The organism is Streptomyces sp. MS191, from assembly GCF_008042125.1.
Lineage (GTDB): Bacteria > Actinomycetota > Actinomycetes > Streptomycetales > Streptomycetaceae > Streptomyces.
Genome location: NZ_RDBI01000066.1, coordinates 177,894 through 228,102, shown reverse-complemented (window position 1 = coordinate 228,102; position 50,209 = coordinate 177,894). Strand labels below are relative to the sequence as shown.

Annotated in this window: 47 protein-coding genes, 1 pseudogene and 1 riboswitch; of the genes and pseudogenes, 20 read left to right on the top strand and 28 right to left on the bottom strand. The window is 73.6% G+C overall.

Features of this window, described 5'->3' with window-relative positions:
- Nucleotides 1-44: 44 nt before the first annotated feature.
- The 5 genes from EAO71_RS29605 (at nt 45) to EAO71_RS29585 (ending at nt 5,013) form a co-directional block, all read left to right on the top strand.
- Entirely contained in the window at nt 45-1,289 is a 1,245-nt protein-coding gene (locus EAO71_RS29605) for a cytochrome P450 family protein (RefSeq protein WP_147980868.1), read from the top strand.
- A 198-nt stretch (nt 1,290-1,487) separates the two neighbouring features.
- A complete protein-coding gene (locus EAO71_RS29600; protein ID WP_261992407.1) occupies nt 1,488-2,657 on the top strand; it encodes a PP2C family protein-serine/threonine phosphatase in 1,170 nt (389 codons plus the stop codon).
- A gap of 120 nt (nt 2,658-2,777) precedes the next feature.
- Nucleotides 2,778-3,275, top strand: coding sequence for a SigE family RNA polymerase sigma factor (locus tag EAO71_RS29595; protein WP_147980867.1), 498 nt, complete (start codon nt 2,778-2,780; stop codon nt 3,273-3,275).
- Nucleotides 3,268-3,678 carry a hypothetical protein gene (locus EAO71_RS29590; RefSeq protein WP_147980866.1) on the top strand — a complete coding sequence of 137 codons (411 nt, stop codon included), beginning with the start codon at nt 3,268-3,270 and terminating at the stop codon, nt 3,676-3,678. Before EAO71_RS29595 ends, EAO71_RS29590 begins: the two co-directional genes overlap by 8 nt.
- An 81-nt stretch (nt 3,679-3,759) precedes the next feature.
- Entirely contained in the window at nt 3,760-5,013 is a 1,254-nt protein-coding gene (locus EAO71_RS29585) for a mannosyltransferase family protein (RefSeq protein WP_147980865.1), read from the top strand.
- Between the two features lie 118 nt (nt 5,014-5,131).
- On the opposite strand, the gene EAO71_RS29580 is transcribed toward EAO71_RS29585, so the two are convergent.
- The 5 genes from EAO71_RS29580 to EAO71_RS29560 are packed head-to-tail and all read right to left on the bottom strand — an operon-like array spanning nt 5,132 to nt 12,110.
- The gene (locus EAO71_RS29580) at nt 5,132-6,094 is read right to left on the bottom strand and encodes an ABC transporter substrate-binding protein (RefSeq protein ID WP_147980864.1); all 963 of its coding nucleotides are present in this window, start codon (nt 6,092-6,094) and stop codon (nt 5,132-5,134) included.
- 1 nt (nt 6,095) lies between these two features.
- Nucleotides 6,096-8,048, bottom strand: a complete 1,953-nt coding sequence (locus EAO71_RS29575) for an ABC transporter permease subunit (protein WP_147980863.1) — start codon at nt 8,046-8,048, stop codon at nt 6,096-6,098.
- Nucleotides 8,045-9,088 (bottom strand): quaternary amine ABC transporter ATP-binding protein, encoded by a 1,044-nt coding sequence (locus EAO71_RS29570; protein WP_147980862.1) that lies wholly within the window; start codon nt 9,086-9,088, stop codon nt 8,045-8,047. Before EAO71_RS29570 ends, EAO71_RS29575 begins: the two co-directional genes overlap by 4 nt.
- Complete coding sequence (locus tag EAO71_RS29565; protein ID WP_147980861.1) at nt 9,088-10,608, bottom strand: GMC family oxidoreductase; 1,521 nt, start codon at nt 10,606-10,608, stop codon at nt 9,088-9,090. The genes EAO71_RS29570 and EAO71_RS29565 overlap by 1 nt, the downstream gene beginning before the upstream one ends.
- Before the next feature lie 17 nt (nt 10,609-10,625).
- Entirely contained in the window at nt 10,626-12,110 is a 1,485-nt protein-coding gene (locus EAO71_RS29560; protein WP_147980860.1) for an aldehyde dehydrogenase family protein, read from the bottom strand.
- A gap of 157 nt (nt 12,111-12,267) precedes the next feature.
- On the opposite strand from EAO71_RS29560, the pseudogene EAO71_RS29555 reads away from it, so the two are divergent.
- Together EAO71_RS29555 and EAO71_RS40330 are read left to right on the top strand one after the other, a co-directional pair.
- A pseudogene (locus EAO71_RS29555) lies at nt 12,268-12,534 on the top strand (MarR family transcriptional regulator); the annotation flags it as partial.
- Between the two features lie 99 nt (nt 12,535-12,633).
- The gene (locus EAO71_RS40330; protein WP_459112787.1) at nt 12,634-13,122 is read left to right on the top strand and encodes a DUF7737 domain-containing protein; all 489 of its coding nucleotides are present in this window, start codon (nt 12,634-12,636) and stop codon (nt 13,120-13,122) included.
- A 22-nt stretch (nt 13,123-13,144) separates the two neighbouring features.
- Here the strand turns inward: EAO71_RS40330 and EAO71_RS29550 are convergent, their stop codons facing one another.
- On the bottom strand, nt 13,145-13,924 hold the full coding sequence (locus tag EAO71_RS29550; RefSeq protein WP_147980859.1) for an alpha/beta fold hydrolase: 780 nt from the start codon (nt 13,922-13,924) through the stop codon (nt 13,145-13,147).
- A 136-nt stretch (nt 13,925-14,060) separates the two neighbouring features.
- On the opposite strand from EAO71_RS29550, the gene EAO71_RS29545 reads away from it, so the two are divergent.
- From EAO71_RS29545 to EAO71_RS29535, 3 genes are read left to right on the top strand one after another with little or no spacing between them, the layout of a single operon-like run.
- Nucleotides 14,061-14,498, top strand: a complete 438-nt coding sequence (locus EAO71_RS29545; RefSeq protein WP_147980858.1) for a hypothetical protein — start codon at nt 14,061-14,063, stop codon at nt 14,496-14,498.
- Between the two features lie 7 nt (nt 14,499-14,505).
- The gene (locus tag EAO71_RS29540) at nt 14,506-14,937 is read left to right on the top strand and encodes a thiol-disulfide oxidoreductase DCC family protein (protein ID WP_147980857.1); all 432 of its coding nucleotides are present in this window, start codon (nt 14,506-14,508) and stop codon (nt 14,935-14,937) included.
- 11 nt (nt 14,938-14,948) lie between these two features.
- A complete protein-coding gene (locus tag EAO71_RS29535) occupies nt 14,949-15,764 on the top strand; it encodes a TetR/AcrR family transcriptional regulator (protein ID WP_147980856.1) in 816 nt (271 codons plus the stop codon).
- 136 nt (nt 15,765-15,900) lie between these two features.
- On the opposite strand, the gene EAO71_RS29530 is transcribed toward EAO71_RS29535, so the two are convergent.
- From EAO71_RS29530 to EAO71_RS29520, 3 genes are all read right to left on the bottom strand, one after another.
- Nucleotides 15,901-17,457 carry an ABC transporter substrate-binding protein gene (locus tag EAO71_RS29530; protein WP_147980855.1) on the bottom strand — a complete coding sequence of 519 codons (1,557 nt, stop codon included), beginning with the start codon at nt 17,455-17,457 and terminating at the stop codon, nt 15,901-15,903.
- A gap of 193 nt (nt 17,458-17,650) precedes the next feature.
- The gene (locus EAO71_RS29525; protein ID WP_147980854.1) at nt 17,651-19,159 is read right to left on the bottom strand and encodes a metallophosphoesterase; all 1,509 of its coding nucleotides are present in this window, start codon (nt 19,157-19,159) and stop codon (nt 17,651-17,653) included.
- A gap of 12 nt (nt 19,160-19,171) precedes the next feature.
- Nucleotides 19,172-19,417, bottom strand: coding sequence for an SCO4848 family membrane protein (locus EAO71_RS29520; RefSeq protein ID WP_147980853.1), 246 nt, complete (start codon nt 19,415-19,417; stop codon nt 19,172-19,174).
- A gap of 109 nt (nt 19,418-19,526) precedes the next feature.
- On the opposite strand from EAO71_RS29520, the gene EAO71_RS29515 reads away from it, so the two are divergent.
- Nucleotides 19,527-20,795 carry a D-alanyl-D-alanine carboxypeptidase family protein gene (locus EAO71_RS29515; RefSeq protein ID WP_410094099.1) on the top strand — a complete coding sequence of 423 codons (1,269 nt, stop codon included), beginning with the start codon at nt 19,527-19,529 and terminating at the stop codon, nt 20,793-20,795.
- Here EAO71_RS29515 and EAO71_RS29510 read toward each other — a convergent pair.
- The 3 genes from EAO71_RS29510 to EAO71_RS29500 form a co-directional block, all read right to left on the bottom strand.
- Entirely contained in the window at nt 20,725-21,627 is a 903-nt protein-coding gene (locus EAO71_RS29510) for a YihY/virulence factor BrkB family protein (protein WP_147980851.1), read from the bottom strand. The two genes, EAO71_RS29515 and EAO71_RS29510, sit on opposite strands and share 71 nt — an antisense overlap.
- A 236-nt stretch (nt 21,628-21,863) precedes the next feature.
- Nucleotides 21,864-22,799 carry a decaprenyl-phosphate phosphoribosyltransferase gene (locus tag EAO71_RS29505; RefSeq protein ID WP_399754667.1) on the bottom strand — a complete coding sequence of 312 codons (936 nt, stop codon included), beginning with the start codon at nt 22,797-22,799 and terminating at the stop codon, nt 21,864-21,866.
- 19 nt (nt 22,800-22,818) lie between these two features.
- Nucleotides 22,819-23,373 (bottom strand): phosphatase PAP2 family protein, encoded by a 555-nt coding sequence (locus EAO71_RS29500; protein WP_147980849.1) that lies wholly within the window; start codon nt 23,371-23,373, stop codon nt 22,819-22,821.
- Nucleotides 23,374-23,532: 159 nt separating this feature from the next.
- On the opposite strand from EAO71_RS29500, the gene EAO71_RS29495 reads away from it, so the two are divergent.
- Together EAO71_RS29495 and EAO71_RS29490 are read left to right on the top strand one after the other, a co-directional pair.
- Nucleotides 23,533-24,957, top strand: coding sequence for an FAD-binding oxidoreductase (locus tag EAO71_RS29495; protein ID WP_147980848.1), 1,425 nt, complete (start codon nt 23,533-23,535; stop codon nt 24,955-24,957).
- Nucleotides 24,958-24,979: 22 nt separating this feature from the next.
- Complete coding sequence (locus tag EAO71_RS29490) at nt 24,980-25,735, top strand: decaprenylphospho-beta-D-erythro-pentofuranosid-2-ulose 2-reductase (RefSeq protein ID WP_147980847.1); 756 nt, start codon at nt 24,980-24,982, stop codon at nt 25,733-25,735.
- A gap of 35 nt (nt 25,736-25,770) precedes the next feature.
- On the opposite strand, the gene EAO71_RS29485 is transcribed toward EAO71_RS29490, so the two are convergent.
- The 3 genes from EAO71_RS29485 to EAO71_RS29475 form a co-directional block, all read right to left on the bottom strand.
- Entirely contained in the window at nt 25,771-26,361 is a 591-nt protein-coding gene (locus EAO71_RS29485) for a 2'-5' RNA ligase family protein (protein ID WP_147980846.1), read from the bottom strand.
- A gap of 116 nt (nt 26,362-26,477) precedes the next feature.
- Nucleotides 26,478-27,491, bottom strand: coding sequence for a tryptophan--tRNA ligase (trpS, locus tag EAO71_RS29480; RefSeq protein ID WP_147980845.1), 1,014 nt, complete (start codon nt 27,489-27,491; stop codon nt 26,478-26,480).
- Nucleotides 27,492-27,720: 229 nt separating this feature from the next.
- Nucleotides 27,721-29,007 (bottom strand): serine hydroxymethyltransferase, encoded by a 1,287-nt coding sequence (locus EAO71_RS29475; RefSeq protein WP_147980844.1) that lies wholly within the window; start codon nt 29,005-29,007, stop codon nt 27,721-27,723.
- 148 nt (nt 29,008-29,155) lie between these two features.
- A riboswitch (ZMP/ZTP riboswitch) is annotated at nt 29,156-29,244 on the bottom strand.
- Nucleotides 29,245-29,355: 111 nt separating this feature from the next.
- Between EAO71_RS29475 and rocD the strand changes: the two genes are divergently transcribed.
- Nucleotides 29,356-30,561, top strand: a complete 1,206-nt coding sequence (gene rocD, locus EAO71_RS29470) for an ornithine--oxo-acid transaminase (protein WP_147980843.1) — start codon at nt 29,356-29,358, stop codon at nt 30,559-30,561.
- 51 nt (nt 30,562-30,612) lie between these two features.
- Here rocD and EAO71_RS29465 read toward each other — a convergent pair whose 3' ends face one another.
- Nucleotides 30,613-31,797 carry a glutathionylspermidine synthase family protein gene (locus EAO71_RS29465; protein ID WP_147980842.1) on the bottom strand — a complete coding sequence of 395 codons (1,185 nt, stop codon included), beginning with the start codon at nt 31,795-31,797 and terminating at the stop codon, nt 30,613-30,615.
- A gap of 7 nt (nt 31,798-31,804) precedes the next feature.
- Nucleotides 31,805-32,092: a hypothetical protein gene (locus EAO71_RS29460; RefSeq protein ID WP_147980841.1), complete on the bottom strand. Its 288-nt coding sequence runs from the start codon at nt 32,090-32,092 to the stop codon at nt 31,805-31,807.
- Nucleotides 32,093-32,271: 179 nt separating this feature from the next.
- On the opposite strand from EAO71_RS29460, the gene EAO71_RS29455 reads away from it, so the two are divergent.
- On the top strand, nt 32,272-33,135 hold the full coding sequence (locus EAO71_RS29455; protein WP_147981323.1) for a DMT family protein: 864 nt from the start codon (nt 32,272-32,274) through the stop codon (nt 33,133-33,135).
- 46 nt (nt 33,136-33,181) lie between these two features.
- Here EAO71_RS29455 and pdxR read toward each other — a convergent pair whose 3' ends face one another.
- Nucleotides 33,182-34,588, bottom strand: a complete 1,407-nt coding sequence (gene pdxR / locus EAO71_RS29450) for a MocR-like pyridoxine biosynthesis transcription factor PdxR (protein ID WP_147980840.1) — start codon at nt 34,586-34,588, stop codon at nt 33,182-33,184.
- Nucleotides 34,589-34,634: 46 nt separating this feature from the next.
- Between pdxR and EAO71_RS29445 the strand changes: the two genes are divergently transcribed.
- Nucleotides 34,635-35,180: a carboxymuconolactone decarboxylase family protein gene (locus EAO71_RS29445; protein ID WP_147980839.1), complete on the top strand. Its 546-nt coding sequence runs from the start codon at nt 34,635-34,637 to the stop codon at nt 35,178-35,180.
- Entirely contained in the window at nt 35,177-35,905 is a 729-nt protein-coding gene (locus EAO71_RS29440) for an isocitrate lyase/PEP mutase family protein (RefSeq protein ID WP_147980838.1), read from the top strand. Before EAO71_RS29445 ends, EAO71_RS29440 begins: the two co-directional genes overlap by 4 nt.
- Before the next feature lie 81 nt (nt 35,906-35,986).
- On the opposite strand, the gene EAO71_RS29435 is transcribed toward EAO71_RS29440, so the two are convergent.
- From EAO71_RS29435 to EAO71_RS29410, 6 genes are all read right to left on the bottom strand, one after another.
- Complete coding sequence (locus tag EAO71_RS29435) at nt 35,987-36,913, bottom strand: serine/arginine repetitive matrix protein 2 (protein WP_147980837.1); 927 nt, start codon at nt 36,911-36,913, stop codon at nt 35,987-35,989.
- Between the two features lies 1 nt (nt 36,914).
- Nucleotides 36,915-37,295 (bottom strand): hypothetical protein, encoded by a 381-nt coding sequence (locus EAO71_RS29430; protein WP_147980836.1) that lies wholly within the window; start codon nt 37,293-37,295, stop codon nt 36,915-36,917.
- Nucleotides 37,288-39,003 (bottom strand): hypothetical protein, encoded by a 1,716-nt coding sequence (locus EAO71_RS29425; protein WP_147980835.1) that lies wholly within the window; start codon nt 39,001-39,003, stop codon nt 37,288-37,290. The genes EAO71_RS29430 and EAO71_RS29425 overlap by 8 nt, the downstream gene beginning before the upstream one ends.
- A gap of 221 nt (nt 39,004-39,224) precedes the next feature.
- Nucleotides 39,225-40,214, bottom strand: a complete 990-nt coding sequence (locus EAO71_RS29420) for a malate dehydrogenase (protein WP_147980834.1) — start codon at nt 40,212-40,214, stop codon at nt 39,225-39,227.
- 407 nt (nt 40,215-40,621) lie between these two features.
- Nucleotides 40,622-41,311 (bottom strand): DUF3017 domain-containing protein, encoded by a 690-nt coding sequence (locus EAO71_RS29415; RefSeq protein WP_147980833.1) that lies wholly within the window; start codon nt 41,309-41,311, stop codon nt 40,622-40,624.
- A 2-nt stretch (nt 41,312-41,313) separates the two neighbouring features.
- Complete coding sequence (locus EAO71_RS29410; RefSeq protein WP_147980832.1) at nt 41,314-42,174, bottom strand: bifunctional methylenetetrahydrofolate dehydrogenase/methenyltetrahydrofolate cyclohydrolase; 861 nt, start codon at nt 42,172-42,174, stop codon at nt 41,314-41,316.
- 246 nt (nt 42,175-42,420) lie between these two features.
- Between EAO71_RS29410 and EAO71_RS29405 the strand changes: the two genes are divergently transcribed.
- Nucleotides 42,421-43,011 carry a DUF4064 domain-containing protein gene (locus tag EAO71_RS29405; protein WP_147980831.1) on the top strand — a complete coding sequence of 197 codons (591 nt, stop codon included), beginning with the start codon at nt 42,421-42,423 and terminating at the stop codon, nt 43,009-43,011.
- A gap of 85 nt (nt 43,012-43,096) precedes the next feature.
- On the opposite strand, the gene EAO71_RS29400 is transcribed toward EAO71_RS29405, so the two are convergent.
- The 3 genes from EAO71_RS29400 to purN all read right to left on the bottom strand — a co-directional run bounded on the left by EAO71_RS29400 (nt 43,097) and on the right by purN (nt 46,908).
- Nucleotides 43,097-44,557, bottom strand: coding sequence for a DUF2079 domain-containing protein (locus tag EAO71_RS29400; RefSeq protein WP_261992406.1), 1,461 nt, complete (start codon nt 44,555-44,557; stop codon nt 43,097-43,099).
- A 177-nt stretch (nt 44,558-44,734) separates the two neighbouring features.
- Nucleotides 44,735-46,297 (bottom strand): bifunctional phosphoribosylaminoimidazolecarboxamide formyltransferase/IMP cyclohydrolase, encoded by a 1,563-nt coding sequence (gene purH, locus EAO71_RS29395; protein WP_147980830.1) that lies wholly within the window; start codon nt 46,295-46,297, stop codon nt 44,735-44,737.
- Nucleotides 46,294-46,908 carry a phosphoribosylglycinamide formyltransferase gene (gene purN / locus EAO71_RS29390; protein ID WP_147980829.1) on the bottom strand — a complete coding sequence of 205 codons (615 nt, stop codon included), beginning with the start codon at nt 46,906-46,908 and terminating at the stop codon, nt 46,294-46,296. Before purN ends, purH begins: the two co-directional genes overlap by 4 nt.
- A gap of 723 nt (nt 46,909-47,631) precedes the next feature.
- Between purN and EAO71_RS39790 the strand changes: the two genes are divergently transcribed.
- Nucleotides 47,632-47,754, top strand: a complete 123-nt coding sequence (locus EAO71_RS39790; RefSeq protein ID WP_315986618.1) for a hypothetical protein — start codon at nt 47,632-47,634, stop codon at nt 47,752-47,754.
- Between the two features lie 14 nt (nt 47,755-47,768).
- Here EAO71_RS39790 and EAO71_RS29380 read toward each other — a convergent pair whose 3' ends face one another.
- Nucleotides 47,769-49,319: a cell division protein PerM gene (locus tag EAO71_RS29380; RefSeq protein WP_261992405.1), complete on the bottom strand. Its 1,551-nt coding sequence runs from the start codon at nt 49,317-49,319 to the stop codon at nt 47,769-47,771.
- 128 nt (nt 49,320-49,447) lie between these two features.
- Here EAO71_RS29380 and EAO71_RS29375 point away from each other — a divergent pair.
- Nucleotides 49,448-50,209: helix-turn-helix domain-containing protein (locus EAO71_RS29375; RefSeq protein ID WP_147981320.1), on the top strand; the 762-nt coding region annotated here is incomplete at its 3' end.

Sequence of the window (50,209 nt, the reverse complement as noted above, 5' to 3'; positions counted from 1 at the left end):
CTCCCCGTGACCTACACCCCGACTCCCGCCCTTGGAGCATCGAGATGAGCTGCCCGTACGACCCGACCGCCGCGTCCGGCACCGACGCACTCACCCTGGACCCGTTCGTCGCGGACCTCGACGGCGAGAGCGCCCGGCTGCGCGCCGCCGGTCCACTGGCCCGCGTCGTCCTGCCCGGCGGGGTGGCCTGCTGGTCGGTCACCCACCACGCCGAGGCGCGGCGGCTGCTGACCGACTCCCGGCTGGTCAAGGACATCGACGTGTGGGGCGCCTGGCAGCGCGGCGAGATACCCCTCGACTGGCCGCTGATCGGTCTCGCCAACCCCGGCAGGTCCATGCTGACCGTCGACGGCGACGAGCACCGGCGGCTGCGGTCGCTGGTCGCGCAGGCGCTGACCGCGCGCCGGGTGGAGCGACTGCGGGCCGGCATCGAGGCGCTGACCGAGGGCATGCTCGACCGGCTGGCGGAGCGTCCGGCGGGTGACGTCGTGGACCTCAAGGCCGAGTTCGCGTACCCGCTGCCGATGAACGTGGTCGGCGAACTGATGGGGGTCGACAGCGCCGACCACCCGCGGATGAAGGCCCTGTTCGACAAGTTCTTCTCGACGCAGACCCCGCCCGAGGAGGTGCCGCAGATGATGGCGGACCTGGGCGCCCTGTTCGCGGGGATCGTCGCGGGCAAGATCGACGCCCCCGGCGACGACCTCACGAGCGCGCTGATCGAGGCGTCCGAGGGCGGGGACCGGCTCACCACGGAGGAGATCACCAACACCCTCCAGCTCATGGTGGCGGCCGGGCACGAGACGACGATCAGCCTGATCGTCAACGCCGTCGTGGCCCTGGAGACGCACCCGGAGCAGCGTGCCCTGGTCCTGAAGGGCGAGGTGCCGTGGGAGAACGTGATCGAGGAGACGCTGCGCTGGTCCACGCCCACCTCGCACGTGCTGTTCCGGTTCGCCACCGAGGACATCGAGGTCGGTGACCGGGTGCTGCCCGAGGGCGAGGCCCTGATCGTGTCGTTCGGCGCGATCGGCCGCGACGAGAACCAGCACGGCCCGACGGCGGGCTCCTTCGACGTCACCCGTACCCCGAACCGCCACATCTCCTTCGGTCACGGCCCGCACGTGTGCCCGGGCGCGGCGCTGTCCCGGCTGGAGGCCTCGGTGGCGCTGCCGGCGCTGTACGCCCGCTTCCCCGAGCTGCGGCTGGCCGTGCCCCGCGAGGAACTGCGGAACAAGCCGGTCGTCACGCAGAACGACCTGTTCGACCTTCCGGTCGTCCTGGCCTGACCCGCCGGGAGACCGTTCGGCGGCAGGACCGTCGGCGCCCCGGACCGGCTCCGGGGCGCGGACGGTGGCGTACGGTACGGCCGGTCCGGGTGCGGCGCCCCCGCGTGGCCGCGGAGGAGTGCGGCCGCGGTCGGGCCCGCGTAGGGTCGGGAAGGCACCCGCAGTGCGCCCGCCCGGCGCCGCCGAGGAGGTGGGTCCGTGGACGATTCCGGCTTCCACGCGCTCCTCGCCGGTCTCCTGGAGGAGTCGCACCACACCGCCCCGGGGGACATCGCCCGACTGCTGCGGGACACGGCGCGGGCCATGGGGCTCGAGGGCGCCGACGTCTACCTGGCGGACGTCCAGCAGACCCATCTCGTGCCCCTCGACGTCCAGGAGCCGCGCCTCGGGGTCGAGGGCACGCTCGCGGGGCGGGCCTACCGGACCGAGACACCCCAGGCGGGTACCGATCCCGCGTGCCTGTGGCTGCCCCTCATCGACGGCGTCGAGCGGATCGGCGTGCTGCGGCTGACCGGTACCGGGACGGAGGTGCCCGACCTCGCGCACGGCCGGACGCTCGCCTCCGTCACCGCGCTGCTGGTCGTCTCCAAGAGCACGTTCAGCGACACCCTCCAGCGCCTCGTGCGCACCCGTCCGATGACCCTCCAGGCCGAGCTCGCGTGGGCCTTCACCCCGCCCCGGACCCTCGGCACCCGGGCCGTCACGTCCAGCGCCGTCATGGAGCCCGCGTACGAGATCGGCGGTGACGCCTTCGACCACGCGCTGGGCGAGCAGCAGTTGCACCTGGCCGTCGTGGACGCCATGGGCCACGACGCCGCCTCGGGGCTGTCCGCGGCACTCGCCCTCGCGGGCTGCCGCTCCACCCGCCGACGGGGCCGCAGGCTCACCGACATCGCCGCCGCGGTCGACAGGACGCTGACCCGCTGGGTCCCCGAGCGGCTCCTGACCGGGGTCTTCGCCGACCTCGACGTCGCCACCGGGCGCCTCTCGTGGGTCAACTGCGGGCATCCGGCACCGCTGCTGATCCGCAACCAGCACATCGTGGCGGGCGCGCTCACCCGCGAGGCCGACCTGCCGCTGGGCTTGGGGCCCCACCCCGCGCAGACCTCACCGGCGCTCCACCACGCTCAGCTCGAACCGGGGGACCAGATCCTCATCTACACGGACGGCGTGACCGAGGCCCGCTCCGAGGAGGGCGAGCTGTTCGGCGAGGAACGCCTGGTCGACACCGTGGTCCGGGCCGCGGCGGCGGGCCGGCCGGCGCCCGAGGCGCTGCGCCGGCTGATCCACACCATCCTCGGCCACCAGAACGGCCATCTCATGGACGACGCCACGATCCTGCTCGCGGAGTGGCACCCCCAGGCGTGACCGTCACACCGGGGCCGGGGGGTGTGACGGGCGTCACGGACTTCCTTCCCCGTCCGTGTCGACCGGACGTCGTGGCAGGGGCGTATGCGGGGTGAAGCAAGAGAGATCCGGGAGTGGCTGTTGACCGTCGAGGAGTTCGAAGAGTTCTACGCCCAGACGGCGGCCCGTCTGACGGGCCAGTTGTACGTGATGCTCGGTGACCTGCACGAGGCCCAGGACGTGGTGCAGGAGGCGTTCGTCAGGGGCTGGGGCCGGCGGCGGCAGCTGGATCGGGACGGGCGGCCGGAGGCGTGGATCAGGACGGTCGCCTGGCGGCTGGCGGTGAGCCGGTGGCGGGTGCGGCGGCGGTCGGCGGAGGCCTGGCGGCGCCGGGACGCTCCGGTGGAGGTCGCCGGGCCGGGCCCCGAGCAGGTGGCGTTGGTCGACGCCCTGCGCGGGCTTCCGGACCGGCAGCGCCGGGCCGTGACGCTGCATTACCTGTGCGACCTGACCGTCGAGCAGATCGCTGCCGAGACCGGCATGTCCGCCAGCACCGTCAAGACCCATCTGGGCCGCGCCCGTACGGCGCTGGCCGATCGTCTGCAGGACCCGCGTATCGAGGAGGCCCCCGGTGCCTGAGCCCCATCACGACCCGTTGCGGCAGCTGTTCCGGCAGGCGGCCGACTCGGGGCAGGCGAGGGCCGCCGCCCCGCCGTTCGGGCACATCGCCGAGCGGGGCCGGCGCGCCCGGCGGCGCCGGCTCGCCGGAGTCGCCGCGGCGGCGTGTCTCGTCCTGGCGGGCGGCGGCGCCGCGACGGCGGCCCTCGTGACGAACCGGCCGGCGCCGGTGGTGCCCGCCACCACCCCGTCGCCCGGTGAGTCGGCGCTGCCCACCGTCGCGCCGTCGGCGACCGCCTCCACGCCGCTGGACACGTCTGACACCGGCAACTCCGCGACGCCCGGCACGACGCCGCCCGGTGGCGGCCCCTCCGCGACGCGGACCCAGCCGCCGTCCGGCGGCTCCGCCACCACCCGGCCCTGACCCCGCTCACCCCGCATGCTCGTCCACCCCGCACGCGGGGCGGTCGAGCATGCCCGCAGACACCCGAGAGAGCCCCTCCCGATGACGCTCCAGCCGCCCGCGGCACGTGAACGCGCGCTCGCCGCCCCACCCCTCCGGCCCACGAGGTCCGCTCCCGCGCCGGCGGAGCGGCCGGCCGGACGTACCGCCGGACACGTCCGGCGCGTCCTCCGGCTCCAGCCCGGCGACGGCGAGGTGCTGGTCCTGTATCTGGCCGTACGGGCCGGCGTCTGGGTGGTCGCGTACTGCACCCGCCGGCTGTTCCCCGCCGATGCCGGGAGCCACGTCCCGGCCGGCCCCCTCGCTCCGTTCGAGCACTGGGACTGGGGCCACTATCTGCACATCGCCCGCGACGGCTACTTCCCCGCCGACCCGGGGCCCGGCGGCGGTGACAACCGCGAGGCGTTCTTCCCCGGGTTTCCGCTGCTGCTGCGGGCGGTGCACGTCGTCGTGGCCGACTGGACCGCGGCCGGACTGCTGATCTCCTTCGTGGCGGGAGGCGTGGCCGTGGTCGCCCTGGCCCGGCTGGCCCGGCCGTCGCTGCCCGACGCCGAGGGCGGGCGGCGGACGGTGCTGTTCCTGCTCGCCTCGCCCTGCGGGGTCTTCCTGGCAGTGGGGTACACCGAGGCGCTGTTCCTCGCGCTGGCGCTGCCCGCGTGGCTGGCCGCGCAGCGTCACCGGTGGGCCGCGGCGGCCGTGCTCACGGCGCTGGCGACGACGGTCCGGGTCAGCGGGCTGTTCCTCGCCGCCGGGATCGCCCTGCACTTCCTGCTCGTGGCGCGGAGCGACCGACGCCATCGGCGCCGCGCGCCGTGGCAGGCGCTGCCGGCCGTGCCCGCGGCGCTGTACACGTGGTACCTGCACGCCGAGACGGGCGACTGGATGGCGTGGAAGCACGCGCAGGAGCGCGGCTGGTACCGCGAGTTCCACTCCCCGTGGTCGGCGTGGTCCCAGACCTGGGAGGGGGCGTTCGGGCAGACGATGACCACGCCCTACGCGTTCATGTTCCAGGCGGAACTGGCCGCGATGCTGGTCGGGCTCGCGCTGCTCGGGCTGCTGGTGCGGCGGCGGCATTGGCCCGAGGCGCTGTACGTCGCCCTCACGCTCTGGGCGCTCGGCACCTCGTACTGGTACACGTCGGTGCCGCGGGCCAGCCTGCTGTGGTGGCCGTTGTGGATCGCGCTGGCCGGATGGGCGCACCGGCGGCCGCGGTTCTCCGCCGTGTACCTGTGCCTGACGGTGCCCCTGTCCGTGGTGTACGCCGTCGCCTTCATGTCGGGACGCTGGGCCGGTTAGGTCCTGTCCGGGCGATCCCCCAAGATCGCCCGGACGGGACCTGGGCCTGCGCGGCGCACGGTCCCGTGCCGGCCGGTGCGGCCGACACGGGACCGTGCGTGTCTTCGCGGTGGCGCGGCTACTTCGGCAGCCATGCCTTCCAGGTCGGCTCGTTGGCGTCGACCCACCTCTTCGCCGCCTCCTGGGGCGAGAGCTTCTCCTCGGCGATCATCAGGGCGACGTCGTTCTGTGCCTCGGTGGTCCAGCGGAAGTTCTTCAGGAACGCGGCCGCCTTCCCGCCGTTCCGCTCGAATCCGCTGTTGAGGAACTTCTGCAGCGGGGTGTGCGGGTAGGCGCACGCCACCTTCTCCGGCTCGGCGTCGCAGCCCTCCTTGTAGGCGGGCAGCTTCACCTCCGTCATCGGCACCTTCTGGAACAGCCACTGGGGCTTGTACCAGTAGGTGAGGAACGGCTTCTTCTCCTTGGCGAACTGCTTGATCTGGGTGATCTGGGCCGCCTCGGAGCCGGAGAAGACGACCTGGTAGTCCAGGTCCAGGTTCTTCACCAGCGCCTTGTCGTTGGTGACGTACGACGGGGAGCCGTCCAGGAGCTGGCCCTTGCCGCCGCTCTCGGGCGTGCGGAGCTGGTCGGCGTACTTGTCGAGGTTCTTCCAGTCCGTGACGTCGGGGTGCGCCTCGGCGAAGTACGTCGGGACGAACCAGCCGATGTGGCCGGTGACTCCGAGGTCGCCGCCGGGGACGATGGTCTTCTTGTCGTCGACGTAGCGCTTCTCCTGGTCCGGGTGGCCCCAGTCCTCCAGGATCGCGTCGACGCGGCCCTGGCTGAGCGCGTCCCAGGCGGGGACCTCGTCGACCTGGACGGTGTCGACCCGGTAGCCCAGTTCGTGTTCGAGCAGGTACTGCGCGACGGCCACGTTGGCCTGCGCGCCGACCCAGGACTGGGTGGAGAGGGTGACGGTCCGCGCGCCCTGCGCGGCGGCGTACGGGGAGGCCTGCTTGGTCATGTCGGCCGCGCCGCAGCCGGTCACGGCGACGGCGAGCAGGCCGAGTCCGGCGGCTCCGGCGATGATCGGAAGTCGCATGTCAGGCCTCCTTCTCGGGGGTGGTCCGGGTCGGCTGGGTCACCCGGTCGAGCATCAGGCCGAGGCAGACGATCGCGGCGCCCGCGACGAGTCCGGTGGCCAGGTCGCCCTGGGCGAGGCCGAACACCACGTCGTAGCCGAGCGCGCCGCCACCGACCAGGCCGCCGATGATGACGACGGCGAGCACCAGGACGACGCCCTGGTTGACGGCGAGCAGCAGGGCCGGACGGGCGAGCGGCAGCTGGACCTGGCGCAGCTGCTGGAATCCGGTCGCGCCCAGGGAGCGGGCGGACTCCAGGGCCACCGGGTCGACGCCGCGCAGTCCCTGGGTGGTGATGCGGACGACGGCGGGCAGCGCGTAGACGACGGCGGCGGCGACCGCCGGGGCCCGGCCGACGCCGAAGAGGGCGACGACGGGGATCAGGTAGACGAACTGCGGCAGGGTCTGGAAGACGTCCAGGACGGGGCGCAGCGCGCGCTCGACGCGGGTGCTGCGGGCGGCGGCGATCGCGACGGCGAAGCCGATCACGAGGGTGACGGCGACGGCGGCGAGCACCTGGGAGAGGGTGTCGAGCGAGGCGTCCCACACACCCAGGACGCCGATGCCGGCCATCGCGAGGACGGCGGTCAGGGCGGTGCGCCAGGTGCCGACCAGCAGGGCGAGCACGCCGACGAGCAGCAGGACCGCCCACCAGGGCAGCGCCTGGAGGCCCGAGCGCAGCGGGTCGAGCACCCACTGGGTGAAGTGGGCCGCCCAGTCGGCGGTGCCGCCGATGACCGGGACGCCCGAGTAGAGGTGGGCGGTCATCCAGTCGACGACCTTGTTGACGGGTTCGGCGATGTCGAGGTGCCAGGTGCCCGGCCAGGCCGCGTGGCCCGCGAGGCGGCCGGCGACGGCAGCCGCGGTCGCCGCGGCCGCGGCGACGGCCCAGCCGCGCAGGCCGCGCAGGGCGGAGGTGCGGGGTGCGGCGCCGATCCGGGCGCCGGCCGCGCCGGCGGTGCGGTCGAGGACGACCGCGAGGAGCACGATCGGGATGCCGGCGGCGAGGGCCGCGCCGACGTCGACCGAGGCGAGGGCCTGGTAGACGCGGTCGCCGAGTCCGCCGGCGCCGATGACCGAGGCGATGACGGCCATCGACAGCGCCATCATGATCGACTGGTTGACGCCGAGGAGGAGTTCCTTGCGGGCGAGCGGGAGGCGGGCGCTGAGCAGCCGCTGCCGGCCGGTCGCGCCGAGCGAGTCCACGGCCTCCAGGACGCCGGGGTCGGCGTCGCGCAGGCCGAGTGCGGTGAGCCGCGCCATCGGCGGGGCGGCGTAGACGACGGTGGCGAGGACGGCCGCGGGGACGCCGATGCCGAAGACGAGGACGACCGGCAGCAGGTAGGCGAAGGCGGGCAGGACCTGCATGGTGTCCAGGACCGGGCGCAGGGCGCGGAAGGTCCGGTCGGAGAGGCCGGCGGCCAGTCCGAGGACGCCGCCGACCAGCACGGACGCGGCGACCGCGACGACCATGAGGGCCAGGGTCTGCATGGTGGGGACCCACATGCCGAGCAGACCGCAGACGGCGAAGGCGCCGGCGGTCGTGAGCGCGAGGCGCGGTCCGGCGACGCGCCAGGCGATCAGACCGCCGGCCGCGGTGACGCCGGCCCAGCCGGCGGCGAGGAGCAGCAGGTAGACGCCGCGGACGGACAGCACGACGCCGTTGCTGACGTGGCCGAGGAAGTACAGGAAGACCGGGTGGTCGTCGCGGTTGTCGATGATCCAGTCGCCGGTCCGGCCGAGCGGGCCGGACAGGTCGACGGTCAGGGAGGCGGGCCAGCTGCCGCCGCCCGCGAGCAGGATGCCCAGCGGGACGAGCACGACGACGGCGAGGGCGAGGGGCAGGTACCTGCGGAGGGCGGCGCGGGAGACCGCGCCGGACTCGCGCAGGGGTGCGCTGACGGCTGCGGTCATGCTGCCGCCTTCCCGGTCGGGACACCGGCGACGACCGACAGCAGTTCCCTGTCGTCGACGATGCCGACGCAACGGCCCTGGTCGAGGACCCGGACCGGGCCGCCGCTGCGGGCGACGGCCTCGATGGCCTCGGAGACGGTCGCGCCGGGGGCGAGGGCGGGGCCGTGGTCGGCCTCGTCGCCGCAGGGCGGTCGCATGGCGGTGCGGACGGTGACGACCTGCTCGCGCGGGACGTCGCGGACGAAGTCGCGGACGTAGTCGTCGGCGGGCGAACCGACGATCTCCTCGGGGGTGCCGAGCTGGACGATGCGGCCGTCGCGCATCAGGGCGATGCGGGAGCCCAGTCGCAGGGCCTCGCTGAGGTCGTGGGTGATGAAGACCATGGTGCGGCCCTCCTCCCGGTGCAGGCGGACGACCTCCTCCTGCATGTCCCGCCGGATCAGCGGGTCGAGCGCGCTGAACGGCTCGTCGAACAGGAGCACTTCGGGGTCGACGACGAGCGCCCGGGCGAGGCCCACGCGCTGCTGCTGGCCGCCGGAGAGCTGGCCGGGCCTGCGGTCCTCGAGTCCGGCGAGGCCGACCTTGTCGACGGCCTCGGCGGCCTTGGCGCGGCGCTCGGCACGGCCCATCCCCTGGATCTCCAGGCCGTAGGCGACGTTGTCGAGCACGGAGCGGTGCGGCAGCAGGCCGAAGTGCTGGAAGACCATCGAGGCGCGGTGGCGGCGCAGTTCGCGCAGCCGGGCCCTGTCCATGGACAGGACGTCCTCGCCCTCCATGGCGACGCTGCCGGAGGTGGGCTCGATGAGCCGGGTCAGGCAGCGCACGAGGGTGGACTTGCCGGAGCCGGACAGGCCCATGACGACGAAGACCTCACCCTGGTGGACGTCGAAGGAGACGTCCCGGACGGCGGCGGTGCAGCCGGTGCGCTCACGGAGTTCGGCGGGCGGCAGTGCGGCCAGTTCGGAGCCGGGGACCCGGTCGGCCTTGGGGCCGAAGACCTTCCAGAGGTTCTGGACGGAGAAGGCGGACGGCGTGTTCATCAGGCATGACCTCCCAGGAGTTCGGCACACTTCTCGCCGACCATGAGGACGCCGATCATCGGGTTCACGGCGGGCATGGTCGGGAAGACGGACGCGTCGGCGATGCGCAGGCCGTCGAGGCCGCGCACCTTGAGGTCCGGGTCGACCACGGCGTGTGCGTCGTCGGCGGCGCCCATCCGGCAGGTGCCGGCGGGGTGGTAGACGGTGTGGGCGACCTGACGGGCGTAGGCGCCGAGTTCCTCGTCGTCGGTGATCTCGGGCCCGGGGCAGACCTCGCGCTTGAGCCAGCCGGCGAGCGGCTCGCGGCGGGCGATCTCGCGGGCGATCTTGATGCCGTCGACGAGGGTGCGGCCGTCGTAGTCGTCCTCGTCCGTGAAGTAGCGGAAGTCCAGGGCGGGCTTGACCTCGGGGTCGGCGCTGGTGAGGTAGAGCCGGCCGCGGCTGCGCGGCTTGGGGATGTTCGGGGTCATCGACACGCCGTGGGCGGGCCGCTCGTAGCCCAGCCGCTCCGGATTGTCGGTGAAGGGGACCTGGTAGAAGTGGAACATCAGGTCCGGGCCGGGGGACGAAGGGTCGCGCCGTACGAAGAGTCCGGCGTCGCTGTCCATCGCGGAGTTCTCCGGGATGGGTCCGTGGGTCTCCCAGACGATGACCGACTCGGGGTGGTCGAGCAGGTTCTCGCCGACGCCCGGCAGGTCGTGCGCGACGGGGATGCCGAGCGCCTCCAGGTCCGCCTTGGGGCCGATGCCGGAGTGGAGGAGCAGCCGCGGGGTGTCGACGGCTCCGGCGCAGACGAGGACCTCGCGGCGTGCCTCGACGAGGAGTTCCGCCCCCTCCTTGGTGCGCACGTGGACGCCGCGGGCCCGGGTGCCGTCGAGTTCCAGGCGGAACGCCCAGGTCTCCAGCATCAGGCGGAGGTTGGGGCGCCGGTCCATGACGGGGTGGAGGTACGCGACCGAGGCGGAGGAGCGCTTGTTGTCCTCGGGGTGGTAGGCGAGGTCGAAGAACCCGACGCCCTCGTGGAAGGGGGCCTTGTTGAACCCCTCGACGCGGGGCACGCCCAGGGCTCCCTGCGCGGCGTCGACGAAGTCGCGGGCGATGGCGTTGCGGTCGTTCTCGTCGACCGGGACGATGTTGTTCAGGAGCCGGTCGAAGTACGGCTCCATGGCCCGCGCGTCCCAGCCGTCCGCGCCCGCCTCGGCCCACTCGTCCCAGTCGGACGGCAGCGGCTTGAAGGATATGAGGGTGTTGTGCGAGGAGCAGCCGCCGAGCACCCGGGCGCGGCTGTGCCGGATGTGCGAGTTGCCCCGGGGCTGTGCGGTGGTGGGGTAGTCGTAGTCGAGGTCTCCGCCGAGCAGGCCCATCCAGCGGCGCAGGGTCAGGACGTCGGGCCGGTCGACGTCGGAGGGGCCGCCCTCGATGACGGCGACGGTGACGTCGGGGTCATCGGTGAGGCGGCGGGCCAGGACGGAACCGGCGGTGCCGCCACCGACGATGACGTAGTCGTACGTGGTGCTCATGGTGTTGTTCTCCCGGCTCAGCCCGCGAACCAGCGCACGGGGCGCGGGGCGAGGTTCTGGTAGACGTGCTTGGTCTCGCGGTACTCGGCGAGCCCGGCGGGGCCGAGTTCGCGGCCGATGCCGCTCTTGCCGAAGCCGCCCCACTCCGCCTGCGGGAGGTAGGGGTGGAAGTCGTTGATCCAGACGGTGCCGTGGCGCAGCCGGCCGGCGACCCGGCGGGCGCGGGCGGCGTCGGCCGACCAGACGCCGCCGGCGAGGCCGTACTCGGTGTCGTTGGCGAGTTCGACGGCCTCGTCCTCGGTGCGGAAGGTCTCGACGGTCAGGACCGGGCCGAAGACCTCCTCGCGGACGACGCGCATGCCGCGGTGGCAGTGGTCGAGGACGGTCGGGCGGTAGAAGTGGCCGGGGCCTTCGGGGCGCCGGCCGCCGGCGCGCAGGACGGCGCCCTCGGCGAGGGCGGAGGCGACGTACTCCTCGGTCCTCGCGAGCTGCCGGGCGGAGACGAGGGGGCCGCACTCGACGCCCGGGTCGGTGCCTCGGCCGAGGCGGATCAGGTCGGCGCGGCGGGCGAGTTCGGCGACGAACCGCTCGCGCAGCGACTCCTCGACGATGAGGCGGGAGCCGGCCGAGCAGACCTGGCCGCTGTGGATGAACGCGGCGTTGAGGGCCTGGTCGACGGCGGTGTCGAAGCCCTCGTCGGTGGTGCAGGCGTCGGCGAAGACCACGTTGGGGTTCTTGCCGCCGAGTTCGAGGGCGACCTTCTTGACGCCGTCGGCGGCGGCGCGCATCACGTTCGTGCCGCTGACCAGTCCGCCGGTGAAGGAGACGAGGTCGACGCCGGGGTGCTCGGCGAGCCGTGCGCCGACGGTGTCCCCCGGGCCGGTGACGAGGTTGGCGACGCCGGACGGCAGGCCCGCCTCCGCGAGCAGGCCGAGCAGCGCGACGGTGGTGAGCGGGGTGAGTTCGCTCGGTTTGACGACGAAGGTGTTGCCCGCGGCCAGGGCCGGGGCGATCTTCCAGCTCGCCTGGAGCAGGGGGTAGTTCCAGGGGGTGATGAGGGCGCACACCCCGACGGGTTCGTGGACGACGACGCTGTGGATGTCGGGCGAACCGGCGTCGACGACCCGGCCGCCGCCCTCGCCGATGACCAGGTCGGCGAAGTAGCGGAAGGCGTCGCTGACGCAGTCGACGTCGACGCGGCCTTCCTCCAGGGTCTTTCCGGCGTCGCGGCTCTCCAGCAGACCGAGGGTCTCCCGGTCGCGCTGGAGCAGGTCGGCGACGCGGCGCAGCAGCGCGGCCCGTTCGGCGACGGGCGTGTGCGGCCAGGCGCCCTGGTCGAATGCCGTCCGTGCGGCGGCGATCGCGGCGTCGGCGTCCTGCGTGCCGCCCTCGGCCACGACCGCGAGGGTGGTGGCGTCGGCCGGGTCGAGGATCTCCCGCGTGGCGCCGGAGGCGGCGGCTCGCCACTCTCCGTCGATGTGGATGGTTCGTTGGTCCGACACGTCGCGTTCTGCCTTCCGTTCCCGTTACGTCCCCCCACCAGTGCGGGTGGGCGACCGGGGGCGCTTGCCCCTGAGGTCGGGATCCATGCGCTCCGGCCCGTCGAACGTGGTGTTCGTCACTCCGGGTAGTCGGGGGCGTGGGCGGTGGAGGGGACGGGACGCGCTCCACAAGCTCGCCGGACGCGGCGGCAGCGCGGCCCCCTCCGAGCTCGCCGAGGACCTCGACCTCGCTCCCGCCTCGGTCACCGGCCGCCTCGACGCGCTGGAGCGGCGCGGCCTGGTGCGCCGTACGCAGTCCACGACCGACCGGCGCCGGGTGGTCGTCGAGCTCACGGAGACCGGCCACCAGACATGGCAGGGGGCGATGGACGTCCTCGGCCACGAGGAGTACCGGCTGCTCGGCGTCCTCGACGAGGGCGCGCGGGGCGACGGCGTCGCCCGGCTGTGCTCCACCGACCAGGTCCGCTTCGAGCGGCGGGCCGCGGCGGGCCGGGGCGCCTGGGAGCGGGCCGCGCTGCCCGACGTGCCCCGGCTCGTGCTGTCGGAGGCGCTGCGGGACGTCGACCTGTTCACCGCGGTGGCGTCCATCGGCGCCGATCCGCAGTGGCGGGACCGCGGCGAGGAGCGGGCGTTCGACGGGTACTGGGAGAGCTGGTCGTTCGGCGAGCTCACGGAGTCGGCACGGATCCGGCGGGAGACCCTGGCGCGGCTGCTGCCCCGTACCCGGATCGCGGACCGGGTGGAGCTGACCGACCGCTTCCTGCGGGTGCGGGGCGAACTGCGGGCGTACCGGATCCATCTCGGCTCGGGCAACGTCCTGATGGAACCGGAGGACGCCTATCTGTGCATCGTGGCCGACCGGGGCGCGACGGGCGGCCCCGACAAGGTCTTCCTGCCGTTCGAGGAGGACGGCGGACTGCTGTCGGTGATCCTGTCGAAGGCGTTCCTGCTCGCCGCGGACACGGGGATCACCGACCGGACGATCACCGACCAGATACGCCGGGGGCTGTGACCCCCCTCCGGCAGATGCACACCTAGGACGGCCGCGTCCCCGCCGGAGCGGCCAGGAACCCGGCGAGCAGCGCGGCCGTCTCCTCCGGGCGCTCCAGGGCGGGGAGATGGCCGGCCCAGTCCAGCTCGACGTGCCGGGCGCGCGGCAGCAGTCCGGCGAGCCGGACGGCGATCCGCCGGAAGTCGGCCACGTCGTGGGCGCCGGAGACGACCAGGCACGGCACGTCGATGCCGGCCAGGGCGGCGGCGTCGGCCTCCGGGCCGTCCGGGAAGTACGCGTCGGGAGCGGCGAGCTGGAGGTCGAAGGCCCGCCGCTGCATCTCCCGCACCCGCTCGCGGGTCTCGGTCCCGGCCTCGGGGCCCAGCCAGGTGTCGACGTTGAGCGCGACGGCTCCGTCGATGTCGCCTTTCTCCAGGAGCGCGTCCTCCCGTCCGCCCCAGGCCCGCAGGTCCTCGCTCGGCTCGTGCCCGGGCATGCCGGCGCACAGGAGCGCGAGCGCGGAGACGCGCCGGGGGTGGCGGGCGGCGAGGTCCAGGGCGACCCGGCCGCCGAAGGACGAGCCGACGAGCGCCGCGCGCTCGATGCCGAGCGCGTCGAGGAGCGCCAGGACGTCCTCGCCGTGGTGGTGCGGGGCGTCGACCGGGGACTCGCCGAACCCGCGGAGATCGCAGCGCACCACCCGGTGGCCGGCTTCCGCCAGATGCGCGAACTGCCCGTCCCACATGCGCCGGTCGCAGACACCGGAGTGGAGCAGGACGACTGCGGAGGGGCCGTCGCCGGCCACGTCGTGAAGGAGCGTCATCCGGACGACTGTAGGCGGCGGGCCCGGCGGCCGCCCACGGTTTTCCGGCCCCCCGAACCCAGGACTTGAACATGTTCAGTCGAAGCCCTACAGTCATGAGTGCCAGCTTTTGAACGTGTTCAAGGGAGGGTGGGGCATGGACCTCACTGTCGTCGCCTACATCGTCTACCTGCTGATCAGCGTGGCCCTGACCGTCTGGGTCGCCCGCACGCTCAGCCGCAACGGAAAGATCTTCCTGGCAGACGTCCTGCACGGGAACGAGAAGCTCGCCGACGCCGTCAACCACCTCCTGGTGGTCGGCTTCTACCTGGTCAACTTCGGCTTCGTGGCCCTCTACCTGAGCCAGGACGACGCCGTCCTCGACGCCCGGGCCCTCTTCGAGGCCCTGTCGGTCAAGCTCGGAGTGGTCCTCCTGGTCCTCGGCGTGATGCACCTCGGCAACGTCTACGTGCTCAACAAGATCCGCCGCCGGGGCGTCATGGAGCGCGAGCAGATCCCGCCGGTGCCGCCGCAGGGCTGGACCGCGCCGGCCAAGGGCCCCTGGGCCCCGCCCGCACCGGGCGCCGGGGCGTGAGCCGGCCGTGACGACGCCAGCCGTACGGCCGACCACCCCCGTACACCGCCTCACGGTGCTGTACGACGCCCAGTGCTCGCTCTGCGTCCACCTGCGGCACTGGCTGATGCGCCAGCGGCAGCTCGTCCCGCTCGACCTGGTGCCGGCCTCCTCCCAGGAGGCCCGGCGCCGCTTCCCGGACCTCGACCACGCCTCCACCCTGCGGGAGATCACCGTGATCGGGGACCGGGGACAGGTCTACCGCGGCGCCTCCGCCTGGATCGTCTGCCTCTGGGCCCTGGCCGAGCACCGGCCCCGCGCCCACTGGCTGGCCACCCCGGCCGGGCAGCCCTTCGCCCGCGCCACCGTCCTCGCCGCCGCCCGCTGGCGCGAGGCGGTCAAGGCCTACGGACCGGCCTGTGAGGACGGACGGTGCGAGGCACCGGGCACACCCGGCTAGGCTCGGGCACTGTGAAGGACGTGAAGGAAGAGCAGCCCGCCGAGCCCGCCGCGACCGGCCCGGCCAAGGCCCCGGCCAAGCAGCCCAAGAGCGAGCAGACCCGCACCCTCATCCTCGAGACCGCCCTCCGGCTCTTCAAGGACCGCGGTTACGACAAGACGACGATGCGGGCGATCGCCCAGGAGGCCGGGGTCTCGGTCGGGAACGCGTACTACTACTTCTCGTCCAAGGAACACCTCGTCCAGGGCTTCTACGACCGGATCGCCGAGGAGCACCAGGCGGCCGTCGAGGGGATCCTGGACAGCGACGAGAAGGACCTCACGGCCCGCATCCGCGGGGTCCTCCTCGGCTGGCTCGACATCGCCGAGCCGTACCACGAGTTCGCGGCCCAGTTCTTCAAGAACGCCGCCGACCCGGACAGCCCGCTCAGCCCCTTCTCGCCCGAGTCCGAGGGTCCGCGCGAGGCCGCCATCGAGGTCCACCGCCGCGTGATCTCCGGCGCCTCGGTGAAGATCGACCCCGAACTCGCGGAGCCGCTGCCGCAGTTGCTCTGGCTCCAGCAGATGGGCCTGGTGCTGTTCTGGGTGTACGACCGCTCCGAGGGCTGCGCCAACAGCCGGCGGCTGGTGGACCGGCTGGCCCCGGTCACCGCGCGGGCGATCCAGCTCTCCCGCTTCCGGCTGCTGCGCCCGCTGGTGCGGGAGACCCACGACCTGCTCGCCGACTTCATGCCGACGGCGGCGGGTATGGCGGCCTCGGGCATGCCCAAGCCCACGTCGGAGAAGGCGCCCAGGGCCTCGAAGAAGACGCGGCAGCCGGAGGAGTAGCCCGCGGGGCGCCCCCGGCGGGTATCGGGGCGGACGCCCCGGGGAACGACGAGGGGCCCGGTCCGTGCGGTGCACGGGCCGGGCCCCTCGGGGCGTCCGGAGCGCCTCCGGCACGGTGGCCGGGAGGGCGAGCGGATCAGATCCAGCCGAGCTCCCACAGGCGCCAGATGCCGGTGCCGTCGGTGAGGTACTGCGAACCGGCCACGTCGTCCGTCGCCAGCACGTAGTCCTTCTTCTGCCACAGCGGCACCAGCGGGACGTCCGTGGCGACCTCCGACTGGATGGCCTCGAAGTCACTGGCGGCGGCGGCGCGGTCGCTGTACTGCTGCGTGGCGGAGATCAGCGAGTCGATCTTCCGGCTCGCGAACCCGTTGTGCATGGCGTTGTCCGTGCCGACGAGCGGAGCGGTGAAGCTGTCGGAGTCGGGGAAGTCGGGGAGCCAGCCGACCGGGTACGCGTCGTAGTCGCCCTTCGCGTACGCCTTCTGGAAGTCCTTCCACTCCGCCGCCACGAGCTTGACCTTGAAGAGCCCGGTCTTCTCCAGCTGCCGCTTCAGCTCGGCCGCCTCGGCGCCGTAGGTGGCGTCCTTGCGGTAGCCGAGGGTGAAGGACACCGGCGTCTCGACGTCGGCCTTCGCGAGCAGGCTCACGGCCTTCGCCCGGGACGGCTCGGGGTAGATGTCGTAGAACGAAGTGCTGTGCCCGTTGAAGCCCTGCGGGATGAGGGAGTACAGCGGCTCGACCGTGCCGTGGTAGGCGCCGGTGACGATCGCCGGGCGGTCGATGACGGCGGCGACGGCCTGCCGGACCGCCTTCTTCGCCATCGCGGAGCCGGGCTTCACGTTGAAGTAGAGGTTGCGGATCTCGGCGGTCTGCGCCTCGGTGATCCGCGCGGTCTCCTTGCCGCTGCCGAGCTGGGACAGGAACTCCGGCGGCATCTGCCGGTGCGTGACGTCGACCTGCTTGGTGTTCCACGCGGAGGCGAGCTGCTCGGACTCGGTGAAGTACTTGACGACGACCGCGGAGCCCTTCTTGGCGATCGCACCGCGGTAGTTCGGGTTGGGCTCGAGCCGGGCGCTCTCGCCGGGCTTGAACTCCTTGAGCACGTACGGGCCCGAGCCGTCGACCGTGTTGCCCTGGCGCAGCTGCTTCGCCGGGTACTGGTTGCGGTCGACGATCGAACCGGCACCGGTGGCGAGCTTCAGCGGGAAGGTCGCGTCCCGGCCGCCGAGGTTGAACGTGACGGTCTGGCCGTCGGCCACGACGTTCTTCAGGGTCGGGAAGAGCGGGGCCGGACCGACGTCCGCCTTGATGGCGAGCATCCGCTCGAAGGAGTACTTGACGTCCTCGGCCGTGATCTTGCGACCGTTGGAGAACGTGAGGTCGTCCCGCAGCTTGCACTGGTACGTGGTCAGCTTCGCGCCCACGAACTTGCAGTCGTCGGCGGCGTCCGGGACCGGCGTGGTGAAGCCCGGCTTGAAGGTCAGCAGCGACTGGTAGATGTTGCTGTACATCGCCCATGAGCCGGCGTCGTACGCGCCGGCCGGGTCGAGGGAGGTCACTTCGTCGGTCGTGCCGACGGTGATCGGGTCGGTCCGGACGTCGTCGGACGGCAGGAGCTGCCATCCGCCCACCCCGGCGGCCACGAGAACTCCACAAGTGATGAGGATCCGCAGACGGACCTTCGACCGCATTGCCGTGCTTCCTTTTTTAGAGCCCACCCCTGCCGCGGCGGCGCCCTGGCCATGCCGCGATGGCGTCACCCAATCACACGCAATTCACAAGTGGAAGAGTAAACCTTCACACCGCAGGTATATGTCCGGGATATGGGACTTCAGGGGACTGAGCAGCATGTATCGGCCTCTGTGCGTTGAGTGACACCTTCCGCTACGTCTGTGTCGATGCCAGCTGGACGAGGGTGATGTCGGAGGGCGCCCCGACGCGGACGGGGGGTCCCCAGGCGCCGGCGCCCCGGGAGACGTAGAGCTGGGTGTCCCCGTACCGCTCCAGTCCGGCCACGGTCGGATTGGCCAGCTCGGCGATGTGGTTCCCGGGCCAGAGCTGCCCGCCGTGGGTGTGGCCGGAGAGCTGGAGGTCGACGCCGTGCCGGACGGCGTCGTGGATCACGATCGGCTGGTGCGCGAGCAGGACGGCCGCCCGCGCGCGGTCCCGGTCGCCGAGGGCGCGCCCGAAGTCGGGCCCCTGGCCCTCGCTCTCGCCGGCGACGTCGTCGACACCCGCGAGGTCGAAGCCGGCCGCGATCTCGACGCGTTCGTTGCGCAGCGGGTGCAGCCCGAGTTCCCGGACGTGGTCGACCCAGGCGTCCGCTCCGGAGAAGTACTCGTGGTTGCCGGTGACGAAGAAGGAGCCGTGGCGGGCGGTGAGCCGGGCGAGCGGCTCGGCGGCGGGTCCGAGGTTCTCCACGGTGCCGTCGACGAGGTCGCCGACGACGGCGACGAGGTCGGGCTGGGCGGCGTTGATGGAGGCGACGATGCGCTCGGTGTGGGCGCGCCCGAGGATCGGCCCGAGGTGGATGTCGGAGACGACGGCGATCCGGTAGCCGTGGGCGGCGCGCGGCAGCTTGGCCAGCGGCACGACCACCCGCTTCACACGCGGACCGCGGAGCACGCCGTACGTCCCGAGGCCCACGGTCCCGACGGCGGCCGCGGCCGCGGCACCGCCGACGACGCGCGACACGAACAGCCGCCGCGACACGGCCGTGGCGCCGGCCGGGGACTCCGCGGTGCCGCCGGCCGGGGCGTCGGGCGTGCCGGGGCCGCCGGACGCGTCGGCGGCGGCGGGGGAACGGCCGTCCGCGTCGGCGGACTCGGACGACGGGCCGCCGGACGTGCCACGGGCGGAGGCTCCACCACCCGCCGACGGGGCGTCGGGGTGGTCCGTGAGGAGGTTCCCGTCGGCCGTCACGGCACCGGCACCCGTGCCCGATACGGCGCCGCGGCGACCGGGCGGCGCCGGGGAGACGGGCTTGCCGCCGCCCCCGGAGGGCGCGGCCGGCCCGGACCCGGTCGCGCCGGGCGCCTCGGCCGCGGGGCCCGCCGCGGCCTCGGCGGACGCCGCGCGACGGTCCAGCGCACGGCGCAGCAGCGGGCGGACGGCCTCACCGACGACGAGGGCCAGCGTCAGGTACAGCAGCAGGGCCAGCCACAGGAAGCCGGGCCAGGCCACCGCCTGCTGGAGCACGAAGGGGGCCCCGGCGCGCGACGAGACCAGGGCGGCGAGCGAGAGCAGCGGCAGCACGAAGGCCGCGGCGGTACCCAGGCGGCGCGCCAGGCTCCCGCGCACCGTCACATCGCGCACCAGGCGCCGCCATACGTACCAGTGGACGCCGCCCAGCAGGGCGAGCACCACGATGAGCACCAGCAGGAAGACCAGCACGCGCCGTGACTCCTATCCGTGTGCGCGGCGCAATGCGCGCACCCCACGCAACCCGATCACGCCGACCACCGTCCCCAAGACAAAGGACGTGATGGCGAGCAGCAGATGAACCCAGAAGTAGGCCGTCGGGTCGCCCGCGTCGTCGAAGGCGAGACCGCTCCCGTCGTTCCAGAGGTTCTTGACGAAAGTGATCCAGATGAACCAGCTCCACACCCCGAACGCGAGCAGGAACCAGGAGACCGGCCGGCTGAGCTTCATGTCCCCAGTATCACCAGGCGCCCCGCAGACCCCGCGTCCGGGTGGACGCCCCCGGACGAACCGCCTGGCGGGGTTCGGTTCGCTGATCGGTACCTGTACGTTCTCGACCGTGTCTGCTTCAAAGAAGACCGCTTGGGCGGTCACCACTGCCGCACTGCTCCCCGTCCTCGCCGCCGCCCCGGCGCACGCGGACGACAAAGAGGAGCAGCAGCCCAAGCCGCCCGCCGTCATGTCCACCGTCGGCGGCTCCCTGCTCGGGCGGCCCGGTACCCAGGTCCAGCTCGGCCCGGGCGCCCCGGTCCTGCCCAAGGAGCTGAGCGGCCGGTCCTGGATCGTCGCGGACGCGGAGACCGGCGACATCCTGGCGGCGCACAACTCCCACTGGCGCCTTCCCCCCGCCTCCACCCTCAAGATGCTCTTCGCGGACACGGTCCTGCCGAAGTTCCCGAAGACGACGACACACACCGTCACCCCCGAGGACCTCAAGGACCTCGGCGCCGGCTCCAGCCTCGTCGGCGTCAAGGAGAAGCAGACCTACACGGCGCACGACCTCTGGCTCGGCGTCTTCCTTCGCTCGGGCAACGACGCCGTGCGGGTCCTGTCCGCCATGAACGGCGGCATCCCGCAGACCGTGGCCGACATGAACGACCACGCCGCCGAACTCCAGGCGCTCGACACGTACGCCGTCTCCCCGGACGGCTACGACGCCCCCCGCCAGGTCTCCTCCGCGTACGACCTCACCCTGATCGCCCGCAGCGGCATGCAGAAGGCGGACTTCCGGGAGTACTGCGCCACGGCCCGCGCCGCCTTCCCCGGCGAGCAGAAGCCGGGGAAGAAGCGCGAGAGCTTCGAGATCCAGAACACCAACCGGCTGCTCACCGGCGACTTCGGCGTCGCGCCCTACCAGGGCATCGCCGGCGTCAAGAACGGCAACACCACGCACGCCGGCGCCACGTTCACAGGCGTCGCGGAACGCAACGGCAAAGTGCTGCTCGTGACGGTGATGAACCCGTCGTCCAAGGAGCAGCACGCGGTCTACAAGGAGACCGCCCGGCTCCTCGACTGGGGCTTCGCGGCCTCCGGCAAGGTGACCCCGGTCGGCGAGCTGGTGCCGCCGAAGTCGGCCGACACCGGGACGGGCGGGGACTCCGGCGCCGGCCCGGACGGCACGGCGCCCGCCCCCGGCAAGAACGCGCCGGACACGGCCGGCGCCCAGACCGTCGCCCAGGAGAAGTCGGGCGGGGTCGGGATCGCGCTCGGCGTGGCCGGCGGGGTCCTGGTGCTGCTCGCGGGCGCGGCCTTCCTCGTCAATCGCCGCTGGCCGCTGCCGGAGCTGGTGCGTCGTCGTCAGTCCCGGGACGAGAGCGTGAACCCGTAGCGGTCCAGGAGGCGCAGAACAGCAGCAGTTTCGCGGTGAAGTTGATCCACAGGAGCAGGGCGACCGGAACGCCGAACGCGCCGTACATCGACTTCGCCGCGACGCCGCGCATGTAGCCGCCGAGGAGCAGCTTCAGCAGCTCGAACCCGATGGCGCCGAGCACCGCCGCCACCACCAGGCGGCGGCGCGGCGGCTGGACGCCCGGCAGCAGCGTCAGCAGGTACAGCAGCATGAGGAAGTCGGCGAGCGCGGCCACGGCGACGGCCGCGGCCTGGAGCAGGATGCCGCCGATCCCGCCGTGCGAGATGCCCAGCCGGTCCGCGCTCCAGTCGACGGCGGTGGAGCCGAGCCAGGACGCGGCGAGCGAGCAGAGCCCGACGGCGCCGAGCCCGAGGAGCACGATCGCGTCCTTGCCCTTGCGCACGACGGGGTTGCCCTCCAGGTCGTCGAGCCCCCACACCGCGCGCAGGCACTCCCGCATCGAGCCGATCCAGCCGATGCCGGTGAGCAGCAGCAGGGCGCCGGCCACCAGTCCCACGGTGCCCGCGTTGGCCACGAGACCGTCGAGGTTCAGCTGGTCGGAGATGCCCGGGACCTGCTCGGAGACCTTGTCCTGGATCTTGTCGAGCTGCTCGGTGCTGAGCAGGGCGGCACCGACCGCCGCGGCCACCGTGATCAGCGGGAAGAGCGCGAGGAAGCTGATGAAGGTGATGGCGGCGGCGAGCCGGGTCCAGTGGGTCTCGTCGAGCGTCTCGTAGGAGCGCCAGGCATGCGTCTGCATGAGCCTGGTGATCCAGGGGCCGATGACGGGGAGCTTGGTCAGCCAGTCCATGTCGTACGCGTACCCCTTGGAGCGTCGATTGAGCGGAAGACGGGGGTCCGGGTTCCCGGGAACCCGGGACAGCCGGCGAGTGCCGGGCCGGCGCCGATTCCTGACAGGGTGTCGGAGCGCGCGGAGGTGAACCCGGAGGCTCGCCTCTCACCGGTGTGTCACGGGCCGGCGCGTCACGGGGCCGGCACCTGGCGGACGGGCCGCGCACGGCCCGAGGCCGACGACGGGCGCGCGGCTCACAGGTCGGTGACCGCCATCCCGTACATCGCCGCCCACACCAGCCCGATGACCGCGAGCGGCCGGTCGCGCAGGACGACGTCCTCCGGGGCGCCGGCGGCGCCGCGGTCGGCGAAGACGGCGTAACGCAGCACGGCCAGGATGAAGGCGACCATCGAGAGCTGGCGCCAGGGCAGCAGCGCGCCGTCGGCGACGCCGCCGCTCTCCAGCGCCCACAGGCAATAACCGAGGACCGCGACGCCCGCGGCCAGCTGCCACACGAAGCGCAGGTACCCCGTCGTGTACTGGGTGAGCAGGGCGCGGGTCGCGCCCCGCGCGCCCTCCGGCTGGACGGCCTCGGAGTACCGCTTCGCGGCGACCATGAAGAGCGCGCCGAAGCCGGTGGTGATCAGGAACCAGCGGGACAGCGGGATGCCGAGCGCGACTCCGCCGATCATGGCCCGCATCAGGAATCCGGTGGTGACGACCGCGAGGTCGACCACCAGGACGTGTTTGAGGCGCACGCAGTACGCGACCTGCATGGCGAGGTAGGCGATGAGGAGGACGGCCGTCATGGGGTTGCACAGGACCGCGCTCGCGAGGGCGGCGCCGAGGCCGAGGAGTGTGCCCGCCGTGTAGGCGAGCGGCACGGGCACGAGTCCCGCGGCGACCGGGCGGCGGCGCTTCACGGGGTGGGCGCGGTCCGCCGCGGCGTCGCGGGCGTCGTTGACGAGGTACACGGCGGAGGCGGAGGCCGTGAACAGGGCGAAGACCAGGGCGAGCCGGGTGGCCGAGTGCCAGGACACGAGCTGTCCGGCGGCCGCGGGCGCGGCGACGACGAGGACGTTCTTCACCCACTGGCGGGGGCGCGCGGTCCGCACGAGTCCCCCCACGAGCGCGAACCCGGTCCGTCTCGGCGGCCGTTGCCGCTGCCGCGCGACACCGGGCTTGTCCAGGAGTGCGGTTCCCGCGCGCTCAGCCACGGACGCCGCCCCCGCCGGTGCGGGCGGGCCGGGCGCGCAGCCAGCGGCGGCCGAGGGCGGCGGTGGCCGCGCCCAGGGCGGCGCCCGCCGCGACGTCCGTCGGGTAGTGGACGCCGACGACCAGGCGGGAGAGGCACATCGCCGTCGCCGCCGGGGCGGCGAGCCGGTGGGCCGCCGGGCGCAGGGCGCCGAAGGCGACGGCCGCGGCCACGGCGGAGCTCGCGTGGGAGCTGGGGAAGGAGTGCCGGCCGGCCGTACGGACCAGGGGCGCGAACCGGTCGGCACCGGGCCGCGGCCGGCGCACCACCCGCTTCACGCCCATGCTGGCCAGATGGGCCGCGCCGACGAGGGCCGTGCCGCGCAGCCACCCTGTCCGACGCGCGGGGTCCACGGCGGCGCCGGCCAGTCCGGCCGCGAGCCACACGGCGCCGTGCTCGCCGCCGAAGGACAGCGCGCGGGCGACCGCGGCCACCGACGGCCGTCGCCCGCAGCCGCGCAGCAGGAGCAGCAGCCGCTGCTCCGCGCCGGACCAGTCCCCGTATCGCATGGGTTCGCCTCCCCGGTTCTCGGTCGACCCGGGGCGACTCTGGCCCGGCGGACCGCCGACCGCACGGCAATCTTTCCTGACACTCCTTTAATCACCCATTTCGACGAGCCGAACGGCAATCCCGGCAAAGCAGACAGGTGGGGCGATACGGTCGCCTCCATGGCCGCCGAGACCGACGCCGAGCCCCGTACCGCCGCCGTCGCACCCCCCACCGCCGTCGCGCCCGTCAGCACCCCCGACGAGCCGGACGAACCCCTCACGGGCTGGGGCCGCACCGCGCCGACCCTCGCGCGCGTGCACCGTCCCCGCACGCCCGAGGAGGCCGCCGAGGCGGTCCGCTCCTGCGGCGCCCGCGGCTCCATCGCCCGGGGCCTCGGCCGGGCCTACGGCGACGCCGCGCAGAACGCCGGCGGCTCCGTCCTCGACATGACCGGCCTGGACCGCATCCGCGCCGTGGACGCCGACGCCGGAGTCGTCGTCTGCGACGCCGGCGTGAGCCTGCACCGCCTGATGGAGGTGCTGCTGCCGCTCGGCTGGTTCGTGCCCGTGACGCCGGGCACCCGGTACGTCACCGTCGGCGGCGCGATCGGCGCCGACATCCACGGCAAGAACCACCACGTCTCGGGCTCCTTCGCCCGCCATGTGGCCTCGCTCGACCTCCTCACCGCCGACGGCCGGATCCGCACCGTCCTCCCCGGCACCGACCTCTTCGACGCCACCGCGGGCGGCATGGGCCTGACCGGAGTGATCATCTCCGCCACCCTGCGCCTGCTCCCCGTCGAGACCTCGCACGTCCTGGTCGACACCGAACGCGCCCACGACCTCGACGACCTGCTGGCCCGGCTCACCACCGGCGACCACCGCTACCGCTACTCCGTCGCCTGGATCGACCTGCTCGCCCGCGGCGCCGCGACCGGCCGCTCCGTGCTGACCCGCGGGGACCACGCCCCGTACGACGCGCTCCCCCGCCGGGCCCGCCGCACGCCCCTCGCCTTCCGCCCGGGACGGCTGCCCGCCGCACCCGCGTTCCTGCCCGAGGGGCTCCTCGGGCGCACCACCGTCGGCCTCTTCAACGAGCTCTGGTACCGCCGGGCGCCGCGCCGGCGCACCGGCGAGCTCCAGCGGATCCCCGCCTTCTTCCACCCGCTGGACGGCGTCCCGCACTGGAACCGCGTCTACGGCCGGGGCGGGTTCGTCCAGTACCAGTTCGTGGTCGGGTACGGCCACGAGGAGACCCTGCGCCGGATCGTGCGGCGGATCGCGCGCCGCGGCTGCCCCTCGTTCCTCGCCGTCCTCAAGCGCTTCGGCGAGGGCGACCCCGGCTGGCTGTCCTTCCCGATGCCCGGCTGGACGCTCGCGCTCGACATCCCGGCCGGCATCACCGGGCTCGGCGCGTTCCTCGACGAACTGGACGAGGAGGTGGCGCAGGCCGGCGGCCGGGTCTACCTCGCGAAGGACTCCCGGCTGCGGCCCGACGTGCTGCACGCGATGTACCCGCGGCTCGCCGACTTCCGGGCGCTGCGGGCCGCCCTCGACCCGCGTTCCGTCTTCACCTCGGACCTCGCGCGCCGTCTGGCGCTGTGATCCCGCACCAAGGAGACCCTCCATGAAGGACGCCTTCGGCATCCCGCAGTCCCTGCTCCTCCTCGGCGGCACCTCCGAGATCGGCCTCGCCACCGCCCGCCGGCTGATCACCCGCCGGGTCCGTACGGTCTGGCTGGCCGGGCGCCCCTCCCCCGCGCTCACGGCCGCGGCCGACTCGCTGCGCCGGCTCGGCGCGGAGGTGCACACCGTGCCCTTCGACGCGCTCGACACCGCCTCGCACGCCGAACGGCTCGGGAAGATCTTCACGGAGGGCGACATCGACCTGGTGCTGCTCGCCTTCGGGATCCTCGGCGACCAGGCCCACGACGAGGCCGATCCGGCGGCCGCCGTCCGGGTCGCCCAGACCAACTACACGGGTGCCGTCTCCGCCGGCCTGGTCTGCGCGCAGGCCCTGCAGGCCCAGGGGCACGGCTCGCTGGTGGTGCTCTCGTCGGTGGCCGGCGAACGGGCCCGGCGCGCGAACTTCATCTACGGCTCCTCCAAGGCCGGGCTCGACGCCTTCGCGCAGGGACTCGGGGACGCGATGCACGGGACCGGGGTGCACGTGATGGTCGTACGGCCCGGCTTCGTCCGGTCGAGGATGACCGCGGGGCTCGACGAGGCGCCGCTCGCGACCACCCCGGAGGCGGTCGCGACGGCGATCGAGCTCGGCCTGCGGCGCAGGACGGAGACCGTGTGGGTGCCGGGCACGCTGCGGGTGGTGATGTCCGCGCTGCGGCACGTGCCGAGGACGGTGTTCCGGCGGCTGCCGGTGTGACCCGCGGCCGGGGGCCCGGGCCGGGAGCGGGGCGGTCAGCCCGCCGCGGGCGTCGGGGTGTCGACCGGGGACCCCTGGACCGGGACGCCGGCGACCGGGCGGCCCCGGCCGAACTCGTACGCGTGCAGCTTGCGCCACACCGCGTCCGCGCCCTGCTCGTAGAGCGCGAAGGAGCGGCAGGTCCAGGCCGCCTCGTAGCCGGAGAGCTCCCGGAACGCCCGGTCCATCGCCTCCTCGGAGATGCCGTGGGCGACGGTGACGTGCGGGTGGTACGGGAACTGGAGCTCGCGCACCAGCGGCCCGGCCTCGTCCCGGATCCGCTGCTGCAGCGCGTTGCAGCCGGAGACGCCCTGGGTGAGCTTGACGAAGACCACCGGGGACAGCGGCCGGAACGTTCCGGTGCCGCGCAGCCGCATGGCGAAGGGGGTGCAGTCGGCGGCGACGGCGGCGAGGTGCGCCTCGATCAGCGGGAGGCGCTCCGCGTCCACGGCGGTCGGCGGGACCAGGGTCACGTGCGTGGGGATGCCGTGCGCGGCCGGATCCCCGAAGCCGGCGCGCCGCTCCTGGAGCAGGCTGCCGTAGGGCTCCGGGACCGCGATCGAAACGCCGAGCGTTACGGTCCCCACGTCGTTCTCCTCCGTCGTCGAGCTGCGGGTGTCGGATGGTGGTGCAGCCGCCAGTGTGCGGCCTGCACCACCCCTGTGGCCAGGGTCCTTGGACTCGGCCTTCGACCGGTCCTCGGTCAGTGCTTCGCGGGCAGGAACCCCACCCGCTCGTACGTCTGCGCCAGGGTCTCCGCGGCGACCGCGCGGGCCTTCTCGGCTCCCTTGGCCAGGAGAGAGTCCAGCGTCTCCGGGTCGTCCAGGTATTCCTGGGTCCGGGTCCGGAACGGCGTGACGAAGTCCACCATGACCTCCGCCAGGTCCGTCTTCAGCGCGCCGTACATCTTGCCCTCGTACGACTGTTCCAGCGCGGCGACGGACGTCCCCGTGAGGGTGGACAGGATCGTGAGCAGGTTGGAGACGCCCGGCTTGTTCTCGGGGTCGAAGCGGATGACCGTGTCGGTGTCGGTGACCGCGCTCTTGACCTTCTTGGCCGTGGTCTTCGGGTCGTCGAGCAGGTTGATCAGACCCTTGGGGGTCGACGCCGACTTGCTCATCTTGATCGTCGGGTCCTGCAGGTCGTAGATCTTCGCCGTCTCCTTGAGGATGTACGGCGACGGGATCGTGAACGTCTCGCCGAAGCGGCCGTTGAACCGCTCCGCGAGGTCGCGGGTCAGCTCGATGTGCTGCCGCTGGTCCTCGCCGACCGGCACCTCGTTGGCCTGGTACAGCAGGATGTCGGCGACCTGCAGGATCGGGTACGTGAAGAGGCCGACGGTGGCCCGGTCCGCACCCTGCTTGGCCGACTTGTCCTTGAACTGCGTCATGCGGGACGCCTCGCCGAAGCCCGTGAGGCAGTTCATGACCCAGCCGAGCTGCGCGTGCTCGGGGACGTGGCTCTGGACGAACAGCGTGCAGCGCTCGGGGTCGAGTCCGGCGGCGAGCAGCTGGGCGGCGGCGAGCCGGGTGTTCGCCCGCAGCTCCGCGGGGTCCTGCGGAACCGTGATCGCGTGCAGGTCGACGACCATGTAGAAGGCGTCGTGGGTCTCCTGGAGGGCGACCCACTGGCGGACGGCGCCGAGGTAGTTGCCGAGGTGGAACGAGCCTGCGGTGGGCTGGATTCCGGAGAGCACACGGGGACTGTCAGAGGCCATGCTCATCATTCTCTCAGGTGTGGGAGCCGATCCCGGACTGCCGGTCCACCGGAGGCGCGAGGACTCCGGAGACGTGGTGCGGCGGCGTTCTCCGGGGTCCTCGGCCCGCCCGGCCGCGGACGGCCCCCGGCCGTGACGGCCGGGGGCCGCTATCGATGAGACGAGGAACACATCGCCCCCGCCTCGTCCCCGCCGGGGACGAGGCCGGCGGGGACCTCCGGGACAGGACCTAGACCGGCAGGCCCGGCGCGGGGAAGGCCGCCATCAGCTCGGCGACCTCGGCCCGGACCGCGCGGAGGGTGTCCTCGTCTCCGGCGCCCGCCGCCTTGACGGCCCGGTCGATCCAGTCGGCGACCTGGGCCATGTGCGCGGTGCCCAGACCGCGGGAGGTGAGCGACGGCGTGCCGATCCGGATGCCGGAGGGGTCGAAGGGCTTCCGGGTGTCGTAGGGGACGGTGTTGTGGTTGACGACGATCCCGGCCCGGTCCAGGGCCTTGGCGGCGATCTTGCCCGGGACGTCATTCGCCGTGAGGTCGATCAGGATCAGGTGGTTGTCGGTGCCGCCGGAGACCAGGTCGAAGCCGCGGACGACGAGCTCCTCGGCCAGGGCCCGGGCGTTGGCGACGACCGCGTGGGCGTAGTCGCGGAAGGACGGCCCGCCCGCCTCGCGCAGGGCGACGGCGATCGCGGCGGTGGTCTGGTTGTGCGGGCCGCCCTGGAGACCGGGGAAGACGGCCTTGTCGAGGGCCTTGGCGTGCTCGCCGCGGGACATCAGCATGGCGCCGCGCGGCCCGCGCAGGGTCTTGTGGGTGGTCGTGGAGACGACGTCCACGTGCGGTACCGGGGACGGATGGGCGCCGCCGGCGACGAGGCCGGCGATGTGGGCGATGTCGGCCACGAGCACGGCCCCGGCCTCGCGGGCGATCTCGCCGAATGCGGCGAAGTCGATCGTGCGGGGCAGCGCCGTGCCCCCGCAGAAGATCACCTTCGGGCGTTCCCTCAGGGCGAGTTCGCGGACCTGGTCGAGGTCGACCAGCCCGGTGTCCCGACGGACGCCGTACTGCACGCCGCGGAACCACCGGCCGGTCACCGAGACGCCCCAGCCGTGCGTGAGGTGGCCGCCCATCGGCAGGGCCATGCCCATGACGGTGTCGCCGGGCTCGGCGAAGGCGAGGTGGACGGCCAGGTTGGCCGGGGAGCCCGAGTAGGGCTGGACGTTGGCGTGCTCCACGCCGAAGACGGCCTTGGCGCGCTCGACGGCGAGGGCCTCGACCAGGTCGATGTTCTGCTGGCCCTCGTAGTAGCGGCGGCCGGGGTAGCCCTCGCTGTACTTGTTCTGCAGGACGGTGCCCGAGGCTTCGAGCACCGCCGGCGAGACGTAGTTCTCACTGGGGATCAGACGCAGGGTCTCGGCCTGCAGCCGCTCCTCGGCGCCGACGAGCGCGGCGAGTTCGGGGTCGGCGGCGGCCAGGGCCGGGTGGCGGACGGGAAGCTGCTCGGCGTACGGGATCGTCACGGCGGTTCCTCCGGGCGTTCGGCGGGTCCCGGGCGCGGCCCCGCGACGGGGCGCACGACACGGGACGGATCGGGTCCCGTGCTGTGGTCGAGGGCCCACCCGCCGAAGAGGCGGGAGGCGGACGGCATCACACGGGGACTTGTCGGTCCCGTGATGCCCAGGCGGGCGGCATCGCGTGTTCTGCCGCGCGCGGCTCCCCCGGGGTCGCTTCCCCGTACGCCAGTCACCGCGTGTGTTCCCAGACTAAGGGCTGTCCCGCGATCGGCGAGGTTTCCTCGTCCGGCATCCGAGCGACGATAAGAAAGGGGCGCCACACCCGCCCCAGGCCGCAGGACGAACGGAGACCCCGTGTCGAGGACGCAAGACGCGATCGCTTCCGCGGAGGCGCACAGCGCTCACAACTACCACCCCCTGCCCGTCGTCGTCGCCTCGGCGGACGGCGCCTGGATGACGGATGTCGAGGGCCGCCGCTACCTCGACATGCTCGCCGGGTACTCGGCCCTCAACTTCGGGCACGGCAACCGGCGGCTGATCGACGCCGCGCGGGCACAACTGGAGCGGGTGACGCTCACGTCGCGGGCGTTCCACCACGACCGCTTCGCGGAGTTCTGCGCGCGCCTCGCGGAGCTGTGCGGCAAGGAGGCCGTGCTGCCGATGAACACGGGCGCGGAGGCGGTCGAGACCGCCGTGAAGACCGCCCGGAAGTGGGGGTACGAGGTGAAGGGCGTGCCGGACGGGCACGCGAAGATCGTGGTGGCGGCGAACAACTTCCACGGCCGTACGACGACGATCGTCAGCTTCTCCACGGACCACGAGGCACGGGACCACTTCGGTCCGTACACCCCGGGGTTCGAGATCGTCCCGTACGGCGACGCGACCGCGCTGGAGGCGGCGGTCACGGAGAACACGGTGGCGGTGCTCCTGGAGCCGATCCAGGGCGAGGCCGGGGTGCTGGTGCCGCCCGCCGGGTACCTGCGCGAGGTGCGGGAGCTGACCCGCGCGCGGAACGTGCTGTTCATGGCGGACGAGATCCAGTCGGGCCTGGGCCGGACCGGGAGGACCTTCGCGTGCGAGCACGAGGGCGTGGTGCCGGACGTGTACATCCTGGGCAAGGCGCTGGGCGGTGGTGTCGTCCCCGTCTCGGCGGTGGTGGCGGACCGCGACGTGCTCGGGGTGTTCCGGCCCGGTGAGCACGGTTCGACCTTCGGCGGGAACCCGCTCGCCTGCGCGGTGGCCCTGGAGGTGATCGCGATGCTGCGGTCCGGCGAGTACCAGCAGCGCGCGACGGAGCTGGGCGAGCACCTGCACGCCGAGCTGGGTCTGCTGGTGGGCGGCGGTGCCGTGGAGGCCGTCCGCGGGCGCGGGCTGTGGGCGGGCGTGGACATCACGCCGTCCCGGGGCACGGGCCGGGAGATCTCGGAGAAGCTGATGGAGCGCGGTGTCCTGGTGAAGGACACGCACGGGTCGACGATCCGGATCGCTCCCCCGCTGGTGATCACCAAGGAGGACCTGGACTGGGGCCTGGAGCAGCTGCGGGCGGTGCTCTCGGCCTGATCCCGTCCGGCGGCGTCGGCGCCGGCCCGCCACCGGGCCGCGCCGACGCCGTCAGAGGATGACGTGGGGCAGGAAGCGGGCGTACTCGTCGGTGATCAGGCCGGCCGACTCGCGGATGCCGAGCCCCGCCGCCTCGTCCTCGACGACCCACGCGCCGAGCACCACCCGGTTGCCGTCGAAGTCGGGCAGCGGGGCCAGCTCCTGGTAGCAGGACGGCTCCTCGCGCACCGGGGCGGGAGCGCCCGGCTCGTGGACCGTGACCCCGGCGCCCTCGCGGCCCAGCAGCGGCTTGGCCACGTAGCCGGCGCCCGACGCCAGCTCGCGCGGGCCGTCGAGGTAGGCGGGCAGCAGGTTCGGGTGCCCCGGGTAGAGCTCCCACAGGACGGCGAGCAGCGCCTTGTTGGACAGCAGCATCTTCCAGGCGGGTTCGATCCAGCAGGTCGTGCCGGTGCCGCCGCCGTTGTCGAGGGTGTCCAGCACGTGCGGGCCGAAGCGGTCGGTGGTCAGCCACTCCCACGGGTAGAGCTTGAAGCAGCTCCGGATGAAGCGGAGCCGGTCGTCGACGAACCGGCCCGACAGCCGGTCCCAGCCGATCCGTTCGACGGACAGCGCCTCGGTGTCGAGCCCGGCCTGCTGGGCGGTCTCGCGCAGGTACGCGACCGTCATCAGGTCCTCGCCGAGCTCGTCCCCGTCCGAGTGGACGAAGTGGACCGGGCTGCCCGGCGGCAGCAGCCGCGCCTGCCGGCGCCAGGCCTCGACCAGCCGCTCGTGGAGGGAGTTCCACTGGTCGGCACCGGGGAACCGGTCCTCCATCCAGAACCACTGCGGGCTCGCGGCCTCGACGAGGGAGGTGGGCGTGTCGGCGTTGTACTCCAGCATCTTCGCCGGCCCCGTGCCGTCGTAGCGCAGGTCGAAGCGGCCGTAGAGGGTGGGGAGTTCGGCCCTGCGCCGCCAGGACTCGGCGACGAGGGAGGCGAGCCGCGGGTCGGTGAGGCCGAGATCGGTGAAACGATCCTTCGCCACGATGTGGGCGGCGGCCTCCAGGCACATGGCGTGCAGCTCCTCGACCACCTCCTCCAGGGCCTCCACCTCGGGCAGCGTGAAGGAGTAGTACGCGCTCTCGTCCCAGTACGGGCGCAGCGAACCGTCGGGGTGGCGGGTCAGGGGGTAGACGAGTCCCTGCTCCTCGACGGTCTGCTGCCAGCCGGGCCGGGGGTCGATGGTGTGCCGTCGCATGGCGTGATCAGCCGCCGCCCGAGCCCGAGCAGCCGAAGCCACCGGTGTCCACGGCGGACTTGTCGAAACTGCCGCCGCTGAGCCGGCCGTCGCGCACCGTGCCGCCGTAGTAGTACGAGCCCCGTGCGGTGGTGCTGCTGCCGCCGGTGCCGCTGTCGCACTCGTAGCTCGGCAGCTTCTCGCGGGTCAGCGGGTCCACGCACCGCTTGTCCGGCTCGGAGCCGCACGCCGTGATCGTCGCCGCGAGCACACCCATCCCGCCGAGTATCACCGTGCTCGACCTCAGTCTGCGCATCTGCGCCGCCCTCCCCGATCTCCCGGTCGCCTGGTGCGACCGCACAGTGTAGGCCGGTCCTTTTCGGCCGTCGCACGAGGTCCCGCGCGGGGAGCTCCGAGGATCGGTCCGCGGCGTCGGACGCGGCACGCCGCAAGGAGCTCCCGGACAGGACCTAGAGTCGATTCGTGCTCTTCGGGATGCTTTGCGCGCTCGGTTCGGCCCTCTGCTTCGGCACGGCCTCGGTCCTGCAGGCGCTCGCCGCGCGGGCGACGGCGCCCGGCTCGGGCAGCGGCGTCGATGTCGCCCTGCTGTGGCGGGCGGTGCGGCAGTGGCGCTACGCGGCGGGCCTCGCCCTGGACGGCCTGGGCTTCGTCCTCCAGGTGGTCGCGCTGCGCACGCTGCCGATCTACACGGTGGGCGCGGCGCTCGCGTCGAGTCTCGCGGTCACCGCCGTGGTCGCCTCACGGCTCCTCGCTGTCCGGCTGAGCCGGGTGGAGTGGACGGCGGTGGCGGTGGTCTGCGGGGGACTGGCGACGCTGGCGCTCGCCTCGGGCCGGGAGGGCGACGAGGGCGGCCCTCCGGCGCTCGGCTGGGCGATGCTCGGCACCGCGTGCGCGGTGCTCGCGCTGGGTGCGGCCGTCGGCCGGCTGCCCGACCGCTCGCGGGCCCTGGCGCTGGGGCTGGGCTCGGGGTTCGGGTTCGGCGTGGTGGAGGTGTCGGTCCGGCTGATCGACGGCGTGGACTTCGCGAACCCCGCCCTCTACGCGCTGCTCGTCGGGGGCGGGGCGGGCTTCCTGCTGCTGACCTCGGCGCTGCAACGCGGCTCGGTGACGACCGCGACCGCGGGCATGGTCGTCGGGGAGACCGTCGGACCCGCCCTGGTGGGGGTGGTCTGGCTGGGCGACCGCACCCGCGAGGGGCTGGGCTGGCTCGCGGTGCTCGGCTTCACGGTGGCCGTCGCCGGTGCGCTGGCGCTGGCCCGTTTCGGCGAGGCACCCGCTCCCGCGGAGGCCGGGGCGGAGGCGGCGGGCCAGGCGCCGCCACCGGATCCCGCGGCCTGACCCCGGTCCGTCCCCGGGCGGGCGCCCGGGGGTGACGGGACGGCCTTCAGGGCAGCACCCGGCACAGGGCCCGCAGGGCCCCGTTCCATCCGCTGTCCGGCGGAGTCGCGTAGCCGACGACCAGACCGTCGAGCGTCGGCGGCACCTCGGGGTGGCGGAAGCGGTTCAGGCCCAGCAGGGCGAGTCCCTGCCAGGCCGCCGAGCGCAGCACCTCGGGTTCCGTGCCCGGCGGAAGCTCCAGCACCGCGTGGAGCCCGGCCGCGATCCCGCTCACCCGGGTCTGCGGGGAGTGGGCGGCGACGGCCTCCACCAACTGGTCGCGCCGTCTCCGGTAGCGCAGCCGCATGGCCCGCACATGGCGGTCGTACGCCCCCGAGGCCAGGAACTCCGCGAAGGTCAGCTGGTCGAGGGCGCTGGACACCCAGTCCACCGTGCCCTTGGCCGCCGTCACCTCGTCCACCAGGTCCTCCGGCAGCACCATCCACGCCAGCCGCAGCCCGGGCGCCAGCGACTTGCTCGACGTGCCCAGGTACACCACCCGTTCGGGGTCGAGTCCCTGGAGCGCGCCGACGGGCTGGCGGTCGTAGCGGAACTCGCCGTCGTAGTCGTCCTCCAGGACCAGACCGCCCGACGCCCGCGCCCAGTAGACGACGGCCGCACGCCGGTCGGGCGGCAGCGCGCCGCCGAGCGGGAACTGGTGGGCGGCGGTCAGCAGAACGGCGCCCACGCCCCGCAGGTCCTCCAGGGCCTCGGTCCGGGTGCCCCGGACGTCCAGCGGCAGCGCCGGCAGTCGCAGTCCCGCGCGCGTCAGCAGGTCCCAGTGCACGTCGAGCCCGTACGACTCGACCGCCACCTCCCGCGCCCGGCGCGCCCGCAGCACCTGTCCCATCAGCATCAGCCCGTGCACGAACCCGGAGCAGATCACGATCCGTTCCGGACGCGCGTACACGCCCCGCGCCCGGGCCAGGTACTCCGCGAGTGCGGTGCGCAGCTCGATCCGGCCGCGCGGGTCGCCGTACCCGAAGGCCTCGTGCGGAGCGGCCGTCAGCGCCCGCCGGGACGCCTTGAGCCACTCGGCGCGCGGGAAGGACGCGAGGTCGGGCACGCCCGCCTTCAGGCTGTACGTCGGCCGACCGGAGGCCGGACGGGCCGGGGCGGCGCCCCTGGGCGCGGGCCCGCGGCGCGGGGCGGCCCGGCGGGCGACGCGGGTGCCCGAGCCCTGGCGCGCCGTCAGCCAGCCCTCGGCGACCAGTTCGGCGTACGCGTCGGCGACGGTGTTGCGGGCCACCCCCAGGTCCGCGGCGAGCGAGCGCGAGGACGGCAGCCGTGCGCCGGCTTCCAGGCGCCCGCTGCGCACCGCCTCGCGCAGGGCGTCCATCAGCCCCGTACGCAGCTTCGCGCCGCGGAGTTCGAGGTGGAGGTCGGCGCCGAAAGTGGCCCAGTCGTTCGCCATGGAAATGGACCATACTCCCTGGCCACCCGGACCGTACGGTGAAACCATGACGACGACGACGAACGCCCCGGCCGCCACGGACCCGCATCCGACCGGCGACGACGCGACGACCGGGTACGCGCACGAGCACGCGCCCCGGCTCCCCTTCGCGGAGCGGCTCCCCGAGTTCTACCGGGCCATGCTCCGGCTGGAGACGGCCGCCGCCCAGGGCGTCGACCCGACCCTCTACCACCTGATCAAGATCCGCGCCTCGCAGGTCAACCACTGCGCCTTCTGCATCGACATGCACACCAAGGACGCGCTCGCGGAGGGCGAGTCGGTCGAGCGGATCGTCCAGCTCTCCGCCTGGGAGGAGTCCCGGCACTTCTACACCGAGCGGGAGCTCGCCGCCCTGGCGCTGACCGAGGCGGTCACCGTCCTCACCGACGGCTTCGTCCCGGACGCGGTGTACGCCCGGGCCGCCGCCGTCTTCGACGAGACCGAACTGGCCCGCGTCATCGCCGCGATCACCGTCATCAACGCCTGGAACCGGATCGCCGTCTCCACCCGCATGACGCCCGGTCACTACACCCCGGGGATGTACAAGCAGTGACCGCCGGGGCGCTCCGCGCGCTGCACCGCGACCGGGCCGAGGGCGATCCGCTGGTCGTGCCGGGCCCCTGGGACGCGGCCTCGGCGCGGGTGTTCGAGGAGGCCGGCTTCGCCACGCTCGCGACACCGAGCGCGGGAATCGCCGCCGCCCTCGGGTACGCGGACGGGCAGACCCCGCCCGGGGAGATGTTCGCCGCCGTGGCCAGGATCGTGCGGGCCGTCTCGGTCCCGGTCTCCGCGGACCTGGAGGACGGCTACGGCCTGTCGCCGCGGGAACTGGTGGCACGCGTCCTGGAGACCGGCGCGGTGGGCGTCAACCTGGAGGACTCCGACCGGTCCGGCGGGCTCGGGGACCCGCGGGCGCAGGCCGACCGGCTCGCGCAGGTGCGGGAGGCCGCGGGCGGGGAACTCTTCGTCAACGCGCGCACGGACACCTACGTCGCCGCGTCCGCGCCCGGGGACCCGGCCGCCGCGGCGATCGAGCGCGGCCGGCTCTACGCGGCGGCCGGGGCGGACTGCGTCTATCCGATCGCCGCCCCGGCGTCGGATCTGCCCCGGCTGAGCGCGGGGATCGGCGCACCGCTCAACTTCCTGTCCCGGCCCGGCGGTCCGTCCGCCGCCGAGGCCGGACGGCTCGGCGCGACCCGGATCACCTTCGGCCACGGCCTCCTGCTGCGCACCCTGCACGGCGTCGCGGACCTGGCCCGGGAGCTGAGGACGGCCTGAGGCGGGCGGCCCGGGTCCCGGGCCGCCCGGAGCCCGCGCGTCCGGGGCCGCCCCGGACGCGGGGACGGCCCCGGGCCCGAGTCAGGCGGCGGGCGGCCCGGGCCGGAAGAAGTCCAGCGCGATGCGCAGGGTCTCCCTCTGCTGGGGCCAGTCGGCCACCGGGCCGGCGACCAGGATCGCGTACTGGCGGCCGTCCGTGGCCGTGAAGGCCCGGTCGACGACCTGCCGGCGTCCGCCCTCCCGGTCGTAGGCGTACACCAGCTCGGCGGCGTCGGCCGGAGCGCCGGCCTCGCCGGAGACCCGGCCGAGGCTGATCTCGCGGTAGCCCGGGTTCTTCCCGGCCAGGTCCCGGGACGCCTGCTGCAGCGCCGTGTACGGCGCCACGTCGGCCCCTTCGAGCAGGAAGATCTGCACCAGGCTCGCGTCGTCGGGCGAGTGGTAGAAGATCCCGCCGGCGCCCTCGTCGGTCCGGGTCCAGTCCACCGGGACGGCGATGGTGAAGCCCTTGGCGTCCTCGACGGCGTGGTAGCCCGGCGGGGGCAGGTCGTCCATCGGGGCGTCGGAGGCCGAGGGTGAGCCCGACGACGGGCCGGTGTCCGTCGGGGAGCCGGGCTCCGCAGGGGCGTCGGAGGCCGACGCCGGGTCCGTCGCGGTCACCGTGGCACCCGGTGCGCCGCCCTGCGCGCCACGCCCCTCGTCACCGCCGCCCCAGACCAGCCAGCCGCCGACGGAGCCCGCCGCCAGTACGGCCACGAAGACGCCCGCCACCAGCACGTTGCGCGAACGGGGGGCGGCGGGCCCCGGGTCGTAGGGCGGCGGTCCGGGGGCGTACCCCGGCGGCGGCGGGACGAGCGGGCCGCCGCCGGGCAGGCCGGTTCCGCCGCCCGGAACCGGCGCGACGGGGCCGGGCAGACCGGTTCCGCCGCCGGGGGCCGCCGTGCCGCCCGGAACCGTCTCCCAGCTCTGCGTCTCGTCGTTCCAGCGGGCCCTGCCCCCGTCACCGCTCACGTCACCCTCCGAGGAGCGCGGCGACGGCCTGGCCGACGGCGACGCCCGAGGCCAGGATCCCGGTCACGGCGCCCGCGTCGCCGAGGGCCTGGCGCAGTCGCGCCAGGCGCCCGCGGCCCGCCTCGCCGGTGCCCTCGATCTCGTCCTCGGCGTCGGACAGTTCGGCGTCCAGCGCGGCCGTCTGCTCCGAGGCGACCACGTTCCCGAGGTCCGCGCGGAGCCTGCGGATGGCCTGGAGCAGCTCCTCCTGCGCGGGGTCGCGCGGCGGCTCGCCCGCACCGCCCTCGTTCTGCGTCACGGTGTTGTGGTCGCCGATGGCGAACGCGCCGTGCACGCTGCCGATGTGGATGCCGCCGGCACGGTCGTTGTTCGGGTCAGCCACGGTCGCCTCCGGCCTGGGACGTGAAGTTCTTCTGGGTGATGGTGTTGTGGTTGCCGACGCCGACGGCGCCCTTGGCGGTCTCGATGAAGACACCGCCCTCGGCCACGTTGACGATCTTCTGTTCGAACTCGCCGGTCTCGTAGCCGGCTTCGCGCAGCGCGACGGTCACGCCGCCTGCCACCCGGTCCTGGATGCTCTTCAGGTAGCGGCTGACGTCCATCTCCTGGAAGAGCGAGGCCTCGTCGTCCGAGCCGAGTTCGCGGACGGAGTGCAGCGGCCCCTCCGGCAGTGCGCCGGCGTGTCCAGCGGTGGCCAGCCGCCACAGGTGGCCGGCGGCCCGCCAGAGCGTGGCCAGGGCGTGCCCCGCGGAGCCCGGCGCGTGGGCCAGCGCCCAGACGGCCTTGCCGAAGTGGTGGTTGTGGCGGTAGCGGTGGGCGATCCGGTCGGCGTGCCGGAAGAGCGGCTTCACCGGTCGCAGGACGTGCGGGGCGACCTCCAGCATCAGCATGCCGCCCTGCGTGTGCACGCGGACGAAGACGGTGGTGACGATCTCCTCGCCCCAGCCTCCGACCCGGATGCGCAGGAAGTGCCGGCGGGCCTCGCCGCCCTCCTCGATGGCGCCCGAGCGGTGCTGCTCGAACTCCTCGGCGGTGTAGGGCGTGTGGGCCCGGCTCGGCAGCCCGTCGACCGGCAGGAAGACGGTCTCGTCGATCTCCAGATCGCGCAGCCGGTCGCGTACCGCCGCCTGGATCTGCGGAGACCCGTGGGCGGAGGGGACCCGCAGCGCCTCCACGAGCGGGACGATGTGCCGCATGATCGCGCTGTTGTCCAGCGGCTCGGGGGTGCGGTCCTTGCGCGGGCGCAGTTCGACCGAGAGCGACCACGGCTCGTACGGGCTGCCGGCACCGCAGAAGGGGTTGTCGGAGCTGTACAGGACGAGCCGGGAGTGCTGCTCGGTCCTGATCCGTTCGCGCAGCCGGCGGAAGCGGACGCCTTCGGCCCGCTCGGCCGGGTCGGACGAGGCGTCGGCGAAGCGTTTCCTGGACAGCTCGCCGGTGAGCGCGCGGGCGAACTGGCCGCGCTGCACGGCCACCGCCCAGGCGAGGAGGAACGGGATCGCGATCGTGATCCAGACCTCCAGCGCGCCGACGCCCCAGATCTCCGACGACGCCAGGTCGAGCGCGAAGCCCAGCAGGTCGCCCACGTCGCCGAGTTCTCCGAGGAGGTCCCACCGGGTCTCCTCGTCGCCGAAGGCGAGGACGAGCAGGACGACGGCGGACTGGAGGAGGCTGAGGCGGCCGTACCAGCGGAGCAGGAAGGCGGCGGCGAGCCGGTAGACCGGCGGGCGGGCGGACCGTCCGCGGACCCAGCGGGCGATGCCGAGGAGCAGGAAGGGCGCGATCAGCAGGGCGGCCAGGCCCTTGGTGAGCGGGACGGCGACGATCCAGAGGCCGAGGATCGCGGCGGACCAGCCGATCTCGACGCGGCGGGCGCGCAGGGCGTGGGCGAGGACGCGGGTGGCGTCCACACCGAGCGAGGGAGCGGCGACGCGCTCCTCGTGGACGTAGAGCTCGTCGATGACGGCGTCCCGGAAGGCGTCGTCGAGGTAGGTACCGGCACAGAGCAGTCGGGTCGCCTCGCTGGCGGAGGGTAATCCGCGTGGATCGACGACCGGCGGACCGCCGGTGGGCCCCGGCTGACGGGGCACGAACGACTGGGTCAAAACTCCCCCGAATACTCAACTGTCCTTAATCTCGACCGACTTGGGCGTCGAGGCGGAGTGGACAGCATAAGGGAGCGAAGTCGGTACCGGCGGCAAGGGAACGGCGCCCCCGGCCGTGCAGGCCGGGGGCGCCGTCAGGTCGGTGCGCGGGCGTGGGACCGGACGGCATGCGACCGGTCACCGGTGCCCGGGGGCACGCGGTGGGCTCAGATGAGGCCCAGCTCGCGGACCGCGTCGCGCTCCTCGGCCAGCTCCTGGACCGAGGCGTCGATGCGGGTGCGGGAGAACTCGTTGACGTCCAGGCCCTGGACGATCTCGTACTTGCCGTCCTGGCAGGTGACGGGGAAGGAGGAGATCAGGCCCTCCGGGACGCCGTAGGAGCCGTCCGACGGGATGCCCATCGAGGTCCAGTCGCCCGCGGCGGTGCCGTTCACCCACGTGTGGACGTGGTCGATGGCGGCGTTGGCGGCGGAGGCGGCGGAGGACGCGCCACGGGCCTCGATGATCGCGGCGCCGCGCTTGGCGACGGTCGGGATGAAGGTGTCGGCCAGCCACGCCTCGTCGTTGACGACCTCGGCGGCGTTCTTGCCGGCGATCTCCGCGTGGAAGATGTCGGGGTACTGGGTCGCCGAGTGGTTGCCCCAGATGGTGAGGCGCTTGATGTCCTCGACGGAGGCGCCGGTCTTGGCGGCCAGCTGCGAGAGCGCGCGGTTGTGGTCCAGGCGGGTCATCGCGGTGAAGCGCTCGGCCGGGACGTCCGGGGCGGCGGCCTGGGCGATCAGGGCGTTGGTGTTGGCCGGGTTGCCGACGACGAGGACCTTGATGTCGTCCGCGGCGTGGTCGTTGATGGCCTTGCCCTGCGGCTTGAAGATGCCGCCGTTGGCGGCGAGCAGGTCGCCGCGCTCCATGCCCTTGGTGCGGGGGCGGGCGCCGACGAGCAGCGCGACGTTCGCACCCTCGAAGCCCTGGTTCGGGTCGTCGAAGATGTCGATGCCCTTGAGCAGCGGGAACGCGCAGTCGTCGAGCTCCATGGCGGTGCCCTCGGCGGCCTTCACGCCCTGCGGGATCTCGAGGAGGCGCAGTTTGACCGGCACGTCCGCGCCGAGCAGGTGGCCGGAGGCGATGCGGAAGAGCAGCGCGTAGCCGATCTGGCCGGCCGCGCCGGTCACGGTGACATTCACGGGAGTGCGGGTCATGGCGATCTCCGTAAGACAGCTGGCGGTGGGGGTCCCTGCCCCTGGTGCGGGATACCCCTCTTGATCGATCGGTGTCTCGACATGAAGAGATATCCAGCGGTCAGGCTATCCGACCCGGGACCCCTCCAATCTCCACCCCCTTGTGGTGCGGCTCACTGCCACCCGACCGCACCCGGCCCGCGACGGTGCGCCGCCGGGGCGGACCACGACCGTCGCCGCGCGCCGCGTGCACCCCGGCGGCATCTCGGCAGGCCGCCGTACGGAGGTGCCGGAATGGTCACTTCCGTGCCACAAGCAGCGGGCGGCCCTTGAACCTCATTGGCACGTACATGACGCTGAAACGCAGGCGGCGCCCGTCCTCCCACGGGGGAGAGGACGGGCGCCGTCGCACCGCCGGACAGGGACCCTCAGGTGACCGTGAGGTGGAGGATGTCCTCCAGGAACGGGATCCGCAGCCAGGGGTCCGGCTGCACCATCAGCGCGAGCAGCACGATCAGCGCACCCATCAGGCCGTACGTGACGAGGTCGGTGAAGCGCGACCGCACGGCGAGCATCCCCACCGACGGCAGCGCCCGTCGCAGCGCGGCCCCGGTCAGCAGGGCCACCCCGACGAGGATGGTGCCGACCCGGAACGACTGCGGGAAGAGGTCCACCCCCACCACGAGCAGCCCCAGCCCGGCCAGGCCGAGCACGGTGAGCAGGGGCCACTGGCGCGCCGGCGCGGGCGCGTCCCCGGGGGCCGCCCGGCCGCCGCCCTCGGGACGGACGGTCCCGGTGGTCATCGCCGGGGGGCGCCGCGACCTGCCGCGGGCACCGTCCTCGCCCTCCGCACCGTCGGCACCGTCCGCCGGAGCGTCGGCGGCGACGGACCCGTCGGGGGCGTCGGGCGCGGTGGACTCGCCGGGGACGGCCGGGGCCGTCACGTCCGCTCCGGCACCCGGATCCGACGCCGCGCCGCGCCCGGAGTCGTCCGACGGTGCCTCGGCCCCGTCGGTGACCGGACGGCCCGAGCCGTCCGACGGCCCGCCGGCGCCCGCGCCCGGGACCCGGTCCGCCGTCGGCCTCTCGGCGCCGCCGGAGGCGCCCGCCGTGGTCACGGTCAGAGCGCCGCGGCCGCGCGCTCCGCGGCCTCGACGACGTTGACCAGGAGCTGCGCCCGGGTCATCGGGCCCACGCCGCCGGGGTTCGGCGAGATCCAGCCGGCCACCTCGGCGACGTCGGGGTCGACGTCGCCCAGGATCTTGCCCTCGCCGTTGCGCGAGACACCGACGTCCAGCACCGCCGCGCCCGGCTTCACGTCCTCCGCCTTGATCAGGTGGGGCACACCGGCCGCGGCCACGATGATGTCGGCGCGCCGCAGGTGGGCGGAGAGGTCGCGGGTGCCGGTGTGGCACTGCGTGACCGTCGCGTTCTCCGAGCGGCGGGTGAGCAGCAGCGGCATCGGACGGCCGATGGTGACGCCGCGGCCGACGACCACGACCTCCGCGCCGTTGATCTCCACGCCGTGCTCGCGCAGCAGCTGGATGATGCCGTAGGGGGTGCAGGGCAGCGGCGCCGGCTCGTTCAGGACGAGGCGCCCGAGGTTCATCGGATGCAGGCCGTCCGCGTCCTTGGCCGGGTCCATCAGCTCCAGGATGCGGTTCTCGTCGATGCCCTTGGGCAGCGGCAGCTGCACGATGTACCCGGTGCAGGCGGGATCCGCGTTGAGCTCCCGTACGACCGCCTCGATCTCCTCCTGCGTGGCGGTGGCGGGCAGCTCCCGCTGGATCGAGGCGAGCCCGACCTGCGCGCAGTCGCGGTGCTTGCCCGCCACGTACTTCTGGCTGCCCGGGTCGTCGCCGACCAGGATCGTGCCGAGACCGGGGGTCAGCCCCTTCTCCTTCAGGGCCGCCACACGGACGGTCAGATCGGACTTGATCGCGGCTGCGGTGGCCTTGCCATCGAGAATCTGGGCGCTCATGGCCCCATCCTCCCGGATGACCCCTGCGTTGTTCCAATTCGTCGGCACGGGGACCTCCACCGGCCGGAACAAGGCATTGCATGTGCACAACTCCCCCGCATATCGACTGGACAATCAGTCGACGCTCCGACGACGATGGCCGCGCAGAACCGCGGGCAGTGCCGGGGGGCAAAACCGCACATAAGCTGTGAAAATCCTCCGCTCGGGCCGCGTCGTCCCCGCACAACCCCACGGAGGAATCCCGCGATGAGCTTCGGCGAACCGAACAACCCCTACGGACAGCAGCCCCAGGGCGGCCAGCAGCCCGGCTACGGCTACCCGCAGCAGGCTCCGCAGGGTGTCCCGTCGCAGTACGGCTACCCCCAGGCTCCGCCGGTCCAGCAGCCCTACGGCGGCGGCTACCCGGGCGCCGCCATGGAGATGCCGGGCGGTGTGAAGGCGGCCCGCGTGATGCTGTGGATCATCGGCGGCCTCAACCTGCTCGGCGCGCTCGCGATCATCGTGATGGCCCTCGTCGCCTTCGACGAGCTCGACACCTCCGGCGCCTCCAGCGCCGACGCGCAGGCGTTCCAGGACTTCGGCCAGGGCGTTCTCGTCGGCATCGGCGTCTTCGCGCTGATCTTCGCCGTCCTCGGCATGGTGCTGGCCGCCAAGTTCAAGTCCGGTGGCAACGGCGTGCGCATCTGCTCCATCGTCTACGCCGCCTTCATCGTGCTGTTCGCGCTCTTCTCGCTGCCCCTGGGCATCATCAGCCTCGCCCTCGGCGTCCTGATCATCGTGTTCTGCGCGAAGGCGGACGGCTCGGCCTGGTTCAACCGGTACAAGCAGCAGTACTGACCGGTCACGCCGAAGGGGCCCGGTTCCGTCTCGGAACCGGGCCCCTTCGGCGTGACCGGGGCCCCGGACAGGGGCCCGGACGGCCTCAGGCCCGCCGCATCACCACGAACTGCCCGGCCCGCGCCGAGACCTCGTAGCGCGCCTCCGGATGGAGCTGGGACGCCAGCTGCACCGGGTCGGTGACCGGCTGGGACCAGCCCGAGTCGAGGTCGAGCGCGAGGTAGTCGGGGCTGACGCCCTTCGCGCCGCCCACCCAGTACACCGTGTGGTCGGCGGTGAGGTGGGCCATGAGCGTCACGTTGGTCTCGACGCTCGCCCCCTCCGGGACCGCGGCGACCGCGCGCCGGGCCTCGACGGTGCGGACGTCCGTGCGGTACGTCTCCGAGCGCAGCAGCTCGCGCAGCGGCAGGTCCAGGGCCAGCACGATCGCGACCGCCGTGACGACCGGGACGACGACCTTCCCGTACGACACCAGCCAGGCCCGCGGGGAGGTGCGCACGGAGCGGACGCCGTCCACCAGGGCGAGGAAGACGACGGGCATCAGGATCGCGCTGTAGTGCCAGAGCATCCCCCAGTGGTTGGGGTCCTGGGACAGGAAGCGCCAGCCGAGCGTCGGCAGGACCAGCAGCATCAGCGGGGAGCGCAGGGCGAGGAATCCGGTGATGCCGACGAGGAAGAGGAGCATCTCCCACTTCACGTCGGAGCCGAGCGAGTTCAGCAGGACGTCCGTGAACGAGACCTGGGTGCCGGCGCTGGACTTCTCGATCTTGGCCCAGTAGTCGTACTGGCCGACCCGGCTCGCGGCCGGGATCAGCACCAGGACCGTCAGGGCGAAGGCGCCGACGCCGAAGCCGGCCAGCGCGCCGCCGAGGCGCCTGCTCCCCCGCAGGAAGAGGACGGCGCCGACCATCGCGACCGTGAGCCCCATGTCCTCCTTGACCAGGACGAGGGGGGCGGCCCAGGCGGCCGCGGCAGTCCAGCGGGAGAGCAGCAGGGCCCGGCAGGTCAGGGCGAGCAGCGGGACGGCGAAGGCGATCTCGTGGAAGTCGGACTTGACCGCCTCCTGCAGACCCCAGGACAGCCCGTAGGCGACCGTGATCCCGAGCCCCGCGGCACGGCTGCCGAGGACCTGCTGGGCGGTGCGGCCGACGACGACGGCGGAGGCGGCGAACAGGGCGGCCTGGGCGAGGAGCAGGGCGAGGGGGGAGGACCAGATCCAGTACAGCGGCGCGAGCAGGGCGGTGACCGGACTGAAGTGGTCCCCGAGTATCAGGAATCCGGGGCCCTTGATGTCGACGATCGGCGCGCGGAGCTCGGAGTAGGCCCGGACGGACTGCTCGAAGATCCCCAGGTCCCAGGACGGTGTGCGGAAGCGCTCGTACTGGACGTAGGAGTAGAGGAAGTACAGCCCGCAGAGCACGGCCGCCACGGCGACGTACGGGCGCAGCGGCACGACGGGGGCGGCGTCGGGGCGGCCGGCTCCCGTGTCGACGACGGCGTCGGCGGCGACGGCGGTCTCCGCCGCCCCGCTCTGTACATCCAACACCGCGCCCCCATTACCAGCCGCCGACGAAAGAGCAACCCATTAGACCAGAGACCACCCGAACGGCGGGATGGCCGGCGAGGGGGGTCTCCCGTGCCGGCCGAGCGCCGACCGCCCCCGCGAGGGGGTACGGCGAAGGCCCGCCGGTCGGGTGACCGGCGGGCCTTCGCCCGGTGTCCGTCAGTGGAAGAAGTGGCGCGTGCCCGTGAAGTACATGGTCACGCCCGCCTTCTTCGCGGCCTCGACGACCAGCTCGTCGCGGACCGAGCCGCCCGGCTGCACGACCGCCTTGACGCCGGCCTCCAACAGGATCTCCAGGCCGTCGGGGAAGGGGAAGAAGGCGTCGGAGGCGGCGAAGGAGCCGCGCGCCCGCTCCTCGCCCGCCCGCTCGACGGCGAGCTTCGCGGAGTCGACGCGGTTGACCTGTCCCATGCCGACGCCGACCGAGGCACCGCCCTTGGCGAGCAGGATGGCGTTGGACTTGACCGCGCGGCAGGCCTTCCAGGCGAAGCCGAGCTCGGCCAGCTCCTCGGCGGACAGCGCCTCGCCGGTCGCCAGGGTCCAGTTCCCCGGCTCGTCGCCGTCCGCCTGGAGGCGGTCGGTGACCTGGAGGAGCGCGCCGCCGTCGATGGGCTTGACCTCGACCGGGTTGGCCGGGGCGCCCTCGGCGCGCAGCACGCGGATGTTCTTCTTCTTGGCGAGCACCTCGACGGCGCCGTCCTCGTAGCCGGGGGCGACGATGACCTCGGTGAAGATCTCGGCGACCTGCTCGGCCATCGCGACGGAGACCGGGCGGTTGACCGCGATCACGCCGCCGAACGCGGACAGCGGGTCGCACGCGTGCGCCTTGCGGTGGGCCTCGGCCACGTCCGCGCCGACGGCGATGCCGCACGGGTTGGCGTGCTTGATGATCGCGACACACGGCTCGGCGTGGTCGTAGGCGGCGCGGCGGGCGGCGTCGGTGTCCGTGTAGTTGTTGTAGGACATCTCCTTGCCGTGCAGCTGCTCCGCCTCGGCCAGACCGCCGGTGCCGTCGACGTACAGCGCGGCGCCCTGGTGCGGGTTCTCGCCGTAGCGCAGCACGTTCGAGCGCTCGTAGGTGTGGCCCAGGAAGTCGGGGAAGCCGGACTCGTCGGCGGCCGCGTAGTCGTCGGCGAACCAGGAGGCGACGGCGACGTCGTACGCGGCGGTGTGCTGGAAGGCCTCGGCGGCCAGGCGCTTGCGGGCGGCCAGCTCGAAGCCGCCCTCGCGCGCCGCGGTGAGCACGTCGGCGTAGCGCGCCGGGCTGGTGACGACCGCGACGGAGGGGTGGTTCTTGGCGGCGGCGCGGACCATCGAGGGGCCGCCGATGTCGATCTGCTCCACGCACTCGTCGGGGGTGGCGCCGGAGGCGACGGTCTCCCGGAACGGGTAGAGGTTCACGATCACCAGGTCGAAGGGCTCGACGCCCAGCTCGGCGAGCTGCCGCCGGTGGTCCTCCAGGCGCAGGTCCGCGAGGATGCCGGCGTGCACGCGCGGGTGGAGGGTCTTGACCCGGCCGTCCAGGCACTCGGGGAAGCCGGTGAGCTCCTCGACCTTGGTCACCGGGACCCCGGCCGCGGCGATCTTCGAGGCGGTGGAGCCGGTGGAGACGAGGGCGACACCCGCCTCGTGCAGGCCGCGGGCCAGCTCCTCCAGGCCGGTCTTGTCGTAGACGCTGACGAGTGCGCGGCGGATGGGGCGCTTCGTACCTTCGGCGGTCACGGGATTGTTACCTTTCGTCCCTCAATGCGGTAGCCGTGCCGGGCCAGACGCCCCACGACCTCGACGAGCAGCGAACGCTCGACTTCCTTGATGCGCTCATGGAGAGCGGCTTCGTCGTCCTCGTCCCGGATCGCGACCACGCCCTGGGCGATGATCGGGCCGGTGTCGACGCCGTCGTCGACGAAGTGGACGGTGCATCCGGTGACCTTCGCGCCGTACGCGAGTGCGTCCCGCACTCCATGGGCACCGGGAAAACTGGGCAGCAGCGCCGGGTGGGTGTTGACGACCCGGCCGCCGAAGCGGGCGAGGAACTCCTTGCCGACGATCTTCATGAAGCCGGCCGAGACGACCAGGTCCGGCTCGTGCGCGGCGGTCGCCTCGGTCAGCGCGCGGTCCCACTCCTCGCGGCTGGCGAAGTCCTTCACCCGGCACACGAAGGTGGGGAGCCCGGCGCGCTCGGCGCGCTCCAGTCCGGCGATGTCCGCGCGGTCGGCGCCGACGGCGACGATCTCGGCGCCGTACCCGTCGGGGTCGGCGGCGATGGCGTCGAGCAGGGCCTGGAGGTTGGTGCCGGACCCTGAGACCAGGACGACGAGGCGGGCGGCGGCCACGGAGGGACTCTTTTCGCGTTGCGGCGGAGGCGGCTTGGTCGACTGACTGCGTCTTTGTGCGGTCGTACGAATGAATCGTGTCCCCGGATACGGGGAACCCTACGAAGGGCCCGACCGTCAGCAACGATACCGGCACACCGGACGGCCCCCACGGGACGGGGGCGTGACCGGGGGGTAGCGTCGGGGTTCGACGACCGCCTCCAGCGCGGTCGGTACAACGGTCGACACCGCAGTCGCGACGACAGAGGGAAGACGTTCAGCAGATGCCGGAACGCCAGTCCACGGACGACAACAACCCGTTCGCGCCGCCGCCCGAGGGGCAGCCGGACCAGCCGTGGCAGCCACGGCGGCCTGAGGGCTCGGACGACGACGCGTCATCCGGCTCGCCCTCGGACTCCGGCCCCACGGGCGGCTCCGACGGGCGCTGGAGCAGCCGCCAGCCGGGCCGCTCCTCCGACGGCTTCGGCCGCCGCCCCGAGCGCCCCTCCGGCCAGGGCGGCCCCGACGGCGGCCAGGGCCCCGGCCTGAAGTGGGACCCGACGGACCCGGCCCAGCGGCGGGCGCGCCCAGGAGCAGGGCGAGCTCCTGGATCTCGAAGATCGCGAAGAAGAACGCCCACATGCCGGAGAGGAGCGCGTACCGCGCCCGCCGCTGGGCCGGGTCCGTCGGGWCCCACTTCAGGCCGGGGCCCTGGCCCTGCTGATCGTCGCGGGCAGCTTCACCATGCAGCTCGTCTACCGCGACTTCTACACCTGCGTCGACGACTCCCTGACCAAGTCCGGCCAGATGGCCTGCAACGACCTGCTGCCCAAGCAGCTGCGGGACGTCTTCGGGGTGCGCGAGTAGCGGAGCCTGGATCCCTAGGGGGTGTCCGGGCCGGCGGAGGGCCGCTCGGGGGTGGTCCCGTCCTGGGATCCGGCCGCATCCGGCGTCCGGTCCGGTCCCGGATCCGGTGCCGGTGGTGTCGGTTCCGGCGTCGGGGGCTGCGGTGACGCAGCGGACGGTGCGGACGCGAGGGAGCCGGGCGGCGGCGGCTCCCAGGCCGCGGGCAGGAAGCCGTACGCCTCGAACCCGAGCTCGTCCCCGTCCTCGTCCCCGTCCTCGCCGCGAACCGGCTCGGGCTCGTGCGCACGGCCCGCCTCCGGCACCGCGGCCCGGTCCGGCACCGCCACCGCGGCCGGTTCCGGCGCCCCGGCCGCCACGGGCGTCCGGTCACGCCGGGCCCAGGCCCGTACGCCCAGCGCCGTGGGAACCCCCACCACCGCGCACCACAGCACCGCCGCCGCCCCCGTCTGCCACCACACGGGACCGAACGCGGACAGCCGGCCCGAGCCGAGCGGGCCGCCCGCGAGCGCCGCGAGCACCGCCAGCGACGCCCCGCACGCCCATGACGCCACCAGGGCCGTCGCCACCGTCTCCTTGGCCGTCCACAGCCGCGCCGACCGGCCCGCGCACCACCCCAGCAGCAGCGCCGCCGCGGCCGGGACCACCGCCGCGGTCCAGTGCGGCCACGAGCCCCGGCCCGCTGCCGGCAGCGCGGCCAGCAACGGGAAGGGCGGCACGGCCGCCGCCCCGGAGAGCCCCAGCGGGGTCGCCCACGCGCCGCTGCCGAGGGCGAAGCCGGGCCCGAGCCCGTACGACGCGGCCCACACCGCCGCGTTCGGCACCAGCGTCAGGGCCAGCAGCAGCACCGCCACCCGGCCGGACCAGTCGTCGGCCAGCCCGTCGAAGGACGCGTGCGCCGCGCCCGCGTGCCAGGCCAGCGAGACCGTGACCAGCAGGGCCCCGCCGGTCAGCAGGGCCGCCGTCGCGAGCACGGCCGCACGCAGCCCCACGGCCGCGTGCTCCTGCCGGGGCAGCGGCCGCCCGGCCGCCGTCCAGACCCCCAGACCCGCCGAGGCGACCACCGTCGCGGGCAGCCACAGCGCCGCCGCGAGCGGGTCGGCGGGCAGCGGGCCGTTCGCCGCGGAGGCCACCACACCCACCGCGACCAGCAGGTATCCCCCGGAGACCGCACCCACCGTGCCGGCCGCGGTGAGCTTGGGCCGGCCCTCCTCCGCGTCGGAGGTGTCCCGGGCGGCCCGGTGCGCCAGCCAGCCCGGCAGGACCATGAGCAGCATCGGCGCCACGCCGAGCGGGGCCGCCACGCCGGACAGGGTGTCCGTGCGGACCAGGTCCACCCCGTGGGCGAGCAGCCACAGCCCGGCGGCCAGGTGGAGCGCCCCGCCGGGCCCGCCGTCGGGGTACGGGGAGGTGATCCACGCGGCGGTCACCAGGACCGCCAGGCCCCCGAGACCGAGGCCCGCGGCGGCCCCTCCGCGCACGCACGCGTCGACCAGCGTGGCGGAACGCCCGCCTTTGACCAGCGGGTTGGGCGACAACGGCGGGGTGTGCTCGGTCACTTGGCTCACGCGCCCATGCTGCCCCCGACACGCGCTTTTCTCGCGTAACAGGCAAACCGCCGTTGTGTCGCTCAAGATACGTTTATGTACTTTTCCGCCCGGAGTAGCTCTGCGGGAGGTCGTCGCCGATGAGTCCGATGAGCCGGAGTGCCGCCGATTCCGCGTCCGCGGCTTCGCTGCCCTCCCCCAAGGAGCGCCGCAGACTGCGCGAGGCCAGGGCCCTCAGCGAGGACCAGGTCGCGGAGGCCGTGGGCGTCACGCGGGCCACCGTCCGGTCGTGGGAGACCGGTCGCACCGATCCGCGGGGACGCAAGCTGGAGGCGTACGTGAAGCTGCTCGGTGCGCTCGACGAGGCGCATGACGAGGGGCGGGGCGACGGGCAGCGGCCCGGCGCGGAAGGGCCGGGTCACCCGTCCGGCGGTGCGGCCCCGTCCGGTACCGCGACGGCCGCGGACGCCCCGGCACGCGGCCGGCCTGCCGGACCCCCGCCCGCGACGACCCCCGCCGCGGGCACCCGGCCCAGGACGGCGGCCAAACGCGCGGCCAAGCCGCCCCGGAGTCCCGCGTCCGCCCCGGCCGGCCGCAGGGGCCTCCAGCAGCCGCAGGAGCGGCTGAAACCGGTCGACGCGGCCCGGCGGGCCGCCACGGCGGCCGTCGTGGACGCGCCGCCCCGGCCCGCGGGCGAGCCCGGCGTTCAGGACACGGAGCCCGCCCTCACCCCCGAGGAGGCCTTCGACGCGCTGTACGCCCACGGGGTGGACCTGGTCCGCACGGACACCCTGTCCGGCGTGGCGGCCCCGCTCGGCGTGGCGCCGATGCTGCTCATGGTCCTGCCGGGCTGGCTGGCGCACCGGGCCGCCCGGGACACCTCCGACGCGGAGGAGGGCCGGCCCAAGCTC

Excerpts from the sequence above, each read along its gene's own strand:
- trpS (WP_147980845.1), bottom strand. The coding sequence starts at position 27,491 with ATGGCCTCTGACAGTCCCCGTGTGCTCTCCGGAATCCAGCCCACCGCA.
- EAO71_RS29575 (WP_147980863.1), bottom strand. The coding sequence starts at position 8,048 with ATGACCGCAGCCGTCAGCGCACCCCTGCGCGAGTCCGGCGCGGTCTCC.
- EAO71_RS29580 (WP_147980864.1), bottom strand. The coding sequence starts at position 6,094 with ATGCGACTTCCGATCATCGCCGGAGCCGCCGGACTCGGCCTGCTCGCC.
- EAO71_RS29565 (WP_147980861.1), bottom strand. The coding sequence starts at position 10,608 with ATGAGCACCACGTACGACTACGTCATCGTCGGTGGCGGCACCGCCGGT.
- EAO71_RS29465 (WP_147980842.1), bottom strand. The coding sequence starts at position 31,797 with ATGCGACGGCACACCATCGACCCCCGGCCCGGCTGGCAGCAGACCGTC.
- EAO71_RS29455 (WP_147981323.1), top strand. The coding sequence starts at position 32,272 with ATGCTTTGCGCGCTCGGTTCGGCCCTCTGCTTCGGCACGGCCTCGGTC.
- EAO71_RS39790 (WP_315986618.1), top strand. The coding sequence starts at position 47,632 with ATGCAGCTCGTCTACCGCGACTTCTACACCTGCGTCGACGACTCCCTG.
- EAO71_RS29605 (WP_147980868.1), top strand. The coding sequence starts at position 45 with ATGAGCTGCCCGTACGACCCGACCGCCGCGTCCGGCACCGACGCACTC.
- pdxR (WP_147980840.1), bottom strand. The coding sequence starts at position 34,588 with ATGGCGAACGACTGGGCCACTTTCGGCGCCGACCTCCACCTCGAACTC.
- EAO71_RS29520 (WP_147980853.1), bottom strand. The coding sequence starts at position 19,417 with ATGAAGCTCAGCCGGCCGGTCTCCTGGTTCCTGCTCGCGTTCGGGGTG.
- EAO71_RS29410 (WP_147980832.1), bottom strand. The coding sequence starts at position 42,174 with ATGAGCGCCCAGATTCTCGATGGCAAGGCCACCGCAGCCGCGATCAAG.
- EAO71_RS29495 (WP_147980848.1), top strand. The coding sequence starts at position 23,533 with ATGGCCGCCGAGACCGACGCCGAGCCCCGTACCGCCGCCGTCGCACCC.
- EAO71_RS29405 (WP_147980831.1), top strand. The coding sequence starts at position 42,421 with ATGAGCTTCGGCGAACCGAACAACCCCTACGGACAGCAGCCCCAGGGC.
- EAO71_RS29445 (WP_147980839.1), top strand. The coding sequence starts at position 34,635 with ATGACGACGACGACGAACGCCCCGGCCGCCACGGACCCGCATCCGACC.
- EAO71_RS29585 (WP_147980865.1), top strand. The coding sequence starts at position 3,760 with ATGACGCTCCAGCCGCCCGCGGCACGTGAACGCGCGCTCGCCGCCCCA.
- EAO71_RS29570 (WP_147980862.1), bottom strand. The coding sequence starts at position 9,088 with ATGAACACGCCGTCCGCCTTCTCCGTCCAGAACCTCTGGAAGGTCTTC.
- EAO71_RS29490 (WP_147980847.1), top strand. The coding sequence starts at position 24,980 with ATGAAGGACGCCTTCGGCATCCCGCAGTCCCTGCTCCTCCTCGGCGGC.
- EAO71_RS29460 (WP_147980841.1), bottom strand. The coding sequence starts at position 32,092 with ATGCGCAGACTGAGGTCGAGCACGGTGATACTCGGCGGGATGGGTGTG.
- EAO71_RS29545 (WP_147980858.1), top strand. The coding sequence starts at position 14,061 with ATGGACCTCACTGTCGTCGCCTACATCGTCTACCTGCTGATCAGCGTG.
- EAO71_RS29530 (WP_147980855.1), bottom strand. The coding sequence starts at position 17,457 with ATGCGGTCGAAGGTCCGTCTGCGGATCCTCATCACTTGTGGAGTTCTC.
- EAO71_RS29500 (WP_147980849.1), bottom strand. The coding sequence starts at position 23,373 with ATGCGATACGGGGACTGGTCCGGCGCGGAGCAGCGGCTGCTGCTCCTG.
- EAO71_RS29550 (WP_147980859.1), bottom strand. The coding sequence starts at position 13,924 with ATGACGCTCCTTCACGACGTGGCCGGCGACGGCCCCTCCGCAGTCGTC.
- EAO71_RS29510 (WP_147980851.1), bottom strand. The coding sequence starts at position 21,627 with ATGGACTGGCTGACCAAGCTCCCCGTCATCGGCCCCTGGATCACCAGG.
- EAO71_RS29420 (WP_147980834.1), bottom strand. The coding sequence starts at position 40,214 with ATGACCCGCACTCCCGTGAATGTCACCGTGACCGGCGCGGCCGGCCAG.